The 55,141-nt window shown below is 62.4% G+C and carries 60 protein-coding genes and 3 tRNA genes (1 of these 63 cut by a window edge); 45 read left to right on the top strand and 18 right to left on the bottom strand.

Annotated features, from left to right (window positions below):
- The 19 genes from JZZ72_RS07875 to recX form a co-directional block, all read left to right on the top strand.
- Positions 1-31 carry the 3' end of a GPW/gp25 family protein gene (locus JZZ72_RS07875; RefSeq protein ID WP_043864285.1) on the top strand. 296 nt of this gene lie to the left of the window's left edge, so the window shows 31 of its 327 coding nt (coding positions 297-327); the start codon falls outside the window, past its left edge; it ends in the stop codon at positions 29-31.
- Positions 28-909 carry a baseplate assembly protein gene (locus tag JZZ72_RS07870; protein ID WP_043864284.1) on the top strand — a complete coding sequence of 294 codons (882 nt, stop codon included), beginning with the start codon at positions 28-30 and terminating at the stop codon, positions 907-909. Before JZZ72_RS07875 ends, JZZ72_RS07870 begins: the two co-directional genes overlap by 4 nt.
- A 1-nt stretch (position 910) precedes the next feature.
- Positions 911-1,513: a phage tail protein I gene (locus JZZ72_RS07865; protein WP_054914988.1), complete on the top strand. Its 603-nt coding sequence runs from the start codon at positions 911-913 to the stop codon at positions 1,511-1,513.
- The gene (locus JZZ72_RS07860) at positions 1,513-3,456 is read left to right on the top strand and encodes a phage tail protein (protein WP_196932109.1); all 1,944 of its coding nucleotides are present in this window, start codon (positions 1,513-1,515) and stop codon (positions 3,454-3,456) included. The genes JZZ72_RS07865 and JZZ72_RS07860 overlap by 1 nt, the downstream gene beginning before the upstream one ends.
- Positions 3,457-3,458: 2 nt before the next feature.
- Positions 3,459-3,887 carry a phage tail assembly chaperone gene (locus tag JZZ72_RS07855; protein WP_196932110.1) on the top strand — a complete coding sequence of 143 codons (429 nt, stop codon included), beginning with the start codon at positions 3,459-3,461 and terminating at the stop codon, positions 3,885-3,887.
- Positions 3,888-3,954: 67 nt separating this feature from the next.
- Positions 3,955-4,140: a Com family DNA-binding transcriptional regulator gene (locus tag JZZ72_RS07850; RefSeq protein WP_196932111.1), complete on the top strand. Its 186-nt coding sequence runs from the start codon at positions 3,955-3,957 to the stop codon at positions 4,138-4,140.
- A gap of 10 nt (positions 4,141-4,150) precedes the next feature.
- A complete protein-coding gene (locus JZZ72_RS07845) occupies positions 4,151-4,483 on the top strand; it encodes a hypothetical protein (protein ID WP_088514470.1) in 333 nt (110 codons plus the stop codon).
- Between the two features lie 109 nt (positions 4,484-4,592).
- Positions 4,593-5,759, top strand: a complete 1,167-nt coding sequence (locus JZZ72_RS07840) for a phage tail sheath subtilisin-like domain-containing protein (protein ID WP_043864279.1) — start codon at positions 4,593-4,595, stop codon at positions 5,757-5,759.
- Between the two features lie 12 nt (positions 5,760-5,771).
- On the top strand, positions 5,772-6,281 hold the full coding sequence (locus JZZ72_RS07835; RefSeq protein WP_043864278.1) for a phage major tail tube protein: 510 nt from the start codon (positions 5,772-5,774) through the stop codon (positions 6,279-6,281).
- 9 nt (positions 6,282-6,290) lie between these two features.
- Positions 6,291-6,590, top strand: coding sequence for a phage tail assembly protein (locus JZZ72_RS07830; protein ID WP_043864277.1), 300 nt, complete (start codon positions 6,291-6,293; stop codon positions 6,588-6,590).
- 140 nt (positions 6,591-6,730) lie between these two features.
- On the top strand, positions 6,731-8,113 hold the full coding sequence (locus JZZ72_RS07825; protein WP_210014259.1) for a hypothetical protein: 1,383 nt from the start codon (positions 6,731-6,733) through the stop codon (positions 8,111-8,113).
- Positions 8,114-8,122: 9 nt separating this feature from the next.
- Entirely contained in the window at positions 8,123-8,968 is an 846-nt protein-coding gene (locus JZZ72_RS07820) for a phage tail protein (protein ID WP_043864275.1), read from the top strand.
- Entirely contained in the window at positions 8,943-9,149 is a 207-nt protein-coding gene (locus tag JZZ72_RS07815; protein ID WP_078480052.1) for a tail protein X, read from the top strand. The genes JZZ72_RS07820 and JZZ72_RS07815 overlap by 26 nt, the downstream gene beginning before the upstream one ends.
- A 63-nt stretch (positions 9,150-9,212) precedes the next feature.
- Positions 9,213-10,256 (top strand): phage late control D family protein, encoded by a 1,044-nt coding sequence (locus JZZ72_RS07810; RefSeq protein WP_116053086.1) that lies wholly within the window; start codon positions 9,213-9,215, stop codon positions 10,254-10,256.
- 26 nt (positions 10,257-10,282) lie between these two features.
- Positions 10,283-10,834 (top strand): glycoside hydrolase family 19 protein, encoded by a 552-nt coding sequence (locus JZZ72_RS07805; RefSeq protein ID WP_054914982.1) that lies wholly within the window; start codon positions 10,283-10,285, stop codon positions 10,832-10,834.
- Positions 10,831-11,325: a lysis system i-spanin subunit Rz gene (locus JZZ72_RS07800; RefSeq protein WP_116053089.1), complete on the top strand. Its 495-nt coding sequence runs from the start codon at positions 10,831-10,833 to the stop codon at positions 11,323-11,325. The genes JZZ72_RS07805 and JZZ72_RS07800 overlap by 4 nt, the downstream gene beginning before the upstream one ends.
- Positions 11,326-11,384: 59 nt before the next feature.
- Positions 11,385-11,867, top strand: a complete 483-nt coding sequence (locus tag JZZ72_RS07795) for a CinA family protein (protein ID WP_210014258.1) — start codon at positions 11,385-11,387, stop codon at positions 11,865-11,867.
- A gap of 106 nt (positions 11,868-11,973) precedes the next feature.
- Positions 11,974-13,056 (top strand): recombinase RecA, encoded by a 1,083-nt coding sequence (gene recA / locus JZZ72_RS07790; protein WP_043864269.1) that lies wholly within the window; start codon positions 11,974-11,976, stop codon positions 13,054-13,056.
- A gap of 14 nt (positions 13,057-13,070) precedes the next feature.
- Positions 13,071-13,538: a recombination regulator RecX gene (gene recX, locus JZZ72_RS07785; protein WP_043864268.1), complete on the top strand. Its 468-nt coding sequence runs from the start codon at positions 13,071-13,073 to the stop codon at positions 13,536-13,538.
- A 52-nt stretch (positions 13,539-13,590) separates the two neighbouring features.
- Here recX and JZZ72_RS07780 read toward each other — a convergent pair whose 3' ends face one another.
- Complete coding sequence (locus tag JZZ72_RS07780) at positions 13,591-14,709, bottom strand: LOG family protein (protein ID WP_210014257.1); 1,119 nt, start codon at positions 14,707-14,709, stop codon at positions 13,591-13,593.
- Positions 14,710-15,054: 345 nt separating this feature from the next.
- Complete coding sequence (locus JZZ72_RS07775) at positions 15,055-15,474, bottom strand: quorum-sensing-regulated virulence factor family protein (RefSeq protein ID WP_043864266.1); 420 nt, start codon at positions 15,472-15,474, stop codon at positions 15,055-15,057.
- Between the two features lie 246 nt (positions 15,475-15,720).
- On the opposite strand from JZZ72_RS07775, the gene JZZ72_RS07770 reads away from it, so the two are divergent.
- The 3 genes from JZZ72_RS07770 (at position 15,721) to JZZ72_RS07760 (ending at position 17,786) form a co-directional block, all read left to right on the top strand.
- The gene (locus JZZ72_RS07770; protein WP_210014256.1) at positions 15,721-16,431 is read left to right on the top strand and encodes a tRNA-uridine aminocarboxypropyltransferase; all 711 of its coding nucleotides are present in this window, start codon (positions 15,721-15,723) and stop codon (positions 16,429-16,431) included.
- A 264-nt stretch (positions 16,432-16,695) separates the two neighbouring features.
- Positions 16,696-17,346, top strand: a complete 651-nt coding sequence (erdR, locus tag JZZ72_RS07765) for a response regulator transcription factor ErdR (protein WP_043864264.1) — start codon at positions 16,696-16,698, stop codon at positions 17,344-17,346.
- 77 nt (positions 17,347-17,423) lie between these two features.
- Entirely contained in the window at positions 17,424-17,786 is a 363-nt protein-coding gene (locus JZZ72_RS07760) for a diacylglycerol kinase (protein ID WP_054914977.1), read from the top strand.
- Here the strand turns inward: JZZ72_RS07760 and JZZ72_RS07755 are convergent.
- On the bottom strand, positions 17,783-18,709 hold the full coding sequence (locus JZZ72_RS07755; protein ID WP_043864262.1) for a LysR family transcriptional regulator: 927 nt from the start codon (positions 18,707-18,709) through the stop codon (positions 17,783-17,785). The genes JZZ72_RS07760 and JZZ72_RS07755 overlap by 4 nt on opposite strands.
- 121 nt (positions 18,710-18,830) lie before the next feature.
- Between JZZ72_RS07755 and fpr the strand changes: the two genes are divergently transcribed.
- A complete protein-coding gene (fpr, locus tag JZZ72_RS07750; protein ID WP_043864261.1) occupies positions 18,831-19,610 on the top strand; it encodes a ferredoxin-NADP reductase in 780 nt (259 codons plus the stop codon).
- Between the two features lie 111 nt (positions 19,611-19,721).
- Here fpr and tsaA read toward each other — a convergent pair whose 3' ends face one another.
- From tsaA to rimO, 5 genes are all read right to left on the bottom strand, one after another.
- Positions 19,722-20,417, bottom strand: a complete 696-nt coding sequence (gene tsaA / locus JZZ72_RS07745; protein ID WP_210014275.1) for a tRNA (N6-threonylcarbamoyladenosine(37)-N6)-methyltransferase TrmO — start codon at positions 20,415-20,417, stop codon at positions 19,722-19,724.
- Between the two features lie 7 nt (positions 20,418-20,424).
- A complete protein-coding gene (locus JZZ72_RS07740) occupies positions 20,425-20,886 on the bottom strand; it encodes a YehS family protein (RefSeq protein WP_043864260.1) in 462 nt (153 codons plus the stop codon).
- Between the two features lie 41 nt (positions 20,887-20,927).
- Positions 20,928-21,638: an rRNA pseudouridine synthase gene (locus JZZ72_RS07735; RefSeq protein WP_210014255.1), complete on the bottom strand. Its 711-nt coding sequence runs from the start codon at positions 21,636-21,638 to the stop codon at positions 20,928-20,930.
- Positions 21,639-21,768: 130 nt separating this feature from the next.
- A complete protein-coding gene (locus JZZ72_RS07730; RefSeq protein ID WP_043864259.1) occupies positions 21,769-22,236 on the bottom strand; it encodes an acetyltransferase in 468 nt (155 codons plus the stop codon).
- 89 nt (positions 22,237-22,325) lie between these two features.
- Positions 22,326-23,663, bottom strand: a complete 1,338-nt coding sequence (gene rimO / locus JZZ72_RS07725; RefSeq protein WP_043864258.1) for a 30S ribosomal protein S12 methylthiotransferase RimO — start codon at positions 23,661-23,663, stop codon at positions 22,326-22,328.
- A gap of 267 nt (positions 23,664-23,930) precedes the next feature.
- Here rimO and JZZ72_RS07720 point away from each other — a divergent pair, with 267 nt between their 5' ends.
- Positions 23,931-25,829 carry a potassium transporter Kup gene (locus tag JZZ72_RS07720; protein WP_054914975.1) on the top strand — a complete coding sequence of 633 codons (1,899 nt, stop codon included), beginning with the start codon at positions 23,931-23,933 and terminating at the stop codon, positions 25,827-25,829.
- A gap of 74 nt (positions 25,830-25,903) precedes the next feature.
- On the opposite strand, the gene JZZ72_RS07715 is transcribed toward JZZ72_RS07720, so the two are convergent.
- From JZZ72_RS07715 to JZZ72_RS07700, 4 genes are all read right to left on the bottom strand, one after another.
- Positions 25,904-27,196 carry a virulence factor family protein gene (locus JZZ72_RS07715; RefSeq protein ID WP_210014254.1) on the bottom strand — a complete coding sequence of 431 codons (1,293 nt, stop codon included), beginning with the start codon at positions 27,194-27,196 and terminating at the stop codon, positions 25,904-25,906.
- A complete protein-coding gene (gene mprF, locus JZZ72_RS07710) occupies positions 27,196-29,838 on the bottom strand; it encodes a bifunctional lysylphosphatidylglycerol flippase/synthetase MprF (protein ID WP_210014253.1) in 2,643 nt (880 codons plus the stop codon). Before mprF ends, JZZ72_RS07715 begins: the two co-directional genes overlap by 1 nt.
- A 224-nt stretch (positions 29,839-30,062) precedes the next feature.
- Positions 30,063-30,139, bottom strand: a tRNA-Met gene (locus tag JZZ72_RS07705).
- Between the two features lie 132 nt (positions 30,140-30,271).
- Positions 30,272-30,348, bottom strand: a tRNA-Met gene (locus JZZ72_RS07700).
- Between the two features lie 213 nt (positions 30,349-30,561).
- Here JZZ72_RS07700 and dinB point away from each other — a divergent pair.
- Positions 30,562-31,626: a DNA polymerase IV gene (gene dinB / locus JZZ72_RS07695; protein WP_043864254.1), complete on the top strand. Its 1,065-nt coding sequence runs from the start codon at positions 30,562-30,564 to the stop codon at positions 31,624-31,626.
- A gap of 45 nt (positions 31,627-31,671) precedes the next feature.
- Here the strand turns inward: dinB and JZZ72_RS07690 are convergent, their stop codons facing one another.
- The 3 genes from JZZ72_RS07690 to JZZ72_RS07680 all read right to left on the bottom strand — a co-directional run bounded on the left by JZZ72_RS07690 (position 31,672) and on the right by JZZ72_RS07680 (position 35,796).
- Complete coding sequence (locus tag JZZ72_RS07690; protein WP_043864253.1) at positions 31,672-32,619, bottom strand: lipoprotein; 948 nt, start codon at positions 32,617-32,619, stop codon at positions 31,672-31,674.
- Between the two features lie 20 nt (positions 32,620-32,639).
- Entirely contained in the window at positions 32,640-34,355 is a 1,716-nt protein-coding gene (locus JZZ72_RS07685; protein ID WP_210014252.1) for a proline--tRNA ligase, read from the bottom strand.
- Positions 34,356-34,521: 166 nt separating this feature from the next.
- A complete protein-coding gene (locus JZZ72_RS07680) occupies positions 34,522-35,796 on the bottom strand; it encodes an OprD family porin (RefSeq protein ID WP_043864251.1) in 1,275 nt (424 codons plus the stop codon).
- A gap of 771 nt (positions 35,797-36,567) precedes the next feature.
- Between JZZ72_RS07680 and JZZ72_RS07675 the strand changes: the two genes are divergently transcribed.
- Together JZZ72_RS07675 and JZZ72_RS07670 are read left to right on the top strand one after the other, a co-directional pair.
- Complete coding sequence (locus tag JZZ72_RS07675) at positions 36,568-36,993, top strand: HIT domain-containing protein (RefSeq protein WP_078480040.1); 426 nt, start codon at positions 36,568-36,570, stop codon at positions 36,991-36,993.
- Between the two features lie 3 nt (positions 36,994-36,996).
- Positions 36,997-37,203 (top strand): SlyX family protein, encoded by a 207-nt coding sequence (locus JZZ72_RS07670; protein WP_043864249.1) that lies wholly within the window; start codon positions 36,997-36,999, stop codon positions 37,201-37,203.
- Positions 37,204-37,325: 122 nt separating this feature from the next.
- Here the strand turns inward: JZZ72_RS07670 and JZZ72_RS28075 are convergent, their stop codons facing one another.
- The gene (locus JZZ72_RS28075) at positions 37,326-37,913 is read right to left on the bottom strand and encodes a cold-shock protein (protein WP_043864302.1); all 588 of its coding nucleotides are present in this window, start codon (positions 37,911-37,913) and stop codon (positions 37,326-37,328) included.
- 303 nt (positions 37,914-38,216) lie between these two features.
- On the opposite strand from JZZ72_RS28075, the gene JZZ72_RS07660 reads away from it, so the two are divergent.
- From JZZ72_RS07660 to JZZ72_RS07575, 18 genes are all read left to right on the top strand, one after another.
- Positions 38,217-38,687, top strand: a complete 471-nt coding sequence (locus JZZ72_RS07660; RefSeq protein ID WP_043864248.1) for a Dps family protein — start codon at positions 38,217-38,219, stop codon at positions 38,685-38,687.
- A gap of 275 nt (positions 38,688-38,962) precedes the next feature.
- Complete coding sequence (locus JZZ72_RS07655) at positions 38,963-39,292, top strand: ribbon-helix-helix domain-containing protein (protein WP_054914974.1); 330 nt, start codon at positions 38,963-38,965, stop codon at positions 39,290-39,292.
- A gap of 110 nt (positions 39,293-39,402) precedes the next feature.
- Complete coding sequence (locus tag JZZ72_RS07650; protein WP_043864246.1) at positions 39,403-39,624, top strand: FmdB family zinc ribbon protein; 222 nt, start codon at positions 39,403-39,405, stop codon at positions 39,622-39,624.
- 96 nt (positions 39,625-39,720) lie between these two features.
- On the top strand, positions 39,721-41,496 hold the full coding sequence (aspS, locus tag JZZ72_RS07645) for an aspartate--tRNA ligase (protein WP_043864301.1): 1,776 nt from the start codon (positions 39,721-39,723) through the stop codon (positions 41,494-41,496).
- Positions 41,497-41,618: 122 nt separating this feature from the next.
- On the top strand, positions 41,619-42,365 hold the full coding sequence (locus JZZ72_RS07640; RefSeq protein ID WP_043864245.1) for a YebC/PmpR family DNA-binding transcriptional regulator: 747 nt from the start codon (positions 41,619-41,621) through the stop codon (positions 42,363-42,365).
- 116 nt (positions 42,366-42,481) lie between these two features.
- On the top strand, positions 42,482-43,006 hold the full coding sequence (ruvC, locus tag JZZ72_RS07635; RefSeq protein WP_043864244.1) for a crossover junction endodeoxyribonuclease RuvC: 525 nt from the start codon (positions 42,482-42,484) through the stop codon (positions 43,004-43,006).
- 108 nt (positions 43,007-43,114) lie between these two features.
- Positions 43,115-43,723: a Holliday junction branch migration protein RuvA gene (gene ruvA / locus JZZ72_RS07630; RefSeq protein ID WP_043864300.1), complete on the top strand. Its 609-nt coding sequence runs from the start codon at positions 43,115-43,117 to the stop codon at positions 43,721-43,723.
- Positions 43,724-44,779 (top strand): Holliday junction branch migration DNA helicase RuvB, encoded by a 1,056-nt coding sequence (gene ruvB, locus JZZ72_RS07625; RefSeq protein ID WP_043864243.1) that lies wholly within the window; start codon positions 43,724-43,726, stop codon positions 44,777-44,779.
- Between the two features lie 125 nt (positions 44,780-44,904).
- A complete protein-coding gene (ybgC, locus tag JZZ72_RS07620; RefSeq protein ID WP_043864242.1) occupies positions 44,905-45,360 on the top strand; it encodes a tol-pal system-associated acyl-CoA thioesterase in 456 nt (151 codons plus the stop codon).
- 2 nt (positions 45,361-45,362) lie between these two features.
- Positions 45,363-46,058: a protein TolQ gene (tolQ, locus tag JZZ72_RS07615; RefSeq protein WP_043864241.1), complete on the top strand. Its 696-nt coding sequence runs from the start codon at positions 45,363-45,365 to the stop codon at positions 46,056-46,058.
- A gap of 14 nt (positions 46,059-46,072) precedes the next feature.
- A complete protein-coding gene (tolR, locus tag JZZ72_RS07610; protein WP_043864240.1) occupies positions 46,073-46,525 on the top strand; it encodes a protein TolR in 453 nt (150 codons plus the stop codon).
- A complete protein-coding gene (gene tolA, locus JZZ72_RS07605; protein WP_043864239.1) occupies positions 46,525-47,610 on the top strand; it encodes a cell envelope integrity protein TolA in 1,086 nt (361 codons plus the stop codon). Before tolR ends, tolA begins: the two co-directional genes overlap by 1 nt.
- 47 nt (positions 47,611-47,657) lie before the next feature.
- On the top strand, positions 47,658-48,908 hold the full coding sequence (gene tolB / locus JZZ72_RS07600; protein ID WP_213085823.1) for a Tol-Pal system beta propeller repeat protein TolB: 1,251 nt from the start codon (positions 47,658-47,660) through the stop codon (positions 48,906-48,908).
- Between the two features lie 52 nt (positions 48,909-48,960).
- On the top strand, positions 48,961-49,458 hold the full coding sequence (gene pal, locus JZZ72_RS07595) for a peptidoglycan-associated lipoprotein Pal (RefSeq protein WP_042121796.1): 498 nt from the start codon (positions 48,961-48,963) through the stop codon (positions 49,456-49,458).
- Between the two features lie 6 nt (positions 49,459-49,464).
- Positions 49,465-50,277: a tol-pal system protein YbgF gene (gene ybgF, locus JZZ72_RS07590; RefSeq protein ID WP_054914972.1), complete on the top strand. Its 813-nt coding sequence runs from the start codon at positions 49,465-49,467 to the stop codon at positions 50,275-50,277.
- A 158-nt stretch (positions 50,278-50,435) separates the two neighbouring features.
- Complete coding sequence (gene queE, locus JZZ72_RS07585) at positions 50,436-51,083, top strand: 7-carboxy-7-deazaguanine synthase QueE (protein ID WP_043864236.1); 648 nt, start codon at positions 50,436-50,438, stop codon at positions 51,081-51,083.
- Between the two features lie 15 nt (positions 51,084-51,098).
- Positions 51,099-51,773: a 7-cyano-7-deazaguanine synthase QueC gene (queC, locus tag JZZ72_RS07580; protein WP_058541509.1), complete on the top strand. Its 675-nt coding sequence runs from the start codon at positions 51,099-51,101 to the stop codon at positions 51,771-51,773.
- A gap of 61 nt (positions 51,774-51,834) precedes the next feature.
- A tRNA-Lys gene (locus JZZ72_RS07575) sits at positions 51,835-51,910 on the top strand.
- Positions 51,911-52,067: 157 nt separating this feature from the next.
- Here JZZ72_RS07575 and JZZ72_RS07570 read toward each other — a convergent pair.
- Both JZZ72_RS07570 and mgtA read right to left on the bottom strand, forming a co-directional pair.
- Positions 52,068-52,418, bottom strand: a complete 351-nt coding sequence (locus tag JZZ72_RS07570; RefSeq protein WP_210014251.1) for a DUF2493 domain-containing protein — start codon at positions 52,416-52,418, stop codon at positions 52,068-52,070.
- 25 nt (positions 52,419-52,443) lie between these two features.
- Complete coding sequence (gene mgtA, locus JZZ72_RS07565; RefSeq protein ID WP_236066242.1) at positions 52,444-55,098, bottom strand: magnesium-translocating P-type ATPase; 2,655 nt, start codon at positions 55,096-55,098, stop codon at positions 52,444-52,446.
- Positions 55,099-55,141: the final 43 nt, after the last annotated feature.

Below are 55,141 nucleotides of genomic sequence, written 5' to 3'. Positions count from 1 at the left end.
TGACAGCCAACTGCTGGAGATAACGGCATGAGCAACGTGGAACTGTCGGCGCTGCCCGCGCCGCAGGTGCTGGAAGACCTCGACTTCGAGGACATCTTCCAGGATGACCTGGCGGCCTTTCGGTCGCACATGGGCGAGAACTGGGACGCGCTGCTGGAAAGCGACCCGGTGACCAAACTGCTGGAGGTGGGCGCGTACCGCAAGCTGCTCAATCGGGCGCGGGTCAACGATGCCGCCAAGGCGCTGCTGCTGGCCTATGCCCAGGGCAGCGACCTGGACCAGCTGGCAGCCAACGTGCAGCTCAAGCGGCTGGTGGTACAGGCCGAAGACGCGAACAGTGTGCCACCGACCCTCGAAGTGCTTGAGGAAGACGATGCACTGCGCGAGCGGGTGCAACTGGTGTACGAGGGCCTGACCACCGCCGGCCCGCGCAACAGCTACATCCTGCATGCACGCAATGCCTCGGGGCAGGTGGCCGATGCCTCTGCAGAAAGCCCGTCACCGGCAGTGGTGGAGGTGACGGTGCTGAGCCTGGAGGAGGACGGCATCGCCAGTGCGCAGTTGCTGGCCGAAGTGGCCGCCTATCTCAACGACGACGATGTACGCCCGGTGGCGGACCGCCTGGAAGTGCGCAGTGCCGAGGTGATTCCTTATCGCATCGATGCCGTGCTCTACATGGCCGGGACGGGGCCGGAGAACGAAGCGACCCTGGCCGAGTGCCAGCGGCGCCTGCAAGCCTGGGTCAACCCTCGGCGACGCCTGGGCGTGGAGGTTTCGCGCTCGGCCATCGATGCGCAACTGCACATCGCCGGTGTGAGCCGGGTGGAGCTGCGCAACTGGACCGACATCCGCCCGAGCAAGGCGCAGGCGGCCTGGTGCACCGGGTTCGAACTGACGCGGGGGGGCTGACATGCACAGCCTCCTGCCGCTCAACAGCACGCCGCTGGAACGGGCCGTCGAGGCGGCCTCCAGCGAAGACCTCAAGGTCACCCTGCGCACCCTGTACAACCCCGATACCTGCCCGGCGAACCTGTTGTACCAGCTGGCCTGGGCCTGGTCGGTGGACCGTTGGGACGACACCTGGCCCGAGGCGATCAAGCGCTCGGTGATTCGCTCCTCGTTCTACGTGCATGCCCACAAGGGCACGATCGGCGCATTGCGCCGCGTGGTGGAGCCGTTTGGTTATTTGATCGAAGTGATCGAGTGGTTCAAGGCCACGCCCCCGGCGGTGCCCGGCACGTTCGCGCTGAAGATCGGCGTGTCCGAGGCGGGGATCAGCGAACAGACGTACCAGGAACTGACCTGGCTGATCGACGACGCCAGGCCCGTCAGCCGACACCTGAGTGGCCTGGTCATCAGCCTGGAAACCGCCGGCTCGCTTTACCTCGGCGCCGCGCTGCAAGACGGCGACGAACTTGACATCTACCCGCCTGCGCCGGCCGACCTCACGGTCATGGGGGCCATCGGGCGTGGTGGGCGAGAACACACCATTGACTATCTGGACATTTACTAATGGTTGATCAGAACTCCCAGTTCTACGCGATCCTGACCAAGGTGGGGGCCGCGAAACAGGCCAATGCGGATGCCCTGGGCATTCCTTGGAAAATCACACACATGGCCGTCGGTGACGCCAGTCCGGCAGGGCTGGACAACCCGCCGCTGCCAATGCCCGACGCGAGCTGGACCAGCCTGCTCAACGAGTGGCGGCGGGCGCCGCTGAACCAGCTCAAGGTCGACGAAAAGGACAGTGCGGTCATCGTCGCCGAGCAGGTGATTCCGGCCGAGATCGGCGGTCGCTGGATTCGCGAAGTTGGGCTGTACGACGCCGACGGCGACCTGGTGGCGGTGGCCAACTGTGCGCCTACCTACAAGCCGTTGCTCAACCAGGGCTCGGGCCGTACCCAGGTGGTGCGCATGAACCTGGTGGTCAGCAGCGCCAGCAATGTCGTGCTCAAGATCGACCCGAGCGTGGTGCTGGCCACGCGGGAATGGGTCACCGAGGAACTGGCACGGCAGGACTTCAAGCACTCGGTGCTGGCCGCGACGACCGCCGCCATCACTTTGAGCGGCCTTCAGACGGTGGACGGCGTTGCGCTGACGGCCGGGGCGCGGGTGCTCGTGAAGAATCAGGCCGTTGCCAAGGACAATGGCTTGTATCTGGTGGTGGCAGGGGGCGCCTGGACACGCTGCACCGATGCCGATGCCAGTGCGAAGGTGACGCCGGGCATGTTGGTGCTGGTCGAGCGCGGGACGGTAAACGCCGACAGCGCATGGCAACTGCTGACTGATGCGCCGATTACCTTGGGCGTGACTGCCTTGAACTACGGGATGGCATTCGGCCGCACCGGGGTGGCCGCTGGTACTTACCGTAGCGTACAGGTCGACGCCTATGGCCGAGTGGTCGCCGCGACGAACCCAACCACAGTGGCGGGTTACGGGTTGACGGACGTGTACACCAAGACGCAGGTGAATGACCTAGTGCAGTCGCTCACGATAAGAGCCACGCAGCCGGAGGCAGAGGCTGGCACTGACGACACCAATGTTATGACGCCGCTGCGGGTGTTCCAAGCGATTGCTAAGGTGGTCACTCAGGCGACGGAAAGTAAATTTGGTTGGGCGAAGGTGGCGACCCAGGCGCAGGTCACCACCGGCGCGGATGACACGACGATCATCACGCCCAAGAAACTGCGAGCAGCACAGGCAACCCAGGCCGAAGCTGAAGCAGGCACCGACAATGCGAAGATCATGCCCCCGCTAAGGGTCGCTCAGCTCGCATTGAAGATGCTCAATAGCTGGGGGGTTGGCACCGATAACCCGCCTGTCCTAGCAACGTTCAGCGGAAACAGTAAGACGGGGTTCTATGTGGGCGCCGGTGCGGCGGCGCCTAACGCAACGCCTGGATGCCCACCTGAAAGCGCCAACAACCTGCTGGGTATTGTTGCTGTTAACGTCCGTAGCGACTCCACGTACTACTTCGCGTTTGAGAACGGTCCAACGGTGGCGTCCCGGCGTTATTGGGTAGGTCAATGGAATGACCGTATCGGGACGGTTTTCTGGTCGAGCCTGATGACCTTTGACCGGATTGCAACTCAGGCGCAGGTCGATGCAGGCGTGGCGGATGACGTGATTGTCACGCCGAAAAAGCTGCGTTGGGGTGTTAGTTTCAGTGCTACACCCAACGGCTGGCTTGCGTTGCCGTCATGGTTGGGTGGTTTCGTTTTCCAGTGGGGGGCGGACCTGGGGAATGCGGGGGCAAGTAAGACACTTGTGTTTCCAATGGCCTTTCCAACTCAGCTGTTTTCCATCACCGGTGCGATCAGTGGCACATCAGCAGCGGGTATTTCAGTGCTGTTTAATCCGGACAACTTGAGTAAAAACAGCATCACATTCCGCTGTAACAACTCGTCAAACGTGACAGTTGCGAATGCGGTGTTCTGGTTTGCAGTGGGGAAATAACAATGTCGCGACTCTACAGCCCGACAACGGGCAACTGCTACGTCAAAGGTCTGCATGCCGTAATACCCGCCGATGCTATTGAGATATCGACGGAGGTTTTCGATTTAGTGGTGGGAAGCCCCAGCCTAGGCAAGATTCGTATGCACGGTGATGATGGGGTGCCATATCTAATAGATCCCCCTTTCAAACCGAATGGAGCTGAGGCCGCAGAGCGGACATGGCGTGATAATCAAGTCATTGCTACTGAGTGGGTGGTCATCCGGCACCGCGATCAGCAAGACATGCAGTTGGCGACCACGCTACAAATCAAGCAGTTCGCCGAGCTGCTGCAGTACCGTCAGGCTCTGCGCGACTGGCCCCAGTCGGAGCTGTTCCCAGTTTCTGAGCACCGGCCAGTACCGCCGCTCTGGTTGGAAAGCATCACCCCCTGAAGCCCCGCACTGTCGGGGCTTTTTCATTCTTCAAGACCCTCCAGCAGATAATCACAAGGCATCGCAGATGTTGAAAGATTGCAGATGCGGCAGATGCAAACGACTACTTGCCCGGATAGGCAAGTTCACCGAACTCCAGATCAAATGTTCCCGCTGCGGAACGTTGAATCATATGAAGGCCACGAGCCTCGAACCATCGCCTGTGAGCGACATGAACGCGGAATGTTCCGCTACCCAGCATTCGACTCGATAGGTAAAAAATCATGGAACCAGTAAAAGTAGGCAAGCATTTCTTCAACGCTCACCCGACCACGGTGACTCAAGTCTTCAGCCCGGAAGAAAACAAGGAAGGTGTCTATCTGCGCACCGCCACCATTTGCACCGGCGGCGGCATCATCAACCTGTACAGCGGTCCCAAGGCACCTGCTCGTCTGGGTGACATGACGGTGCACGCCATCATGGGCGGAGTAGCCAGTAGCAACAACTGGCAGTACACCCAACCCTACCCACTGCTTATCCCTGCTGGCTACGGGCTGTGGACCGTCTCGAACAACTCTGTCGCCGCGATCTCGCTGACCTGGGACTTCCTCGCCTGATTTTGGCCACCGCACCTGTACCTGCAACGGCCGGTTCACCCCGATAGTTGCCGATCCAACCTTACAAGGCCCTGCACCGCAGGGCCTTTTTCATACCCGGAGTTTACCCATGAGTGGTTTCTTTCACGGCGTCACCGTCACCAACGTCGACACCGGCGCACGCACCATCGCGTTGCCGTCGTCCTCGATCATCGGTCTGGTGGACACCTTCACCGAAGGCCCGACCGCCAGCGCCAAGTTCAACGACCTGGTGCTGATCACCAGCGAGCGTGAAGCCATCGCCGCCTTCGGCGCCGACGCGGCCATCACCCGTGCCTGCCAGGCCATCTACCAGCGCGCCAAGGCGGTCATCGTCGCCTGCGGCGTGGCCAAGGTGGCCGACGCCGCCGAGCAGACCTCGGCCATCATCGGCAGCGTGCTGGCCGACGGCAAGCGTACCGGCCTGCAAGCGCTGCTCGACGGCAAGAGCCGTTTCAACGCCCAGCCGCGCCTGCTGGTCACTCCAAAGCACAGCGCAACTCAAGCCGTCGCCACCGCCCTGGTGGCCCTGGCCGACAAGCTGCGCGGCCTGGCCATCATCGACGGCCCGGCCACCACCGACGAGGCCGCCCTGGCCTACGCCGAAAACTTCGGCGCCAAGCGCGCCTTCCTGGTCGACCCGGGCGTGCAGTACTGGGACACCACCACCAGCGCCACCGTCGATGCAGCGGCCTCGGCCTGGGTCGCCGGCCTGTTCGCCTGGACCGACAACGAGTACGGCTTCTGGGCCTCGCCCTCGAACAAGGAGTTCGTCGGCATCACCGGCACCACCCGCCCCATCGAGTTCCTCGATGGCGACGAGACCTGCCGCGCCAACCTGCTCAACAACGCCAACATCACCACCATCATCCGCGATGACGGCTATCGCCTGTGGGGCAACCGCACCCTGAGCAGCGACCCGAAGTGGGCCTTCGTTACCCGCGTGCGCACCATGGACATCGTGATGGACGCGATTCTCTACGGGCACAAATGGGCAGTCGACCGCTCGATCACCGCCACCTACGTCAAGGACGTGACCGAAGGCCTGCAGGCGTTCATGCGCGACCTCAAGGCCCAGGGCGCGATCATCAACTTCGAAGTGTTCGCCGACCCGGAACTCAACAGTGCCAGCCAGCTGGAGCAGGGCAAGGTGTACTGGAACATCCGCTTCACCGACGTACCACCGGCCGAAAACCCCAACTTCCGCGTCGAGGTCACCAACCAGTGGCTGACCGAAGTTCTCGATAACGCAGCTTAAGGAGCACTAGCAATGGCAATGATTCCCGAAACCCTGGCGAACCTGAACCTGTTCGTCGATGGCACCAGCTTCCAGGGCGATGTCACCAGCCTGACCCTGCCCAAGCTCACCCTGAAAATGGAAGAGCACCGGGTGGGCGGCATGGACATGCCCATCGAGATGGACATGGGCATGGAGAAGCAGGAAGCCGGCTTCACCACTACCGGCGTGCGCCGTGAGTCGCTGAAGTTCTTCGGCCTGGCCGATGGTTCTGCGTTCAACGGCACCTTCCGCGGTGCCTTCAAGGGCCTCAAGGGCGCTGTCACCCCGGTGATCGTGACCCTGCGCGGCGCGCTCAAGGAAGTCGACATGGGCGATTGGAAGGCCGGTGACAAGGCCGAGGTCAAGCACACCGTCGCCGTCACCTACTACAAGCTGGAAGTCGGCGGACGCCTGATCTACGAGATCGACCCCATCGGCATGAAGCGCGTGATCGACGGCGTCGACCAGCTCGCGGCACAACGTTCGGCCCTGGGCCTGTAAGGACTTCTCATGACCCAAGCAAAGATCCCCAGCTGGATGAAGCTGAGCGCCGACGGCGTGGTGGTGGCGCTGACCCGGCCGAGCGAAGCCAATGGCATCAAGGTCGACAGCCTGTCGTTGCGCTCGCCTACGGTACGCGACATTCGTGCGGCTCAGTCGGCCGGCAGCGGCGACGACGAGCAGCGTGAGCTGAACCTGTTCGCCTCCCTCGCCGAGGTGGGCATCAAGGACCTGGAGGGCCTCGCGCTCAAGGACTATGGCCGCCTGCAGGCGGGCTATTTTCGCCTGGTGCAAGACGACGAGCTTTGACCCCTCCCTTCAGAAGGTGGCCGCCAGGCGGCTTGCCCGTGAGCTGAATTTTTCTGCCACCGAGATCATGACCATGTCGTTCAACGACATGGTCTGGTGGCTCACGGAGTGAGCCGGTTTTGCACGCACAGGGGGACCGTATGGCAAACGCGTTAGCGTTGAAACTGGTTATCGGCGCCTCGGTCAGTTCGACGATCGGCGCATCATTCAAGCTGCTTGAGGCGCGGATCCGGCAACTCAGGCAATTGAGCAGCGAAGGCAAGGGCGACCTGTACCCGCTCGGGCTCGAGACGCTGGGCAACGGGATGCTCGACAGCGCTCCTGGTGACCCACCAGGCGCGAGAACTCAAGCAAAGACCGGGGGCGCCGTACAGGCTGCTGAAACACAGGGCTCCCGGCACAGGCTGACATTGTTGAAGAGCATCGACGGGCACTTGCAGGTGATCAGTTTCCAGGTCGCCGATGTTGCGCGCCGGCTTTCGCAATCGAAGCCCGCCAGGGTATCCGTAAACATCAGATCGCAAGCGGAACCGCAGGCACCCGCAGGGGCAGCTGCGGCTGCTTCACTGGAGACTGCAGCGCCTGCATCTCTGCCAACCGATGGGACACCTGCGGCGGGTCGGGTATCCGACCCGCTCAGCAGGAGGATGGCGGGGAGCGATGATACCGGGCCCCCGGCAAAGGGGCCGCAGCCCATAGGTATCATCGCTGTTGCCAGTGATTTCAGGGCAGGGCCACGGAAGGCTGGCGTGCTGGGTGGCGACGCTCCCAAAGGCGCAAGGGCGCCGCAACGCGTGTTTGTCGTCAATGCCCAGGACTTTTGCTGCGGCGCGATAACTTCGAGAAGGGGTAGAGGGGGAAGAAAGAACAGCCCCTCCAGGCGCCGACCTTCATCTGCTCCGGTTGGGCGCTGGGAAAGCATCAAAGGTTACCTCGGCAAGGCTGTTCCGGCGATCAAGGCCGCTCGAGCGCCCGCAGCCGTCGAGGCCATCTACAAGTTCGGCAAGACCTTCCTCACTGCAGAAACCACCGAGCAGAAGGCCGAGGGATATGGTGGGGCAGTGGGCGGTTTTGGTGGCGCACTGGCCGGGGCTGCGCTGGGCGCTTTCGTTCCTGTCATCGGTCCTGCGATCGGTTCGCTGATCGGGGGTATTGTGTTCAGCGAGTGGGGCTCCTCGTTAGCCAAGAAGTGGTTTGCAGACGACGATGCTGCCAAGCCTCCTGCTAGCGAACCCACTCACTTGTCCAAGTCGCTGGGCGATGTCGCTCGTTCGATGAATCCCGGCGCTGGCGAGCCGATGACAATTCTGTCGTTGCCGCCTGCGCCACCTTCGATCAGCCCTGCGCCGCAGCCGATTGCCCAACAGATCACCTTCGCCCCGAACATGCCCATCACCGTGCAGGGCAGTGTCACCGACCCGGCCCAGTTGGCGATGAACATCGAGCCGATCATTCGACGTCAGTTCCTCGAACTGACCCGTCAGGCTTCGATGCGGCAACTGGCCGACCCCACATTTGTATAAGGAGCTGCCATGACCTACATGGACCAGTTGCACTCGGCCCTGCGGGCGCTGATCGCAGCGGGGGAGGCGGGCCGGCGCAGTGCCGACGAGATGCTGGAGCCCATGACCGGCGCCATCAGCGATATCGCCGAAGCCGCTGCCGCGCTCGAGGACATCCCCTACGTCGGGCCGCTGATCGGCGCCAGGCTGCAACGCACGATGCGCGCCATCAACCGGGCGCAGCGGGGCGTCGACAAGGTGCTGGGCCGTTACAGCCGCGCCGTGGCCAAGGTCGCGCTGGTGCAGGAGCGCATCGTCATCTTCGAGCAGAAGGCGGCCAAGGCTGCCGCAGCCATCAACAAGGTGGCGGGTCGCATCAGCCCGTCGCTGGGCACGTTGCTGCCCACCGGCAGTTTCGCGCCGTCGGTCACGCCGGCAGCCGAGGTGGTCAAGCCGTTCCCGCACCTGCTCATTCTGCAGTCGTTGCAGGCGCAGGCGCAGCCTTACTACTTCAACCTCGACACCGCGACCTTCGATGAACTGCGTCGCCAGAGCGGCTTTCGCTGGGCGGGCCAGGAGCGCCTGAGCCGCCACCCGGCGCAGCAGGCGGTGGGGCTGGGCGAAGAGCGCATCACCCTCAAGGGCACGATCTTTCCCGGTGCCAAAAGCGGGCTCGGCCAGTTGCAGGCGCTGCGCAGCATCGGTCGGCAATTGCAGCCACTGAGCCTGACCACCGGCTACGGCGAGGTACTGGGCAACTGGTGCCTGACCAGCATCGAGGAGGACCAGAGCAGCCTGGTGGCTGGCGGCATTCCTCGCAAACAAGGCTTTTCATTGGAGTTCGTGAGCTATGGCGACGATCTGCAGAACCTCTGACGGCGATCTGCTCGACAGCCTCTGCCAGCACTACTACGGGCACCTCAACGGCAGCGTCGAAGCGGTACTCGATGCCAACCAGGGCCTGGCCGACCAGGCGCAGCCGTTTGGTGCCGGGGTGCTCATCAGGCTGCCCGCGTTGACGCCCGCCCGCCAGGCCCTGGTGCAGTTATGGGACTGAGCTGGCGCGCCCCCCTGCCTGCCAGCGCTGCGTGCGCGGGCAGGCCCTTCTGGAGCAGCAACCATGCAACCTGTGTTTCGCATCGTGGCCGATGGCAAGGACATCACCGCGCTGATCAATGATCGCCTGCTGTCGCTGCGTACCACCGACAAGCCGGGCATGGACTCGGACGAGTTCGAACTGCGTATCGACGATCGCGACGGCGAGGTGGCATTGCCGGCACGCGGTGCCTTCATCGAGGTGCATCTGGGCTACGCCGGCCAGGCATTGACCCGCCTGGGGCGCTACGCCGTGGATGAGGTGGAGCTGTCCGGGCCGCCTGACAGCATCGTGATCCGAGGCAAGGCCAGCGACATGCGCGGCAGCGGCAAGACCACCCGCAGCGGCAGCTGGGAGAACGTCACCCTGCAGCAGATCGTGCGCGACATCGCCGCGCGCAATGGCTGGCAGCCAGCGTGCCCGGTGACGCTGCGCATACCGCGCATTGACCAGTTCAACGAGTCGGACTTCAACTTCATCACCCGTCTGGGGCGCCTGTTCGACTGCACCGCCAAGGTAGCGAACGGCGCGCTGCTGGTGATGCCGCGCCAGGCCGGCAAGAGCGCCAGCGGCAAGGCCCTTGGTAACGTCAGAATCAGCCGTGGCGACGTGCGCAGCTGGCAGTTTCGCATGACCGACAAAGGCACCCACAAGGCCGTGCAAACCCGTCATCTGGACAGCAAGAGCGGCCAGCAGAGCGTGGTCGACCTGCCCAACGACGACGCGCCCGACGGCCTGTCGCCTGTGCACACCGACCGCCACCTGTACCCCAACCGTAGCGCTGCCGAGCAGGCCGCCAAGGCCCGCCTGGCGGCGCTCAACCGCAGCACCGCCAGCCTGCGCCTGGAAATGCCGGGCCGCACCGACCTGTTCGTCGAACGCACCCTCGATGCCCAGGGCTTCAAGCCCGGCCTCGATGGCGAGTACCTGATCGAGTCGATCGAGCAGGTGTTCAGCGCGTCCGGGTGGAGCACCACGGTCGAGTGCAATGGCGGCAAGCAAGGCAAGGCCAGGGCCAAGGGCGGGCCGGGTAATGCCGGTCGTTCGCTCAAGGCCGGACAGGCCTAAACCCCTATGCATTTTGGAGAATGATGATGGTCATCACTCAGCAGAACTTGATGCAGATTCTTCCCGGTGCCGGCGCCAATGCCGGCATTTTTGTACCCGCCCTGAACACTGCCATGGCCCGTTGGGAAATCGACAACCCCCGGCGCATTGCTGCCTTCCTCGCGCAGATCGGCCACGAGTCGGGCCACCTGCGTTACGTGAAGGAGCTGGGCAGCGATCGCTACCTGTCCCGTTACGACACCGGCGCCCTGGCCCTGCGCCTGGGCAACACGCCGGAGGCGGACGGCGACGGTCAGCGGTACTGCGGCCGGGGGCTGATCCAGGTTACAGGGCGCAACAACTACCGCGCCTGCAGCATGGCGCTGTTTGGCGACGAGCGTCTGCTGGAGTTGCCGCAGTTGCTCGAGCAACCGCGTTGGGCCGCCGAGTCGGCTGCCTGGTTCTGGCACTCGCGCGGGCTTAACGCGCTGGCCGACCGCGGTGAGTTCAACCGCATCACGCGGCATATCAACGGTGGCCTCAATGGCCTGGAGGATCGCCTCAAACTCTGGGCCCGCGCCCGCGAGGTGCTGTGTTGAACCGCTTGCACGCCGGCGTGCTGCTGAGCCTGGTGGTGCTGGCCTGCGCATTGACCTGGCAGGTCCAGGGCTGGCGCCTGGGCCGCCAGCTGGCGCAGCAGCAACAGGCCTGGGCATTCGAACGCCAGCAACTGGCCGAGCGTGCTGCCGCCGAGCTGAAGGGCGAACGCCAGCAACGCCATGTGCTGGAGCGCCAGCTGGATTTGAACGACAACACCCATTATCAGGAGCTTCTCGATGCACAACAGGCTCAGGCACGCTTGCGTGATCGGCTGGCTACTGCTGATCTGCGGTTGTCGGTCCTTCTCGACCGCGACGCCACCCCCGACCTGCCTGCCGCCCCCGGCGCCGGCAGCCTGGATCATGGCGCCCCACGCGCCCGACTTGACCCGGCGCATGCTCGACGAATTATCGCCATCACCGATGCCGGTGACGCCGGACTGATCGCCCTGCGCGCCTGCCAGGGTTACATACGCGCGCTCACACCTTGAGTGTTCAGCCACGCCGATAGCTGGTGTAGGGTAGGCGCCAGACCTTCAAGGAGCTCGCCATGGACCCGATCACCGCACTTTCTGCCCGGCTGGGGGAACACCTGCGCCGTTACAATGCCCAAGTCACCACGGCCGAGTCCTGCACCGGCGGCGGTATCGCCGAGGCCATCACGCGTATTCCTGGCAGTTCGGCCTGGTTCGAAGCGGGCTACGTGACCTACTCCAACGCCCAGAAGACTCGCCAGCTGGGGGTAGACCAGGCACTGTTCCAGCAGGTTGGTGCGGTCAGCCAGGAAGTGGTCGAGGCCATGGTGCGCGGCGCCCAGGCTGCCAGCGGGGCACGCTTTGCCGTGGCGGTCAGCGGTGTGGCAGGGCCCGATGGCGGCTCGCCGGCCAAACCGGTGGGCACTGTATGGCTGGCCTGGGGCTACGGTGCGCATGTGGCCAGCGAGCGCCGGCACTTCGATGGCGACCGCGATGCGGTGCGCCGACAAACGGTAATCGCCGCCCTAGAGGGCTTGTTACAGCTTGGCGCAGAGTAAATCGCAAATCGGGGGTAGGCGGAAAGAAAACCCTGTGGAATAATACTGGCTACTTATACAGGTGTTGTGGCCGTCAGGCCCTATCGATGATTACGTGAGGACTTCAATGGACGACAACAAGAAGCGTGCCTTGGCTGCGGCCCTGGGTCAGATCGAACGTCAATTCGGTAAAGGCGCGGTCATGCGCATGGGCGATCACGATCGCCAGGCGATTCCGGCAATCTCGACCGGCTCGCTGGGTCTGGACATTGCTCTGGGCATCGGCGGCCTGCCAAAGGGCCGTATCGTCGAAATCTACGGTCCTGAGTCGTCGGGTAAGACCACGCTGACCCTGTCGGTGATCGCCCAGGCACAAAAAGCCGGCGCCACCTGCGCATTCGTCGACGCCGAACACGCCCTCGACCCCGAGTACGCCGGCAAGCTGGGCGTCAATGTCGACGACCTGCTGGTCTCGCAGCCGGACACCGGTGAGCAGGCCCTGGAAATCACCGACATGCTGGTGCGCTCCAACGCTGTCGACGTGATCATCGTCGACTCCGTGGCAGCCCTGGTACCCAAGGCCGAGATCGAAGGCGAAATGGGCGACATGCACGTGGGCCTGCAGGCTCGCCTGATGTCCCAGGCACTGCGCAAGATCACCGGCAACATCAAGAACGCCAACTGCCTGGTGATCTTCATCAACCAGATCCGCATGAAAATCGGCGTGATGTTCGGCAGCCCGGAAACCACCACCGGTGGTAACGCGCTGAAGTTCTACGCTTCGGTACGTCTGGACATCCGCCGTACCGGCGCGGTGAAGGAAGGCGACGAAGTGGTCGGCAGCGAAACCCGCGTCAAAATCGTCAAGAACAAGGTGGCGCCGCCGTTCCGCCAGGCCGAGTTCCAGATTCTGTATGGCAAGGGCATCTACCGCAACGGCGAGATCATCGACCTGGGCGTGCTGCACGGTTTCCTCGAAAAAGCCGGTGCCTGGTACAGCTACCAAGGCAGCAAGATCGGTCAGGGTAAAGCCAACTCCGCCAAGTTCCTGGCAGAGAACCCGGAAATCGCCGCGACCCTCGAGAAGCAGATCCGCGACAAGCTGCTGACCGGTGGTGTTGAAGCTGCAGCTGCTGCGGCTGCTGGTAAAACGGCTGCTGCAGAACCTGAAGATGATCTGGTCGACGCCGACGCCGACGCCAACTTCTGATTTGCAGATAGACCATGTCCGTCGTACTCGATACCCCCGTCGCCGTAAGGCGGACAGCTATGGACCTGCTCGCGCGACGCGAGCATGGTCGTGTCGAGCTGACGCGCAAGTTGCGTCAGCGCGGCGCTGAGCTCGAATTGATCGACCAGGAACTCGACCGTCTGACGGAAGAGGGCCTGCTCAGCGAAGCGCGCTATCTCGAAAGTTTCATCAGTTACCGCTCCCGTTCGGGCTATGGCCCTGCGCGTATCCGTGAAGAGCTCAGTCAGCGCGGTTTGCAGCGTAGTGATATCGAACAGGCCTTGCGTGAGTGCGGCATCGACTGGCAAAGCCTGCTGATCGATGTATGGCAACGCAAGTTTTCCGGGCAACTGCCCTCCGATCCGCGCAGTCGCGCACAGCAAACCCGTTTTCTGGTCTACCGTGGTTTTTCCATGGAGATGGTCGGTCGTGTGCTGAGTGGTCGCAGCCTGGACGATTGAGCGATGGCCGACCCGAAAGGGGGTAGGCCAGGCATGTTCACGGTGTGGCTTTTCAGGTGACCTTGAGGGGTTCACGTGCCCGTTGCTGGGCTTCATTGTGCTGAGGCTTTGCCCAGTTTTCCGACCGGTTGATGAAGTCTACCAGCTCGCGCAGGCGGCCCTGATCGCGTCCATTGAAGGCAAAAGCCAGGCGTGACAAGTGGCTGAACTGTGCCTCGTCATGCTCCTCGCCTGCATAGGCGTGCTGATGGAAGTCGCCACTCAGGCGCAGGTCGGCGAAGGACTGCTGGATGTCGAGCAGGGCCGCTTCGCTGAGCGGGTGGTGTGTGCGAATCACGAACTGGTTCTTCAGCCAGCGGCTGGAGTGGTAGTTGCTGTAGAACTGGTTGATTTCCGCTACCGCATCGTCGGCGTTGTTCACCAGGCGCACCAGCTTCAGATCGTTCGGCAGGATGTAGCGATTGCCTTCGAGCTGGCGGGTAATGAAGTCCAGTGCATCCTGCCAGAAGGTCCCCCCCGGTGAGTCGAGCAGTACCACCGGCACCAGCGGACTCTTGCCGGTCTGGATCAGGGTCAGCACTTCCAGGGCCTCGTCCAGGGTGCCGAAACCGCCCGGGCACAGTACCAGCGCGTCAGCTTCCTTGACGAAGAACAGCTTGCGAATGAAAAAGAAGTGGAACGGCAGCAACTTGTCCGTTCCATCCACCGTGGCATTGGCGTGCTGCTCGAAGGGCAGGGTGATGTTGAAGCCCAGGCAGTTGTCGACGCCTGCGCCTTCGTGAGCCGCAGCCATGATGCCGCCCCCGGCCCCGGTGATCACCATCAGGTCCGAGCGCGCCAGGGTCGCACCCAGCTCGCGGGCCAGGGCATACATGGGGTGTTCGACCGGGGTGCGTGCCGAGCCGAACACGGTGACCTTGCGTCGCCCCTTGTACTGGTGCAGCACACGGAAGGCGTGGTCGAGTTCACGCAGTGCCTGCAGGGTGATCTTGGCGCTCCAGCGGTCGCTGTCATCGTGCGCCATGCGCAACACGGTCAGCATCATGTCCCGGTACAGTGGCAGGTTGGGGCTGTTGGGGGCGACCAGGTTGAGCTGTTGTTCGAGGTGGGTCAGGTCGATTGCATTGTTCTTGAAATGGTTGGCTAGCAATTCGTTGGTCTGGTACGGCATTCAACTTCTCCTTTTGCAGCAAAACCTTCGGCCTGGCCGCACATCGGTCAGGCCCCTCTGCTTGTCCGCAAAGTGAAAGGTCCTGGCTATAAATCTAGACCTTGTCGCAGGGTTATGCCGGTGTCGATCATGGGCTCGCGAGGACGCGGCAGGCAATGGGCTGTACATGATGTTCAGGTGGGAGCCGGGCGGACAAGCCGGGCCCGAACTGCGCAGTACAGGCCAACAACCGGGGCCTGAAGTGACAAGGCCTGTAGTGACCGTGCGTAGAGTACGCGTCACATTCAGGCCTTGATCGCTGAGCTGCGCGCCGATGGCGAGCAGCGGCGCAACAGAGAACGCTGGTTACTTCTTCTTCTGCCCGGAAACGCAACTGGCCTTGTTGAACGACTGGTCGATCACCGGGCGGTTGGTTTTGTACTCGGTGAAACGGTAGGTCAGCACGGCACCGCGGTCCATCAACTGGCGAAAGCCGGTGTTACGGCACACGCTGTCTCCCAGTTGGCCGCGCATGACTTCCGGGTTTTGCTGCATTTTTTGTGCATGGCCGGCGCGAACGCTGAGGTGGTTGATCAACTGGTTGCCTTCGACAGTGTAGCCCTGATCGAGGATGTCTTCGTTGATTGCCCGAGGGGTACCCACGCTGCTTTCCTTGGCGACTTCTTGAAGCTTCTGGTTCAGGGCGTACTCTTGCTTGGAGACGGCATGCGCGCCCAACGGCAGGGCAAGCAACAGGCTCAAGGATGGGGCAATGAAACGCAGCATGAATCTCTCCTGGTTCGATAACTGGCGATTTGACCGGTCATTGCGCGCAGTGTTCCGTCACAGGCGCGATGGCAGTACTGGCAGGTCTGTACAGGCTGGAGATTATAAGGGAGTAGCGCGCAACGCTGCACGGCAAATACGGCCAGTGGAGGCGGGCTCTGGTAAACTGCCGGGGTTTTAGTCTCGCTGAGCCTGCGTCGTGCCCTGCCTTTATTGCCATCCCCATTGCCACCGTTGCGCCCTGTCATGAGCCATGCCGTCTCGCGCCTGCGCGCCGAGCGCCTGGCGCGCAGTGTCAAACCCTTCGTCGCGCGCGGCTCGCGTGCGCCACGCTGTCCCGGCTGCCGGGTAATCCCCGAGTACTGTCTGTGTGCCTGGCGCCCGCGGGTGCAGGCGCACTCGGGCATTTGCCTGCTCATGCATGACACCGAACCACTCAAGCCTACGAATACGGGCTGGCTGATTGCCGACGTGATCGGTGACACCACGGCGTTTGCCTGGGAGCGCAAGGCGATGGATGCACAGTTGCAGGCGCTGCTCGATGATCCACAGTGGCAGCCCTACATCGTTTTCCCGGGTGAGTTCGTGGCGCCGGAGCGAGTGGTCAGCAGCGTCGCCCCAGCGTCGGGCAAGCGCCCGCTGTTCATTCTGCTGGATGCCACGTGGCCCGAAGCCCGCAAGATGTTTCGCAAAAGCCCGTACTTGGAACGGTTCCCGGTGCTCAATCTGCAGCCTGAACAGATCTCGCGCTACACATTGCGCCGCTCGCGGCGCGACGACCATTTCTGTACCGCTGAAGTGGCAGCCATGTGTCTGGAACTGGCCGATGACCAGCAGGCCTCGCAGGCACTGGATGCCTATCTGGACGTATTCAGCACCCATTATCTGGGTGCCAAAAACAGGCTTGTGCTGGATGAAGACGATGCCGTGCACCAAAAACTGCGGCCCTTCCTATAGTTCAAGGGGCAAGTACGTCACTTTGCTTCATAATGTGTGCACTGGCGCCATGGGCTACGAGACAACCACCGGGCTTTGAACTTGACCACCCGGTCCGGGCTCGGCATCCTTGGCGCCGATTCGGGCACGACGAAGGCTTGAATGCTGTTTTCCTGGCCCCGACGTGCCTTTTTGGCTTCCGGCACTGCCGCCCGATGCCCTTGAGCTGCCCCGCCAGGCGCCCGCACGCTGGCTGCGCCTGCACAGAACAGGATCATTAGATCGATGGCCACATACGAAATCCTGATTGCCGATGACCACCCGCTGTTTCGCAGTGCGCTGCGCCAGGCCGTTACCCTGGGCCTTGGTCCGGACGTTCGACTGGTTGAGGTGGCAAGCATCGCCGAACTGGAAACCCGCCTGGCCGAGAAAAACGACTGGGACCTGGTGCTGCTGGACCTGAACATGCCCGGTGCCTATGGTTTCTCGGGTCTGGTGCTGCTGCGCGGTCAGTATCCGCAAATCCCGGTGGTGATGGTCTCGGCCCAGGAAGAGGCGGCCGTGGTGGTAAAGTCCCGAGAATTCGGTGCCAGCGGCTTTATCCCAAAATCCAGCCCGCTGGAGCAGATTCAGGACGCGGTCAAGAAAGTGCTCGATGGCGATGTCTGGTGGCCGCCGCAAGCCTTCGAGAAGATCGATGTGTCCGCTGAAGCCAAGGCCGCCAGCGAGGGCCTGGCCAGCCTTACCCCACAGCAATTCCGCGTGTTGACCATGGTGTGCGAAGGCCTGCTGAACAAGCAGATTGCCTATGAGCTGAGCGTGTCGGAGGCCACCATCAAGGCCCACGTCACCGCGATCTTCCGCAAGCTGGGCGTGCGTACGCGCACCCAGGCCGCGTTGTTGCTGCAACAATTGGAATCGGTTTCAACGAGTTAAGGCCACTGGCCTTCACGCTTTTTTGACTCGGCGTGCACTAGCCTGCATCGCTCCTCATTGGGTTCAAGTGGCTTTCTATGTCGCCTTTCAAGGGCCAGACCGGCCTTAAACGAGTGTTCAACGCCGCCGGCTATTCGTTCGACGGCCTGCGCGCCGCCTTTACCGGCGAAGCGGCGTTTCGTCAGTTGGTGCTGCTCAACGTGGTGCTGATCCCGGTCGCCTTCTGGCTGGATGTAAGCCGTGCCGAACGCGCGATCCTGATCGCGGTGTGCCTGCTGGGGCTGATCGTCGAGCTGCTCAACTCTGCCGTGGAAGCCGCGATCGATCGTATTTCCCTGGACCGCCACCCGTTGTCCAAGAACGCCAAGGACATGGGCAGTGCTGCCCAGTTCGTGGCGTTGAGCATCGTGGCGGTGGTGTGGGCGGTGATTCTGCTCTAGGCAATGTGCGGCAGCACGATTTCGTCGCTGCGTCGTACCCCGGCGGTAAAGTTGCGGCACAACTCCAGAAACTCGCGCATCGCCGAGGTCTGGTACTTCTGCTTGTGCCAGATGAAGTAGAACTGCCGCGCCAGGTCCAGGTCGGGGGTTTCCACCGCCACCAGGCTACCGCGACGAAACGCATCGCGCAGCGCCAGACGTGAAATGCAGCCGATCCCGAGCCCTGATTCCACCGCGCGCTTGATCGCTTCGGTATGTTCCAGCTCCAGGCGGATGTTGAGTGTCGAGCGATGGTGGCGCATCGCCTGGTCAAAGGTCAGGCGCGTGCCTGAACCCTGCTCGCGCAGAATCCAGGCTTCATGGGTCAGTTCCTCAAGGCTGGCGCGACCCTTGAGCGCCAAGGGGTGCTGCGGCGCGCAGAACACCACCAGTTCGTCCTCGACCCAGGGCTGAACCTCCAGGTCGGGGTGGTTGCAATCGCCTTCTATAAGACCCAGATCAATTTCATAGTGCGCGACCTGATGCACGATATGGGCGGTGTTCTGTACATGCAGTTTGACCTGGCTCTCCGGGTGAACCTGCATGAAGCTGCCGATCAGCAAGGTGGCCAGGTAGTTGCCGATGGTCAGTGTGGCGCCCACTGCCAGAGAGCCGAAGCCGGACTTGCCGTTGAGCAGGTCCTCGATTTCCTTGGCCTGGTCGAGCAGGGCCACGGCCTGGGGCAGTAACTGGTGCCCCAGTGCATTGAGGCTCAGGCGCTTGCCGGCACGATCGAACAGCTGACAGCTGGATTGCCGTTCAAGCTCGGTGATGGAGGTGCTCGCAGCCGACTGCGACAGCGCCAGTATCCCGGCCGCACGGGAGACGCTCTGGTGTTGCGCGACGGCCACGAAGACCTGAAGTTGACGCAGTGTAAATCGCATATCTATATAACCGATAAGACATATCTTGATAATTCATTTAACAGATATTGTCGCTCGCACTAAACTATCGCGCAATCGCGCTCACGGTCAGCGCTGCGTTATTTTTCAGGAGCCCCCGTACATGAGCAACATGAACCACGAACGTGTCCTCAGTGTTCATCACTGGAACGACACCCTGTTCAGCTTCAAGTGCACCCGCGACCCGGGCCTGCGCTTCGAGAACGGTCAGTTCGTGATGATCGGCCTGCAACAGCCTAACGGCCGCCCGCTCATGCGCGCCTATTCGATCGCCAGCCCTAACTGGGAAGAGCATCTGGAGTTCTTCAGCATCAAGGTGCCGGACGGCCCGCTGACCTCGCAGTTGCAGCACCTGAAGGAAGGCGACGAGATCATCATCAGCAAGAAGCCTACCGGCACCCTGGTGCTGGATGACCTGAACCCGGGCAAGCACCTGTACCTGCTGAGCACCGGCACTGGCCTGGCACCGTTCATGAGCGTCATCCAGGACCCGGAAACCTACGAGCGCTTCGAGAAAGTGATCCTGGTCCACGGTGTGCGCTACGTCAACGAAGTGGCCTATCGCGAGTTCATCACCGAGCACCTGCCGCAGAACGAGTTCTTCGGTGAGGCGCTGCGTGAAAAACTGATCTACTACCCCACCGTCACCCGCGAGCCGTTCGAGAATCAGGGTCGCCTGACTGACCTGATGCGCAGCGGCAAACTGTTCAGCGACATCGGCCTGCCGCCGATCAACCCGCAGGACGATCGTGCGATGATCTGCGGTAGCCCGAGCATGCTGGATGAAACCAGCGAAGTCCTGAACAGCTTCGGCCTGAAAGTCTCCGCGCGCATGCGCGAGCCAGGTGACTATCTGATCGAGCGTGCGTTCGTCGAGAAGTAAGCAGGCAGTACCAATAAAAAACGCAGACCGTGGTCTGCGTTTTTTTTTGCCCTGGATTTGTGGTGCGGCATTCGCCGGCGCGGCGTTCCTGCGACCTTGCGGGCGCCGGCCCTACGCCTCGCGCACCACCTCCAGCACCCGGATCGTATCCAGCTGAGGGTAGTGCCAGCGTACCTGCACATCCCAGAACCCGACCCCGTACACGCGCTCGACCGGGGGCACCTGATAAGCCGGGCGTGGATCCTGTGCCAGGCATTGTTCTATCAGCTCCACCAACGGCTCTGCGAGACGCAGCGCATGCGCATGGGCCTGCTGCAGTGCCGAGTCGCTCCATTGCACCGTGATCGGCGCAGGCGGGGCGCTGGCCATGTGATTGACCGCCCCGGCTACGCTGTCGGCATAGGGTACATAGGGCTTGATATCGATGACCGGCGTGCCGTCCAGCAGGTCGATGCCCGACAGCAGCAGTCGCCCGGCCTCGACGCCCTCCAGCTTCACCACCGACTGCCCGATGCCGTTTGGCCGGTGGGTGGCGCGGGTGGCGAACACGCCCATCGACGTGTTGCCGCCCAGGCGCGGCGGGCGCACCTTCAGGCGCGGCTTCTCTTCCAGGGCCTGATGAAACAGGAACAGCAGCCACACGTGGCTGACCTGCTCTAGCCCGGCAACCGCTTCCCCCTGATCGAAAGGCGATACCAGCTCCAGCGCCCCGCGCGCAGCCGGAGCCAGCTGCGGTTGGCGCGGGATGGCGAACTTCTCCTTGAAGCAGGAGCGCACGTAGCCGACCGGCTCGACACTGTAGGCCATGATCGAATCAGCCACGCACTCGCAGGGTCAGGCCCTTGAGGAAGTTGCGCAGCAACTGGTCGCCACAGGGGCGGTAGTTGCTGTTGCCGACCTTGCGGAACAGTGCGCTGAGTTCAGGCTTGGATACCGAAAAATCCGCCGCCTTGAGAATGGCATGCAGGTCGTCTTCCTTGAGCTCGAAGGCCACCCGCAGTTTTTTCAGGATGATGTTGTTGGTGACCGGCAGTTCGACCGGCAGAGGCGGGCGGCTCTCGTCGCGACCACGCTTGAACACCACCAGGCCATCGAGAAAATGCGCGATGACTTCGTCCGGGCAGCGCACGAAGCCTTCTTCCTCGTCTTTTTTCAGGTAGCTGGCAATGTCGGCATCGCTGACGTCAAAACCGTTGATGCGGGTGATCTCTGCCAGTTTGGCATCGCTGATATCCAGCATGTAGCGCAGGCTGCGCAGCACATCGTTGTGAATCATTGGACAATCCTGATCAAGTGGCAACGCCCGAGTGGCGAGGCCTAGAATTTTTCTTTGCTGGACAGGTAGCGCCACTGGCCCAGCGGCAGCTTGCTCATGGCCACGCCGCCCAGGCGAATACGGCGCATGCTGACCACGCTGACACCGACACTGCGGCACAGCAGTTCGATCAGCCCCGGCGTCGGGTTTTTCAGCACCATGCGCAGGCGCGTCTCGTTCTGCCAGCTGGCCTTGATGCGGGGCAATTCCTGGCCCTTCCAGGTGAAACCGCGGTTAAGGCGTTCGAGGCCATGGGCAACCATCTCGCCGCTGACCTCGACCACATACTCCTGCTCCAGCTTGGCCAGGTCCGAGGTGACCTTGCGCACGGCACGCCAGTCCTGGCTGTACACCTGCAGGCCGCTGGCGCCCTGTTGCAGCTCGGCGACGCAGGTCAGCCGGGCAAAGTGGCCCTTGAGCGGGCGATGCCCTTCGGCGTGGGCCTCGGACAAGGTGGCCGGGGTCATGCTCAGGCGAGCGCTTTCGCTGTCCTGGTCGGCGGCCTGGTGCAGCAGCAGGGTTACCGGTTCCAGGGCTTCGGCCTTGGCGCCCGGCAGCAGGGCGACGACCTGGCCGTCGACCTTGAGCTGTGGCTCGTCGACGACGTCGCCGTCAACGGTCACCCAACCGCCTTCGATATAGAGTTCGGCCTCCCGTCGGGAGCAGCCGACCAGTTCGATAAGGCGTTTGGAAAGACGAATGGGTTCAGACATGACGGCGGCCGTGGCACAGGGAAAGGCGCCCATTGTAACCGCCCGGGCGGGCGAAGGCCCGGCTACATTCGTGCCGGGCGGCTATTAATGCCGTGAGGGGATGATTTTCGGATCGGCCTTACAGCGTCCTTCAGCCCGTGCTCGCAGACTGTGTACGACCTAGCCTGAGGTGAAGCAGGGGGTAGGGTTTGCCCATGCCGTCCTTTTCCGAGCGCCCGATGACTTCGAAGCCTTGGCTGGCATAGAAGCCGATGGCCTGGGGATTCTGCTCGTTGACGTCGAGCTCATCGGCGTTCAGCTCATTGATGGCATGCCGCAGCAACTGCTTGCCGATGCCCTGACCGCGATACTGCGGGTCGACGAACAGCATTTCGACACGCCCGGCCGCTACACCGGCAAAGCCGGTGATGCGTTGCTGGCTGTCCTTGCAGCAGATCAGCATCACTGCATCCAGGTACTTGGGCACCAGTTCACGCAGCAGCACGATGTAGCTGTCGGGGAGAAAATCGTGGGTGGCACGTACCGAGGCTTCCCATACCTGCAGCAGGCGAGGGTAGTCGTGGGGGCTAGGGGTTTGCACGGTGGAATGCGCGCGCATCGCAGGGTCTCCTGGGGTGTCCGTACTGGACACGATAGTCCAATAAAAAGCCCCGCCATGATGGCAGGGCTTTTCCAGGCCGCAAAGCGTCAGACAGGCTCGGCCCACAGGTCGTATTCGTCGGCATCGGTGACGACGCACCAGACCTTGTCCCCCGGCTTGAAGCCGTGGTCGCCGTCGATGAACACATTGCCGTCGATCTCCGGGGCGTCGAAGAAGCTGCGGCCCACCGAGCCCTGCTCCTCCACTTCGTCGATCAGCACTTCGATGCGCTTGCCGATGCGCAGTTGCAGGCGTGCGCTGCTGATGGCCTGCTGGTGGGCCATGAAGCGATCCCAGCGGTCCTGCTTGACGTCATCAGGAACCACGGGCAGGTCCAGGTCGTTGGCCGGTGCGCCTTCGACGGGCGAGTACTGGAAGCAGCCGACGCGGTCGAGCTGAGCTTCGGTGAGCCAGTCGAGCAGGTACTGGAAGTCTTCCTCGGTCTCGCCGGGGAAGCCGACGATGAAGGTGGAGCGGATGATCAGCTCCGGGCATTGTTCGCGCCATTTCTTGATGCGTGCCAGGGTCTTGTCTTCGAAGGCAGGGCGCTTCATCGACTTGAGCACCTTGGGGCTGGCGTGCTGGAACGGGATGTCCAGGTACGGCAGCAGCTTGCCGGCGGCCATCAGCGGGATCACGTCATCGACGTTCGGGTACGGGTACACATAGTGCAGGCGCACCCACACGCCCAGGCTGCCGAGCGCTTCGCACAGCTCGAGCATGCGCGTCTTGACCGGCCGGCCGTTCCAGAAGTCGGTCTTGTACTTGACGTCGACGCCGTAGGCGCTGGTGTCCTGGGAGATCACCAGCAGCTCCTTGACGCCGGCCTTGACCAGGCGCTCGGCCTCGCTCAGCACCTCGCCCACCGGGCGGCTGACCAGCTTGCCACGCATCGACGGAATGATGCAGAAGCTGCAGGTGTGGTTGCAGCCTTCGGAAATCTTCAGGTAGGCGTAGTGACGCGGGGTCAGCTTGACACCCTGGGGCGGCACCAGATCGATCAGCGGATTGTGGTCCTGACGTGGTGGCACCACTTCGTGCACGGCGTTGACTACCTGCTCGTACTGCTGCGGCCCGGACACCGACAACACGCTGGGGTGCACGTCGCGAATGTTGTTGGCGTCGACACCCATGCAGCCGGTAACGATGACCTTGCCGTTTTCCTTGATGGCCTCGCCGATCACTTCCAGCGATTCGGCCTTGGCCGAGTCGATGAAGCCACAGGTGTTGACCACCACCACGTCGGCATCCTCGTAGGTGGGCACGACTTCATAGCCTTCCATGCGCAGCTGGGTCAGGATGCGCTCGGAATCGACCAGGGCTTTGGGGCAACCCAGGGAAACGAAGCCGACCTTTGGCGTGGTGGGCGTGGCGGTGGTGGACATGGTTAACCTCGGTGTAGAGGGGCTGCTTGGCACGCGAAGGTGGCAGCCCTGACGGGCGCTTTGGGGCGCCTCTGATCAAAAAGTGCGCAATTCTAGCGAGGCACAACGCGCTTGACTAGCAGAAATGCGACGAACGCTGCGCTATGCTTCGCGCCATCGCTCCCGCGTCGTTCAGCGCTGCGTTCGGCACGCTGCGGCGGGTTGCAAAAATGATAGCGCCTGGCGCGAATTTCGCCGGCCTCTGGGTCTTGGTTGCGGGAGTGGTTGATGGTTCAGGCAAGCAGTCAGGCCAATGCCGGGCAGACGGCGGCAAAGCCGCTGAGCCTGCTGGTGGCGGCAGTCGGGGTGGTATACGGCGATATCGGTACCAGCCCCTTGTATACCCTCAAGGAAGTCTTCTCCGGCGGCTATGGGGTGCCGGTCAACCATGATGGTGTGCTGGGCATCCTGGCGTTGATCCTGTGGTCGCTGATCTGGGTGGTGTCGATCAAGTACGTGCTGTTCATCCTGCGCGCGGACAACCAGGGGGAGGGTGGCATCATGGCCCTGACCGCGCTAGCCCGACGAGCGGCTGCGCCTTATCCCAGATTGCGTGCGCTGCTGGTGGTGTTCGGCTTGTTCGGTGCGGCGCTGTTCTATGGCGACAGCATGATCACCCCGGCGATTTCGGTGCTGTCGGCGGTCGAAGGCATGCAACTGGCGTTCGATGGCATCGATCACTGGGTGATACCGGTGGCGCTGGTCGTGCTGGTGGCGCTGTTCCTGATCCAGAAGCACGGTACCGCGCGCATCGGCATTCTGTTCGGGCCGGTGATGGTGGCCTGGTTCGTGGTGCTGGCGGCCCTGGGCGTGCACGGCATCGTCCAGCGCCCCGAAGTGCTGCAGGCGCTCAACCCGATCTGGGCTGTGCGCTTCTTCATCGTCCACCCCGGCATGGGCGTGGCGATTCTGGGCGCCGTGGTGCTGGCGCTGACCGGGGCCGAGGCCTTGTACGCCGACATGGGGCATTTTGGCCGCAAACCGATCGCGCGGGCGTGGTTCGCGCTGGTGCTGCCGGCGCTGGTGCTCAACTATTTCGGTCAGGGCGCATTGCTGCTGGAGAACCCCGAAGCGGCACGCAACCCGTTCTACCTGCTGGCCCCCGGCTGGGCGCTGGTGCCGCTGGTCGGGCTGGCCACCCTGGCCACCGTGATCGCTTCCCAGGCGGTGATTTCCGGGGCCTTCTCCCTCACCCGCCAGGCCATCCAGCTTGGTTATGTGCCGCGCATGCAGATCCAGCACACCTCCAGCGACGAGCAGGGGCAGATCTACATCGGGGCGGTCAACTGGTCGCTGATGGTCGGGGTGATCCTGCTGGTGCTGGGCTTCGAGTCCTCCGGCGCGCTGGCGTCGGCCTATGGCGTTGCGGTAACCGGGACCATGCTGATCACCACCATCCTGGTGTCGGCGGTGATGTTGCTGCTGTGGAAGTGGCCACCGCTGCTGGCGGTACCGGTACTGCTGGGCTTTCTGTTCGTCGACGGGCTGTTCTTTGCCGCCAACGTGCCCAAGGTGCTGCAGGGTGGGGCATTCCCGGTGCTGGCAGGGATTGCGCTGTTCATCCTGATGACCACCTGGAAGCGCGGCAAGCAGATCCTGGTGGAGCGCCTGGATGAAGGCGCGTTGCCATTGCCGGTGTTCATCGCCAGCATCCGCGTGCAGCCGCCGCACCGTGTGGAAGGTACGGCGGTGTTCCTGACCGCGCGTTCGGACGCGGTGCCCCATGCGCTGCTGCACAACATGCTGCACAACCAGGTGCTGCACCGCCAGGTGGTGTTGCTCACCGTGGTCAACGAGGATTCACCGCGGGTACCGCCACAGCGGCGTTTCGAGGTGGAGGGGTATGGCGAGGGGTTCTACCGGGTGATCCTGCATTTCGGCTTCATGGACGAGCCGGACGTGCCGGCGGCGTTGAAGCTGTGTCACCTGGACGAGCTGGATTTTAGCCCCATGCGCACCACCTACTTCCTCAGCCGCGAGACGGTGATCGCATCCAAGCTGGTGGGCATGTCGCGCTGGCGCGGGGTGCTGTTTGCCTTCCTGCTGAAGAATGCCAACGGCAACCTGAGGTTCTTCAACCTGCCATTGAACCGGGTGATCGAGCTGGGTACGCAGGTGGAGATCTAGCGGGGGCTTTCGCCGCTAAGGCGGCTCCTGCAGGATGCGATCCGTTGCAGGAGCCGGCCTTGCCGGCGAGGCTTCTACTGTTCAGCGACGCTGGACTTCCCCTGGCGCGTTTCGATCTCGCTGATCAGGCGCTTGGCCAGGGCCGGGTAGTTTTCGTCGAAGTGGTGCCCGCCGGGCAGCTTCACGCGCTCACCCACGGCGGTATGGTCGGTGCAGCCGCTTTCATCGGCCTCTTCTTCACCATAGATGCACAGCACCTTGCTCGGCGGCATCCTGGCCATCTCAGGCCCGGTTGGCGCTTCCTTGCCGGCATTGCCCAGCCAGCCCTCGACCTCGATCTCGAAACTGCCACTGCGCGCGAACGCCAGCAGAATCACCGCATCGATGCGCTTCTGGTCTTCGGGTGGCAAGCGGTTGTAGATCGCCGGCAGCACGTCGGCACCGAATGAATAGCCGGTCAGTACGAAGCGTTTGGTGCCCCACTTCTGGCGGTAGTGCTGCATCAGCTCGGACAGGTCGACTGCGCTCTGCTCCGGTGTCTTGTGCTGCCAGTAGTAGCGCAGGGTATCGATGCCCACCACCGGGTAGCCCAGCTTGGCCATCTCGCCCGCCACGTCGCGGTCAAGGTCGCGCCAGCCGCCATCGCCGGACAGGAACAGCGTCACGGTGTCGGTGGTCTGGCCGGCCGGTACCTCCACCACCGGAATGCTCAATGCATTGCCATCCACGCCCAGCAGGGCCTGGGTCAGCTGGGCCTTGAGCACCTGGGGCAGGTGGATGTCGTAATCGCTGATGCTGGTCTGTGCATTGGCCTGGTCGCGCACGAAGGCGGCGCTGGCGTCATCCGGGTTGTCGTTCCAGGCCACGTTCCAGTGACCATGGGCGGCCGACTTGGGCAGCGCGGCGCTGCAGCCGGGCTGCTCGATGCTGAACCCCACGGAGATGGCCTGGGCCTTGTCGTTGGTCTGCCCGGCCAGCCAGCTCCAGGCCAGCCCGGCTCCCGGGCCGATGCCGGCAACCAGCGTCGGCGTGCCCTGCAACTGTTGCAAGGCCTGCTGCAGCGCCTGCTGCTGCAGGTTGCAGTCGCTCGGCGGCAGGATCACCTGTACCAGCTGGGCGCGGGCACTCTGGCTCAGGTCGATCAGTTGCTTGTCGCTCAGGGCCTGGTCCTGCGGCACGGCCACGGCCACCAGGTCCTTGCCTCGCGTGCTTGGGGTAACCCGCACCAGGCTGTTGCCATCGGCCAGGGTCAAATGTTCAAGGTGCGGTTGCGGGGCAGGGCGGGCCCACAGCCAGAAGCCCAGGGCCGCCGCGAGCAGGGCCAGCACCAGGGCGGCCAGTACATGAAGCCAGTAGCGTCGAATCATCAGCGTTTCACCAATCCGGTCAGGCCGCCTGCAATCAGGGCGGCGGTATCGGCCAGGGCCACCAGGGGATCGAGCCCGGCGGGTACGGCCATGTAACGGGGTTCCCAGTCAGGCTGGAACTTGTCTTTGAAGCGGCGCAGGCCCTGGAAGTTGTACAGTTGCTCGCCGCGCTGGAACACCATCGAGCCCAGGCGCTGGGTCAGAGGTGCGCCGCGACGCGGCTGCAGCCCGGACAACGGCACCATGCCGAGGCTGAAGCGCGCATATCCATGCGTCTTGTAGTGTTGGATCAGGCCGATCATCAGAAACTCCATGGTCAGCTTTGGTGCTTGCGGGTGCGCGCGCATCAGGTCCAGGCTGGCCAGCTCGCGGCTGTGGGTTTCGAGCAGGTTGGCAAAGGCCACCGGCTGGCCCTGGAAGCGAATCAGCGCGATGCGGAAGTGCTGCAGGTACTCTGCGCTGAAGCGGCCCAGCGAAAAGCCTTTTTCGCGCACGTTCTTGCCTTCGAGCCAGGCATCGGAAATCACCTTCAGTTCCTCGAGCGGGGCTTGCCCGGGCTCATGGATCTCCAGGCTCAGGCCGTCGCGCCCGCCGCGGTTCCAGGTATAGCGCAGGTCTTTCATCTCCTTGCCCTTGGCGTCGAGGTCGAAGCGCAGCAGGTCCACGCGGGCCTCTTCGCCCAGCTTGATCGCGGTCAGGCCGATGTCCATGTAGAAGGGCAGGTTCTCGGCACGCACCTGGTAGAACACCGGTCGAGCGTGGTGGATATCGCACAGGTCGCGAAACTGCCAGATCATCTCGGCGCGGCGCTGGGCCGGGCCGATCGGGTCGTACAGCGCCACCAGGCTGCGCCCGCGGCGGGCGTACATCAGGAAGGCGTCATCCTGAGGGTGGAACAGCAACGCCTTGTCGCCGGTCAGCGCCAGGCCGCCATCGGGCTGGTCGGAGCTCTGCAGGATGCGGTTGGCCCGTTGCAGCTCGTCACCTGTGGGCAGGTGTATGGTCGGGCGTGCGGTACGCAGCAGCCAGGTCAGTGCAACGATCACCAGCAGTACCGCGCTACCGAGCAATGAGCGCAGCCCGCGCGGGGCATCGGCGTCCAGGGTGAACTGCCACCACAGCTGGTGGCTGTAGGGCACGTCCTGGTAGGCGAACAGCAGCAGCCACACCGACGCGCCGATCACACAGGCACTGGCCACCACGTAGACGGGCGAGAAGGGCAGCTCGAGCAGTCGGCTGGGCCGGTAGAACGAACCGCGGAACACTGCCAGCAGGCAGGCGGTAAGCGTCAGCAGGCTGGCCTCTTCCCAGTCGAAGCCCTTGAGCAGCGACAGCAGGGCGCCGACCAGCAGCAGCACGGTGGTGAGTATCCAGGCTGCCGACAGGCGCCGCCGCAGGCCCTGGGCCAGCAGCAGGCACAGCACGCCGATCAGGCTGGCGCCGAAGTGCGAGGCATCGATCAAGCGGTGCGGAACCAGGAAACCCAGGTGCTCCAGGCGCGTGTCGATTTCGGGCGTGGCCCCGGAGAACAACAGCACCACGCCCGACAGGAACACCAGAATCGCCAGTACCGGTGCGGCAAGCCCGGAGGCCACCTTCATGGCCTGGCGCGCGAACAGAAAGCGCTTGGCTTCACTGGCCAGCAGGACCACGCAGGCCACCAGCAGCGGCAGCACGACATAGATCAGGCGGTACAGCAGCAGCGCAGCGGCAAGTGGCGCAGCCCCCAGCTGGTCGGCGAAGGCGGCCAGCAGGATGGCCTCAAAGACCCCGACCCCGCCGGGCACGTGGCTGAGCACACCGGCAGCCAGGGCCAGCAGGTACACCAGCAGGAACGCGCCGAAGGGTGGAGCCTCGGGCAGCAGCAGGTACAGCACCGTGGCGGCGGCGGCCACGTCCAGTGCGGTGATCAGCAGCTGCAGCAAGGTCAGGCGCGCGCCCGGCAGGCGCAGCGTGCGTCGGCGTATGCGTACCAGCAGGTTGTCGGCCAGCGGCTGTTCCGGCAGTCGACGCCGGTACAGCCCGTAGGTCAGGGCCATGCTCAGGCCCAGTACCGCGACGGCGATGGCGGCCAGTACCGGGGCCGGCGTGCGCAGCGCCATGGCCGCGGCGGGCAGGTTGCTCAGGGTGGCCAGCGCTGCCAGCGGCGGCAGCGCGCAGCCCAGCGACAGGCTGGCAAACAGCGTCATGCGGGCCACTTCGGCACCGCCTATGCCGTGGCGGGCGTACAACCGGTAACGCACCGAGCCGCCGGACAGCAGCGACAACCCGATCGCGTTGCCGATGGCGAATGCACAGAAGCCGCCCATGGCCAGGGTGGCTGAAGGCAGCCGGACCCCGGCATAACGGCTGGCTGACCATTCATAGCCCAGCAGGATGACAAAGCCTGCGACCGTGGCCAGCAGTGCACCGGCCAGGGCGGGCTTGGGCACACTCAGCAGCGAGTCGTGCAGGGCATAGATATCCAGCTCGCTGAGCAGATGGCGACAGGCAATCAGGGCGATGCCGAACAGTAGCAGGGTGACCGCCAGGCCGATCGGCTGACGATACCGGCTGAGCAGTTCCAGCCAGCGCAGGCGATGCGGGGCGATGGGCTGGGCGGCGCTAACGGGGGTTTCTGCTTCGGGCGTTTGTGGGCGCATCAATCACCTTTTTGGATTGCGCGCGACTGGACGATGTATCCGACCAAGTTACCAATCCCTATGGAAAAATAATGTCTGAATCTTACTCGCGATCATGCCGATCCGCGCCCATCAGGATAGTTAAAGAAGTTTCATGCTGCCGCAAGGGCATGGAGAGGAGGGGAAGGTACTTTTCGCCAGACGCAAAAAAGGCCACTTTTTTCAAAGTGGCCTTTTCTGTTGTTTGGTTGCGGGAGCCGGATTTGAACCGACGACCTTCGGGTTATGAGCCCGACGAGCTACCAGACTGCTCCATCCCGCGTCTGTGGGGCGGATTCTACAGCGTATGGAGATGCTGTCAATGCTTAATTGTTGATTTACAACAAAAACCTGCTATGGGCCAAACAGCGCCCAACAAAAAAGGCCACTTTTTCAAGTGGCCTTCTCTGATGTTTGGTTGCGGGAGCCGGATTTGAACCGACGACCTTCGGGTTATGAGCCCGACGAGCTACCAGACTGCTCCATCCCGCGTCTGTGGAGTGGATTCTACAGATATCTCAGAACGTGTCAACCGCTAAAATCCAGAAATCCTTTTTTGTTCAATTGCTTAGCGTTTGTGATCTGGCTGCGGGCGCGCTAAGGCGGGGGCTGCAGGGCATTTGCCCGGGGTGACGGGTGCAGGGTGCAGCCGGTGGTGACGAGTGAGATACTGCGCGTACGAATCAACGGTGTTAACGGTCATCCATGTCCCAACGCAAGATCATCCACATCGATTGCGACTGTTTCTACGCAGCCATCGAGATGCGCGACGACCCGCGGCTGGCCGGCAAGCCTCTGGCCGTGGGTGGCTCGGCCGACCGACGCGGGGTGATTGCTACCTGCAACTACGAAGCGCGGGCCTTTGGCGTACGCTCTGCGATGTCGTCGCACCACGCGTTGAAGCTGTGCCCCGACCTGACCATCGTCAAGCCGCGCATGGATGCCTATAAGGAAGCCTCGCGGGAGATTCACAACATCTTCCGCGAGTACACCGAGCTGATCGAGCCATTGTCGCTGGATGAAGCCTATCTGGACGTATCCGACAGCCCGAAGTTTTCCGGCAGTGCCACGCGCATTGCCGACGACATTCGCCGGCGGGTGTCCCAGCGCCTGCACATCACGGTATCGGCGGGGGTGGCGCCCAACAAGTTCCTGGCCAAGATTGCCAGTGACTGGCGCAAACCCAACGGATTGTTCGTGATTACCCCGGCACAGGTGCAAGACTTCGTCGCCTGCTTGCCAGTGACCAAGCTGCATGGGGTTGGCAAGGTCACGGCTGACAAGCTGGGGCGCCTGGGCATTGTCGATTGCAAGGATCTGCGCGAGTGGGACCGCCTGGCCCTGGTCCGCGAGTTCGGCAGTTTCGGCGAGCGTCTTTACGGGCTGGCGCGCGGCATTGACGAGCGGGTGGTGCACAACGACAGCCGGCGCCAGTCGGTGAGCGTCGAGAACACCTACGACAGCGACCTGCCGGACCTGGCCAGCTGCCTTGAAAAGCTGCCTGAACTGCTGGAATCGCTGGGCGGTCGCATGGCCCGGATCGACGACAGTTACCGGCCGGGCAAGCCGTTCGTCAAGGTCAAGTTCCATGACTTCACCCAGACCACCCTGGAGCAGGCGGGGGCGGGGCGTGATCTTGAAAGCTACCGGCAACTGCTCAGCCAGGCTTTCGCGCGTGGCGCCAAGCCGGTCAGGTTGCTGGGAATTGGCGTGCGGTTGCACGACTTGCGCGGGGCGCATGTTCAGCTAGAGCTGTTCACACCCGAGTGAAACGCCAGGCATCGTGGTCGATGCCTGGCGTTCATGGTGCTGGAGCTACTTCGCGCCGGGGTCTGCCACCAGGCGGCCGGCATCCCTGGTCAGCGCCTTGAGAAACTCCTGTTGCAGCTCCGGATCATTGCGGGTCAGCTCGATCAGGCTCTGTTCCAGCTCGCTGGCTTCCTCTTCCAGGCCGAGTTCGGACAAGCGCTTGACCCGGTGCACCCACTCGCTCACCTCGTCGTCTTCAAGGTCGTCGTAGATCAGCTCATGGGCTTCGACCAGTTTGCCGCGCAGCGTTGGGCTGAGCAGCAGGCTTGCGTCGGCACGCACGTTGTTTTCTTCATCGGCCACGGCCAGGTGCAAGGTGCCCACCTGGGTCAGGTTCTGTTCGGTGAACGGGCTGTCGAGCAGGTTCAGGCGCAACACACCATTGCGGTCGGTGGTCAGCTCGTGGGTGAGCTTGCCAGCCTTGACCTCGACCGGGCGTTCGCCCCACGGCAGGCTGGTGTACTCCTGGCGTTTGTCCTTCTGCACTTCGCTGATACTGGCCAGGTTCTGTTGTGCGCGGCCGTTGGACTGCACGTTCATGAACGGGTTGAGCCCGGCCACGCCATAGCTGAGCCAGTCATGGGTCACGCTGTCGGGCAGGTTGCCCAGTGCGAACACATTGACCACATTGGCGCCGATACCGGCAACCACGGCCACTGCGCCCAGCGGGATCTCGTAGATTTCGCGCCAGGGTTGGTAGGGCGTGTAGCGATCATAACGACGGGTCACTTCGAATTCGGTGACTTCGAAGTTCTTCTGTTCGTGAACGCGCACGCGCCGTTGCGGCAGCTCGAGTACCTTGGGCTCTCCGACATCGATCTGCAGGCTGTGCTCGAGCAGCTTGCGCTCGATCCGCTCCTCATGCTCGCTGCGCTGGGACATCTGGTTGGCGCAGCCGCTGAGCAGCACGGCGCCGCACAGGGCGGCGCCTCCGAAGGTGATTCGCTTGAACATGGCTACTCTTGTGTTGGCTATCAGCGACGAATACGGGCTTGCAGGAACGACAGCACCTCGGCCACGGGCAAGGCCTGGGCCTCGCTGTCCTTGCGGTACTTGTATTCCAGGTTGCCTTCGGCCAGGCTCCGGTCGCTGACCACGATGCGGTGCGGGATGCCGATCAGTTCCATGTCGGCGAACTTGATCCCCGGGCTGGTTTTCTTGTCACGGTCGTCCAGCAGCACTTCGAAACCGGCGGCTGTCAGCTCGGCGTAGAGCTTGTCGGTGGCTTCGCGCACTTCGGCGGTTTCGTAGCGCAGCGGTACCAGGGCGATCTGGAATGGCGCGAGGCTATCGCTCCAGATGATGCCCTTGTCGTCGTAGTTCTGCTCGATGGCAGCGGCGACCACGCGCGAAACACCAATGCCGTAGCAGCCCATGGCCAGGGTCACCGGCTTGCCGTTCTCGCCCAGCACCTGGCACTTGAGTGCTTCACTGTACTTGGTGCCCAGCTGGAAGATGTGCCCGACTTCGATGCCGCGCTTGATCATCAGCGTACCCTTGCCGTCCGGGCTCGGGTCGCCGGCTACAACGTTGCGCAGGTCGGCGATTTCCGGTACAGGCAGGTCGCGCTCCCAGTTCACGCCGAAATAGTGCTTGTCGTCGATGTTGGCACCGATGCCGAAGTCGCTCATGAAGGCCACGGAACGGTCGATGATGCACGGCAGCGGCAGGTTCAGCGGGCCCAGGGAACCGGCGCCGGCCCCGATGGCGTCGCGCAGTTCGGCGTCGCTGGCCATCACCAGCGGGCTGGCCACCTGTGGCAGGTTGGCAGCCTTGATTTCGTTGAGCTCGTGGTCGCCGCGGACGATCAGGGCAATCAGCTTGCCTTCTTCGGCGGCATGCACGATCAGGGTCTTGACGGTGCGCTCGATCGGCACGCCGTAGTTTTCGACCAGGGCGGCGATGGTTTTCGCGTCCGGGGTATCGACCAGGCGCAGCTCCTCGGTGGGGGCAGGGCGCACGGTTTCCCGTGGGATCGCTTCGGCCTTCTCGATGTTGGCGGCGTAGTCGGAGCTGTCGCTGAAGATCACGTCGTCTTCACCAGACTCGGCCAGCACATGGAATTCGTGGGACCAGCTGCCACCGATCGAGCCGGTGTCGGCCTGCACGGGGCGGAAATCCAGGCCCAGGCGGGTGAACACATTGCAGTACGCCTGGTGCATGCGGTCATAGGTTTGCTGCAGGGACGCCTGGTCGGCATGGAAGGAGTAGGCATCCTTCATGATGAACTCGCGACCGCGCATCAGGCCGAAGCGCGGACGGATCTCGTCGCGGAACTTGGTCTGGATCTGGTACATGTTCAGTGGCAGCTGTTTATAGCTGCTCAGCTCGTTGCGCGCGAGGTCGGTGATGACCTCTTCGTGGGTAGGCCCCACGCAGAACTCGCGACCATGACGGTCCTTCAGGCGCAGCAGCTCGGGGCCGTACTGCTCCCAGCGGCCGGACTCCTGCCACAGTTCAGCGGGCTGAATGGCCGGCATCAGCACTTCCAGGGCGCCTGCGGCGTTCATTTCCTCGCGTACCACGGCTTCGACCTTGCGCATCACGCGAAGGCCCATCGGCAGCCAGGTATAAAGGCCGGATGCGAGCTTGCGGATCATGCCGGCACGCAGCATGAGCTGGTGGCTGATGACGACCGCGTCGGAAGGGGTTTCTTTCTGTGTGGCGAGCAAATATTGACTGGTGCGCATGGTAGGCCGTTGTCGGTTGCTTAACTGAAATGACCCCGCATTGTACGGGGGCGATTCGGTGACGTATAGGATGGTGGCGCGGGAAACTGCGCCAAGTGCATCAACACAAAAGAAAAAGCCCGGCAGGGCCGGGCTTTTTCGAGCTGGGGTCCGTGAGCCGGAAGGCTTACAGGATGCTCAGCGGGTACTCGACGATCAGGCGCAGTTCGTCGATCGAAGGCGACGAGTTGTTGTACACCGCATCGCTGGAGCGGTAGGTGGCCTGGCGAACGCGGAAGCTCAGGTCTTTGGCCGGGCCTTCCTGCAGTACGTACTTGGCTTCGATGTCGCGTTCCCACTCTTTGCCGTTGTTGCCGGAGGAAACGTTGGCATCGGTACCACGGATGTAGCGGGTCATGAAGCTCAGGCCCGGTACGCCGAAGGTGGCCATGTTGATGTCGTAGCGAGCCTGCCAGGATTTCTCGTCTTCGGAGTTGAAGTCCGAACGTGCCACCGAGTTGGCCAGGAACACGGTACCGCCGCCGTCGACGCCGTAGGCGTAGCCGCCGTCGCCGCTGATGCGCTGGTGCGCCAGGGTGAAGGTGTGCGCGCCGATGGTGTAGGCGGCGGACAGGCTGAATGCACGGCTGTCGATCTTGTCGCCGTCGTAGGCTTTTTCCAGCGCGGCGCCGGTGCTCTTGGTGTTGTAGAAGTTGAAGTCGAACACCAGGCCCTGCTCGTCGTTGATCGGCAGGCTCCAGTTCACGTTGGCGTAGTATTTGCGCCAGTAGTCTTCGACCTTGGAGTAGTAGAGGCTGGTGCTGAGCTCGTCGCTGAACGCGTAGGTGCCGCCCAGTACGTCGGCCTTGGTCAGGTGGATGCCGCCGTCACGGTTGGTCTGGTCTTGTGCGGTGATGCTGGTGAAGCGACCGGCGTTGAGCGTCAGCCCCTTGATTTCGTTGCTGGTGATCAACGCGCCCTGGGCCATTTCAGGCAGCAGGCGGCTGTCGTCGGTGGCCAGCACTGGCAGCGAGGTGAACTGGTCACCCACTTTCAGGACGGTGTCGGAAATCCGGAACTTGATGGCTGCGCCGCCTTTGGAGTAGTCGTCCTGCGAGCGCTCGTCGGAGCCGGTCGGGAACAGGCCGGTGCCGGCAGTGCCCTTACCGCCGTCCAGTTTCAGGCCCAGCATGCCGATTGCGTCGACGCCGACGCCGATGGTGCCTTGGGTGAAGCCCGACTCGAAGGTGCCGATGAAGCCTTGGCCCCACTCTGCAGCGCGGCTCTGCTCGGTGTTGGGGACGTTGCGGTAGTCACGGCTGAAGTACAGGTTGCGAAGTTTGACGTTCAAGCTGCTGTCTTCTACAAACCCCTTGGATTCATCCTGAGAAGACGCCATGGCCAGCTGCGAGGTGCCTGCCGCTACGGCCAGGGCGATTATGCTCCACTTCATCACGCGCATCGTGATTTGCTCCTTTGGTTTTGGAAGATTACGGCCTTGCCCCCTGGTTTTTTTATGGGGCGGCTCTTTCTTTTTTGAGTCGGCGAAATGTATATCACGCTGACTGTCGTTGGCGATACTTGCGAAAGGAACCTTTCATTAACTTTATGGTCCCGTCGCAAACGGTTAAATCCCTGTCGCAAATTACGCCCCGGCATGACCGGTGCGTTCAACTACAGCGCTGTTTCGCAGAGCAGCAAAGGCAGCGCAATCACGCCAAGCCTTTGATGCCAAAACTCCCTGGTTGCCCTTGCAGCTGTTGTTATTTGTCGCACTTGGCTTGCTTATGCAGGCGCCATGCCGACGTTGGGCAGAGATGAATGCAACAAGCGTGCTCAATTGCGCGGTGCGTTGATGAAATTTTCACATTTCGTCGGCCGAAGGGCGCGTGGTGCCCGAAAACCGGGGGTGTACAGATCTTTTGGTTTGAGGGTCGATGCCGTCGCGGAATAAGCAAAAAATCGACTTTGAAGTCAAAACGTTACCGGCTTGTAGGACAAGTGAGTAGTTTTCGGTAGGAGGCGGTGCTGATTGTGTTCGCGAGGCGCTATTTTGGTGCGAAAAGTAGCGTTTTGTTACCGGCGTGAGCGGACCTCCTGCGTGCAGTGTGGTCTGCCTGCCCCGGGATGGAGCGCCATGTACTCATGCCTGTGACTCCAATCGGGAGTATCCTTGCGTCAATCACCTGCCGCGTGCAGGTATCGGGATTGAAAGGTGCGAGGAGATTGTTCTGTGTTTGCTCTTGATTCACGTTTGCAACAAGACACGATTGCGTTGGGGGACTTTCCTCTTTGTCGCTTGTTACTTAGTAAGGATGCTAACTATCCGTGGTTCATTCTGGTGCCGCGGCGTCCTGCTGTCAGCGAAGTATTCGAACTTGATGAAGAGGCGCAGCAGCAACTCTGGCAAGAGACCACGTTGCTGGCCAAGTTGCTCGACGGGCTGTTCGATGCCGACAAGATGAATGTCGCGACCCTGGGCAACGTCGTGAGTCAGTTGCACATGCATGTGATCGTGCGACGCCAGAGCGATGTGGCATGGCCTGGCCCGGTGTGGGGGCGCGTGCCGGCGCTGGTTTATACCGCCGAGGCGCTGGCTCATGTGCGCCGCATCGTCGAGCGTGAGCTTGGTGATTATCTTCAACCGATCGAGGCTTGAATCATGACCCTGGAAGCACGGGTAACCGAGTTGGAGAGTCGTCTGGCATTTCAGGACGATACGCTGCTGGCGCTGAACGATGTGCTGGTGGAGCAGCAGCGGGTGGTTGAGCGGCTGCAGCTGCAGATGGGCGCGCTGCTCAAGCGTTATGAGGAGATGGTGGGGCAGTACGAGTCCAACGAGGAAGAAGCGCCGCCCCCGCACTATTGATGCATGCGCCTCGCGCAGCGGGCCTAAAGGCTCAGTGCAGATCGACAGCAGAACAGGGCGGGTGAGTAGGCGTAAAAAAACCGCGATCGGCCGAGTGGCCGTCGCGGTTCTTCACGCGAGGATCAGCGACGCGGTGCCGCAATCACATCCTCGGCCTGCAGGCCCTTGTCCCGGTTCATCACCGAAAACTCCACACGCTGACCCTCCACCAGCACCCGGTGACCCTCGCCACGAATGGCCCGGAAGTGCACGAAGATGTCATCGCCGGAATCCCGCGAAATGAATCCAAAGCCCTTGGACGTGTTGAACCACTTCACGGTGCCCGTGTCGCGGTTGCTCATGTCGTAGGCAGGTGCCTGGCTGCGCGCACGGCCAACCTTGGCCAGGCCCGCCACCAGATGCAGCAGCACGGCCAGCAGGGCGCAGACCATGGCCGCGACATTGCCCAGCTCCGGGCGCAGCAGCACAGTGACCGCTTGCAATACCACTGCAAGCACCAGCAGCGCGCTGGCAGTGTGTTGCAGGTACTGGCGCGCGCCGCGGTAGTGCATTGGCAGCACAGGCACCAGGATCAGGTTGAGCAGCCCGAACAGCGCCAGGTAGATGGCATCGGGTTGTTGCAGGAAAGGGACAGCTTCGCCCCTCAGGCTAGGAATCAGGGACAGCAGCAAGGCAGCTGCGCCCGTCAACAGGTGAACGATCTTGAACATGGTGGTTTGGCTCACATTTTATTCAGGCATATCACAGGAAGAGCTGAACCCACGGTGCGCGGTTACCGATGAGGCGCCAAAGCGTGGCTGCAGCCTATGCGCCATTGCACAAAAAATGCGCAATGACGGCACAGTGCCTATTTAACAGCAAAGCCGGGTGCTTCTCAAATCAGCGGGCCAAACGGGCCGCGCGGCTGCAGCCCTGTGTCGCACGCCAGACCGGCAATCGGAGCTGCAGGCACGCGCAACTCTTGGTACAGTGCTTCCAGCATGTTGAACTGACATCACAGGAAGGAAATGTACATGGCAATTGATATTGGTATCAGTGAAGAAGATCGCAAGTCCATTGTTGACGGCTTGTCGCATCTGTTATCGGATACATATGTACTGTACTTGAAGACCCATAACTTCCACTGGAACGTGACCGGGCCGATGTTCAATACACTGCACTTGATGTTCGAAGGCCAGTACAACGAACTGGCCCTGGCAGTCGATGCCATCGCCGAGCGAATTCGTGCACTGGGCTTCCCGGCGCCGGGTACTTATTCCACCTACGCCAAGTTGTCCTCGATCAAGGAGGAGCCAGGTGTGCCGGCGGCTGAAGAGATGATCAAGCAACTGGTCGATGGCCAGGAAGCCGTGGTGCGGACCGCGCGCAGCCTGTTCCCGTTGCTGGACAAGGTCAGCGACGAGCCGACCGCCGACCTGTTGACCCAGCGCATGCAGGCCCATGAAAAGACTGCCTGGATGCTGCGCTCGCTGTTGGCCAAGTGAGTGTTCGGCGCCTGTAAAGGCGCCTGTTGAAAGACGCAAGCCCGATTTTTCTTTAGAGGAATCGGGCTTTTTTAATGGGTACTTCCTGCGTGCTGCGGCCGGCGTGGAACAGTTTCAGCAGGTGTGGTACATGAACTCAACTAAAAGGTTATTCCTACGCTGCGCAGGCTCGCGGTCTGCTGGTTGCAATACGATGAACAGCGCTTCATAGGCAGGTACCTGGATAGCAAGTATCCAGGTGATGAACTTCCTGTCAGTCAATGCGTGGGATGAATATGTCGCGAGTCGTGAATGAACGTGCATGCACCGCCGAGCAACTTCGTATGGCCCCTGGTGATCCTTTTCAGGCAGATTTCAATATGGGCCTGGCGCGCCCGCTGTCGCGTTCGGTGCGACTCAACGGCTTCGCCACCTGCTTGCGCCTGGAAGAGGTCTACTGGAAAATCCTCGAGCGCATTGCCGCCGCCAACCGGTGTACGGTCAATGCGGTGCTGTCCCATGTGGACCGCGAAGTCCACCTTCGCCACGGCGGCGTCAAGAATTTCAGCGGCCTGGTGCGGGTGATCTGCGTGGTCTACGTGCTGGGGGGCGGCGCCAAGCCCTGAACCATTCGTGCGCTGGCACGGCGGGCGGGCTGCACAGCCCCGGTTAACCATATATAATCCCGCTTTTTGCTGCGTGGCGCGGCCCGCGCAGTGGTCAACGAGATACGCCAATGCCCCTGTACGACTATCAATGCGGTTCCTGCAGCCACCAGATGGAAGTTCTGCAGAAGATCAGCGCAGCGCCGCTGACCGATTGCCCGGCCTGCCAGGCACCTGCCCTGAAGAAGCTGATTTCTGCCCCGGGCTTCCGCCTGGGCGGCACCGGCTGGTATGAAACCGACTTCAAGACCGGCACCAAAAAGAACCTGGCGGGCGCCGACAAGGCCGACTGAGTTGAACTGTACTGCCAGGGTCTTGCACTATGGGCCCCCTGGGGCCGGCAAGGCCCACACCCGAATTCACGAATGACGAGAAGCGAAACCACCATCATGATGCGCAGCCACTATTGCGGCCAACTGAACGAGAGCCTGGAAGGTCAGGAAATTACCCTTTGCGGCTGGGTCCATCGTCGTCGCGACCACGGCGGGGTGATTTTCCTCGACATCCGTGATCGCGAAGGCATGGCTCAGGTCGTGTTCGACCCGGACCGCGCAGAAAGCTTTGCCGCCGCCGACCGCGTGCGCAGCGAGTACGTGGTGAAGATCACCGGCAAGGTGCGTCCGCGCCCTGCAGGCGCAGTCAACGCCAACATGGCCTCGGGCGCCATCGAAGTGCTGGGCTACGAGCTCGAAGTGCTGAACGAAGCGGAAACCCCGCCGTTCCCGCTCAACGAGTACTCCGACGTGGGTGAAGAGACCCGCCTGCGCTATCGCTTCATCGACCTGCGTCGTCCGGAGATGGCCGAGAAGCTGCGTCTGCGCTCGCGCATCACCACCAGCATCCGTCGCTTCCTTGACGAAAACGGCTTCCTCGACGTCGAGACGCCGATCCTGACCCGCGCTACCCCGGAAGGCGCGCGTGACTACCTGGTGCCAAGCCGTACCCACGCTGGCAGCTTCTTTGCCCTGCCGCAATCGCCCCAGCTGTTCAAGCAACTGCTGATGGTGGCCGGTTTCGATCGCTACTACCAGATCGCCAAGTGCTTCCGCGACGAAGACCTGCGCGCCGACCGCCAGCCGGAATTCACCCAGATCGATATCGAGACCAGTTTCCTGGACGAGACCGAGATCATGGGCCTGACCGAAAGCATGATCCGCAAACTGTTCAAGGAAGTCCTGGACCTGGAGTTCGGCGAATTCCCGCACATGACCTTCGAAGAGGCCATGCGCCGCTACGGTTCGGACAAGCCTGACCTGCGCAACCCGCTGGAACTGGTGGATGTGGCCGACCAGCTGCAAGCGGTCGACTTCAAGGTGTTCAGCGGCCCGGCCAACGACCCGAAATGCCGCGTTGCCGCACTGCGTGTACCGGGCGGGGCGAGCATGCCGCGCAGCCGTATCGACGAGTACACCAAGTTCGTCGGCATCTACGGTGCCAAGGGCCTGGCGTACATCAAGGTCAACGAGCGCGCCAAGGGCGTCGAGGGCCTGCAGTCGCCAATCGTCAAGAACATCCCCGAGGCCAACCTGAACGTGATCCTCGATCGCGTGGGCGCAGTCGATGGCGACATCGTGTTCTTCGGTGCCGACAAGTCCAAGATCGTCAGCGAAGCCCTGGGCGCGCTGCGCATCAAGGTCGGCAACGACTTCAACCTGCTGACCTGCGAATGGGCGCCGATGTGGGTTGTCGACTTCCCGATGTTCGAAGAGAACGACGACGGCAGCTTCACGGCGCTGCACCACCCGTTCACCGCGCCAAAATGCTCCCCTGAAGAGCTGGAGGCCAACCCGGCCACCGCGCTGTCGCGCGCCTATGACATGGTGCTCAACGGCACCGAACTGGGTGGCGGTTCGATCCGTATCCACCGCAAAGAGATGCAGCAGGCCGTGTTCCGCCTGTTGGGCATCGAGGCGGCGGAACAGGAAGAGAAGTTCGGCTTCCTGCTCGACGCGTTGAAGTTCGGCGCACCGCCGCACGGTGGCCTGGCCTTCGGTCTGGACCGCCTGGTGATGCTGATGACCGGCGCCCAGTCGATTCGTGAAGTGATCGCCTTCCCGAAAACCCAGAGCGCTGCGTGCGTCATGACCCAGGCCCCAGGCCTGGTCGATGCCAAGGCACTGCGTGAGCTGCACATCCGTCTGCGCGAACAGCCCAAGGCTGAGTAAGCGGGCCCGGGGCGCATCCACTTGGATGCGCCTTTGCGTTACGGCATACCGAATTGATTGCCCACGCCAGGTTTTCTTCTGGCGGAGGCGTGGTTTTGTTTCAAGGATTTCTGGAGTCAGTTATGGCGGGTCATTCCAAGTGGGCGAACATCAAGCACCGCAAAGAGCGCCAGGATGCCAAGAGAGGCAAGATCTTCACCAAGTGGATTCGTGAGCTGACCGTCGCTGCCAAGCAGGGCGGTGGTGACCCGAATTCCAACCCGCGCCTGCGCCTGGCGCTGGACAAGGCCTTGGGCGCGAACATGAGCCGCGACATCATCGATCGCGCCGTGGCCCGTGGTGCAGGCGCAACCGAAGCCGACAATGTCGAAGAGCTCAGCTACGAAGGCTACGGCCCGGGCGGCGTGGCGATCATGGTCGAGGCCATGACCGACAACCGCAACCGCACCGCCGCGGCCGTGCGCCATGCCTTCAGCAAGTGCGGTGGCAACCTGGGCACCGATGGCTCGGTGGCCTATCTGTTCGAGCGCAAGGGGCAGATCAGCTTTGCCGCCGGTGTCGATGAAGACGCGCTGATGGAAGCGGCGATGGAGGCCGATGCCGACGACGTGGTCAGCAACGAAGATGGCTCGTTCGACGTGTTCACCTCGTTTGCCAGCTTCTACGCGGTGCGTACTGCCCTGGAGGCTGCCGGCTTCAAGGCTGCGGACGCGGAAATCGTCATGCAGCCGACCACCAGCGCCGAACTCGACCTGGAGGGCGCACAGAAGGTGCTCAAGCTGATCGACATGCTTGAAGACCTGGACGATGTGCAGAATGTGTATTCCAACGCCGAAATTCCTGACGAAGTCATGGAACAACTCGGCTAAGGTTCAGTTCTGGCGTACTCGAGGCCGGATTCGTCCGCAGGCACCTTGTGCCCGTGACGGGTCCGGCTTCTGTCTTTTTAATGGCGCCCCGGTGCGCCACTGGTTGCGCAGGCGATATGACTCTGATTCTTGGTATTGACCCCGGCTCGCGGATTACCGGCTATGGTGTGGTGCGCCACACGGCGCGCGGGTGCGAGTACGTGGCCTCCGGTTGCATCCGTACCGGCAGCGGCGAGCTGCCCGAGCGCCTGCAGGTGGTATACCGCAGCGTGCGCGAAATCATCCAGTTGCACGGGCCGGTGACCATGGGTATCGAGCGGGTGTTCATGGCGCGCAACGCCGACTCGGCGCTCAAGCTCGGCCAGGCGCGCGGCGCCGCCATCGTCGCCGGGGTCGAAGAGGGCCTGGAGATCGCCGAGTACAGTGCCACCCAGGTCAAGCAGGCGGTCGCCGGTACGGGCGGGGCCAACAAGGAACAGGTGCAGATGATGGTCATGCACCTGCTCAAGCTCACCCAGAAGCCGCAGATAGACGCCTCCGATGCCCTGGCCATCGCCCTGTGCCATGCCCATACCCGTTCCAGCCTGGTGCCGCACGGGCTGGGCGCTGCACGCAGCCGCAGTGGCCGCCTAAGGCTCTGATAGCATCATCGGTTAACACAATTTCGCTTGCCGGCCACCGCCGGCTTGCAATCATGGCGGCTGATGGCGGGCTTGATCGCCCCGGCGCCCTGGATAAAGGACCTGAACGTGATTGGACGTTTGCGCGGTACCCTGGCTGAAAAGCAGCCGCCGCACCTGATTGTCGATGTCAACGGCCTGGGCTACGAGCTCGAGGTGCCGATGACCACCCTGTATCGCCTACCCAAGGTTGGCGAGGCAGTGACGCTGCACACCCACCTGGTGGTACGTGAAGACGCGCACCTGCTGTATGGCTTTCACGAAAAGCGCGAGCGCGAGCTGTTCCGCGAGCTGATCCGCCTCAACGGCGTAGGGCCCAAGCTGGCCCTGGCATTGATGTCGGGCCTGGAGGTCGACGACCTGATACGCTGCGTGCAGGCCCAGGACACCTCGGCGCTGGTCAAGGTGCCGGGGGTGGGCAAGAAGACCGCCGAGCGCCTGCTGGTCGAACTCAAGGACCGCTTCAAGGCCTGGGAAACCGCGCCAAGCCTGTTTACCCTGGTGTCCGACGGCCCGCAGCCGGTGGCAAGTGCCTCCACTGCCGAAACCGATGCGGTCAGCGCGCTGATCTCGCTGGGCTACAAGCCGCAGGAAGCCAGCCGCGCCGTGGCGGCCATCGATGCCAAGGGCCTGAGCAGCGAAGAGCTGATCCGGCGCAGCCTCAAGGGGATGATTTAAGTGATCGAAGCCGACCGACTCATAGCCGCTACCGGGCGCGACCGCGAAGAGGTCCAGGACCGGGCGATCCGGCCATTGCGCCTGGACGAGTACATCGGGCAGCCAGTGGTGCGCGAGCAGATGGCGCTGTTCATCCAGGCGGCACGTGGGCGCAGCGAGTCGCTGGACCATACGCTGATCTTCGGCCCGCCGGGCCTGGGCAAGACCACCCTGGCCAACATCATCGCGCAGGAGATGGGCGTTTCGATCAAGAGCACCTCCGGGCCGATTCTCGAGCGTCCGGGCGATCTGGCGGCGCTGCTGACCAACCTGGAACCCCACGATGTACTGTTCATCGACGAGATTCACCGGCTTTCGCCGATCGTCGAAGAGGTGCTGTACCCGGCCATGGAAGACTTCCAGCTGGACATCATGATCGGCGAGGGGCCGGCCGCACGTTCGATCAAGCTCGATTTGCCGCCGTTCACTCTGGTCGGGGCAACCACCCGCGCCGGCATGCTGACCAATCCGCTGCGCGACCGTTTCGGTATCGTGCAGCGCCTGGAGTTCTACAACACCGCAGACCTGGCCACCATCGTCAGCCGCTCGGGCGGGATTCTGGGCCTGCCGATCGAGGACGAGGGCGCCTTCGAGATCGCCCGGCGCGCCCGCGGCACCCCGCGTATCGCCAACCGCCTGCTGCGTCGTGTACGCGACTACGCCGAGGTGCGTGGCAAAGGTGACATCACCAAGGCCATCGCCGACCTGGCGCTGAACCTGCTGGACGTGGACGAGCGTGGTTTCGATCACCAGGACCGGCGCCTGCTGCTGACCATGATCGAGAAGTTCGACGGTGGCCCGGTGGGTGTTGACAGCCTGGCAGCGGCGATCAGCGAAGAACGTCACACCATCGAGGACGTGCTGGAGCCCTACCTGATCCAGCAGGGCTACATCATGCGCACACCCCGTGGGCGCGTGGTGACCCGGCACGCCTACCTGCACTTTGGCCTGAACATTCCGGGCCGCATGGGCGAGTCGGTCAACGGCGAGGGTTTTTCCGACCTGGCCGATGAATGACAGACTTATCCGGCGTTTTCGTGGTCCTATCGGCGGACACGCATGAGTCGCGCTGGCAATACGACATAATCCGTTAAAAACAGTTGGTGGGGCGGATTGGCAAGCTGAGGAGTTAGCACTAGAGTATGCGCGCGCAAAATGGGGTTGAGTCGTTCGCACATCGCTGTCGCGTCTATTACGAGGACACCGATGCGGGCGGCGTGGTGTATTACGTCAATTATCTGAAATTCATGGAGCGTGCCCGCACCGAGCGGTTGCGCGAGCTGGGCTTTGCCCAGTCTGCGATGGCAGAACAGAACACCTTGTTCGTCGTTCATTCCAGCGAGGCGCGCTACCACGCGCCGGCCCGCCTGGACGATGAATTGCGGGTCACCGCACAAGTGCTTGAATTGAATCGTGCCAGCCTGCGCTTCGTGCAGCAGGTCTGGCGCGAGCGTGATGCAACGCTGCTCTGCGAGGGGCAGTTCCTGGTGGCCTGTGTGCGCGCCGATACGTTCAAACCCCGGGCCATTCCTTCCGAGCTGCGTGCAGCCTTTGTGGCGGCGGATGGTGCGGGTAACCAAACAATTGCAGGAGATTAAGCGTGGAAGCTAACGTCGTCGACCATACCTCCATGTGGAGCCTGGTCAGTAATGCCAGCATCGTGGTGCAGCTGGTCATGCTGATTCTGGTGGCCGCATCGGTGACCTCGTGGATCATGATTTTTCAGCGCAGCACCATGCTGCGTGCCGGTCGTCGTGCGCTGGAAAGCTTCGAGGAGCGCTTCTGGTCCGGCATCGACCTGTCCAAGCTGTACCGCCAGGCCGGTAGCAACCCGGACCCGGACTCGGGTGTGGAGCAGGTCTTCCGTGCCGGCTTCAAGGAATTCTCGCGCCTGCGCCAGCAACCGGGCGTCGACCCTGACGCCGTGATGGAAGGCGTTGGCCGGGCCATGCGCGTGGCCATCTCGCGTGAAGAAGAGAAGCTCGAACAGAGCCTGCCGTTCCTTGCCACCGTCGGTTCCACCAGCCCGTACATCGGTCTGTTCGGTACTGTATGGGGCATCATGAACTCCTTCCGCGGCTTGGCTTCGGCCCAGCAGGCGACCCTGGCCACTGTGGCTCCGGGTATCGCCGAGGCGCTGATCGCCACCGCGATCGGCCTGTTCGCCGCAATCCCGGCAGTTATTGCCTACAACCGTTTCGCTGCACGCAGTGAAGTCTTGATCGGCCGCTACTACACGTTCGCCGACGAGTTCCAGGCCATCCTGCACCGTAAAGTGCACACCAGCGAAGAGTGATCAGGTAAAAGCCCATGGCTCGAGTTCGACACAAACGCAAGCCGGTCGCGGAGATGAACGTGGTGCCCTACATCGATGTGATGTTGGTACTGCTGGTCATCTTCATGGTGACCGCACCGATGCTCAACCAGGGCGTGAAGGTCGACCTGCCCAAGGTTTCCAGCGAAGCCTTGCCGCAGGACAACAACGTCCAGATCCTTACCATTTCGATCAAGGCCGACAAGACCTATTTCTGGAACCTTGGCAGCGAAGTCGACACCGAAAAGCAGATGGACAAGGCCATGACCTTGCCGCAAATGACCGACGCGGTGACCAAGATCATCGCGGCCGGACGTGACCAGGGCAAACAGACCCAGGTGTTCATCCGTGGCGACAAGGCCGTCGACTATGGCGCGGTGATGGGCGCCATGGGCGGGTTGCAGAAGGCCGGTGTCGGTAACGTTGGCCTGATTACCGAGGCGCCCTGATGCAACAGCGAGAGCCATCCGCCTCGGAAAGCTATTTCTGGCCCAGCGTCTGGGCCATCGCGCTGCACGTTCTGGTGTTCGGCATGCTGTTCGTCAGCTTTGCCATGACCCCGGAACTGCCGCCGGCCAAGCCTATTGTCCAGGCGACCCTGTACCAGCTGAAGTCCAAAAGTCAGGCCACCACCCAGACCAATCAGAAGATTGCGGGTGAAGCGAAGAAAACCGCTGCGCGCCAGACCGAAGTCGAGCAGATGGAACAGAAGAAGGTCGAGCAGCAGAAGCAGGAAGCGGTGAAGGCTGCGGAACAAAAGAAAGAAGAGGCGGCTCAAAAGGCCGAAGAAGCCCGCGAGGCGGCCGAAGCCAAGAAGGCCGACGAGGCCAAGAAAGCCGACGAGGCCAAAAAGGCCGACGCGGCCAAGAAAGCCGAGGAAGCCAAGAAGGTCGAAGAGAAACAGCAGGCCGACCTCGCCAAGAAGAAAGCCGAGGAAGAGGCCAAGAAACAGGCAGCAGAAGAGGCCAAGAAGCAGGCCGCTGAAGACGCCAAGAAGAAAGCCGCCGAGGATGCCAAGAAAAAGGCAGCCGAGGATGCGAAGAAAAAAGCGGCAGCCGAAGAGGCCAAGAAAAAGGCCGCCGAGGATGCCAAGAAGAAAGCCGCAGCCGATGCGGCCAAGAAGAAGTCAGCAGAAGCGGCGCGCAAGGCGGCGGAAGACAAGAAAGCCCAGGCCCTGGCCGAGCTGTTGTCCGACTCCACCGAACGGCAGCAGGCGCTGGCCGACGAGCAGGGTGACCAGGTGGCCGGCGACTTCGACGACCTGATTCGTGCCCGCGCAGCCGAAGGCTGGGCGCGCCCACCTTCTGCACGCAAGAACATGACGGTGGTCCTGCAGATTGGCATGTTGCCCGATGGTACCGTGACCACGGTGAGCGTTGCACGCTCCAGTGGTGATGGTCCGTTCGATGCCTCTGCGGTAGCAGCGGTCAAGAACATTGGCCGCCTGACCGAAATGCAGGGCTTGAAACCGAGCGAATTCAATCCCTATCGTTCATTCAAGATGACATTCACACCTGAGGATCTAGCCTTGTGATTAACCTTCTTAGAGGACTGCTGGTCGTTCTCTGCTGCGCAGCAGGGATGGCCGTTGCAGAAGAAAAGAACATCCTGGTCACCAGCGGCAGTGACCGTGCCACGCCGATCGCGGTCGTGCCGTTCGCCCTGCAGGGTGGCAGTGTGCTGCCCGAGGACATGGCCGATATCATTGGCAATGACCTGCGCAACTCCGGCTACTACGCGCCGATTCCGCGCCAGAACATGATCAGCCAGCCTAGCCAGGCCAGCGAAGTCATCTTCCGCGACTGGAAGGCCCTGGGCGCCCAGTACGTGATGGTAGGCAGCATCGTGCCAGCGGGCGGTCGCCTGCAGGTGCAATATGCGCTGTTCAACGTCGCCACCGAGCAGCAAGTGCTGACCGGCAGCGTCTCGGGCACTACCGACCAGCTGCGTGACATGTCGCACTACATTGCCGACCAGTCGTTCGAGAAGCTCACCGGCATCAAGGGTGCGTTCTCCACGCGCATGCTGTACGTCACCGCCGAACGCTTCTCCAAGGACAACACTCGTTACACGTTGCAGCGTTCGGACTACGACGGCGCCCGCGCCGTGACCCTGCTGCAGTCGCGCGAGCCGATCCTGTCGCCGCGCTTCGCGCCAGACGGCAAGCGCATTGCCTATGTGTCGTTCGAACAGCGTCGTCCGCGTATCTTCGTACAGCACATCGACACTGGCCGTCGTGAGCAGATCACCAACTTCGAAGGCCTCAACGGTGCACCAGCCTGGTCGCCCGATGGTTCGCGCCTGGCGTTCGTGCTGTCCAAGGACGGCAACCCTGACATCTATGTGATGAACATGGCTTCGCGCCAGATGTCGCGTGTCACGGCCGGCCCGGGTATCAACACCGAGCCGTTCTGGGGCAAGGATGGTTCGACCATCTATTTCACGTCGGATCGTGGCGGCAAGCCGCAGATCTACAAAACCAACGTTTCGGGTGGTGGTGCCGAGCGTGTAACTTTCGTGGGTAACTACAACGCCAACCCTAAACTGTCGGCGGATGAAAAGACCCTGGTAATGATTCATCGCCAGCAAGGTTTCACCAACTTCAAGGTGGCCGCGCAGGATTTGCAGCGAGGAAGTGTAAAAATCCTCTCTGAAACAAGTCTTGATGAGTCACCCACTGTTGCGCCCAACGGCACCATGCTAATCTACGCCACCCGCCAGCAGGGCCGGGGAGTCTTGATGCTCGTCTCTCTCAACGGACGCGTGAGGCTCCCGCTTCCTACCGCTCAAGGCGAAGTCAGAGAACCGTCCTGGTCCCCTTACCTGAACTGACGCGGCGCTTTACGTAACACTTAACACATTGGGGTTCATTAGGAGTTTCACGATGGAAATGCTGAAGTTTGGTAAGTTTGCTGCGCTGGCTCTGGCCATGGCTGTAGCTGTAGGTTGCTCCTCCAAGGGCGGCGACAACGCTGGTGAAGGCGCTGTTGATCCAAACGCTGGTTACGGCGCTAACACCGGTGCTGTTGACGGTTCCCTGAGCGAAGAAGCCGCTCTGCGCGCAATCACCACCTTCTACTTCGAATACGACAGCTCGGACCTGAAGCCAGAAGCCATGCGCGCTCTGGACGTTCACGCCAAAGACCTGAAAGGCAATGGCGCTCGCGTCGTCCTGGAAGGCAACACCGACGAGCGTGGTACTCGCGAATACAACATGGCCCTGGGCGAGCGTCGTGCTAAAGCCGTACAGCGCTACCTGGTACTGCAAGGCGTTTCCCCAGCCCAACTGGAACTGGTTTCCTACGGCGAAGAGCGTCCAGTTGCTACCGGTAACGACGAGCAATCCTGGGCTCAGAACCGTCGCGTCGAACTGCGTAAGTAATTCGATATGCGAACGTGCCGCCGTGCTGTAACCGTCCTGGCTCTCGCCCTGCCACTCGTGGCCTGGGCCGAGGTTCCTGTTGTTGATGACAACGCTGGCTATAACGGCGCAAGCAGTTATCCGCCAGCGGGTTATGGTACGAGCGGCGCCTACGCCGGGGGAGGGGTTTCGGCCCCTGCCTCGGCGCAGGGTCAGCTGTTCATGCAATTGCAGCAGATGCAGGATCAGATTTCGCGCCAGCAAGGGGTGATCGAAGAACTGCAAAACGATGTAGCCCGCCTGAAACAGGAAGGCCTGGAGCGTTACCAGGACCTGGATCGGCGTATCGGAGCCGGCGGTGCACCCGCTGCAACTCCCGAGAATTCCTCCACCGGTGGTGATGTAGCCGCCGGTGCCGCTGCAGGCGCGGCCACCGCCCCTGCGGCCAGTAGCGAACCTGGCGACCCGGCGAAAGAAAAGCTCTATTACGACGCTGCTTTCGACCTGATCAAGGCCAAGGATTTCGACAAGGCCAGCCAGGCATTCAATGCCTTCCTGCGCAAGTACCCCAACAGTCAGTACGCCGGCAATGCCCAGTACTGGCTGGGTGAAGTGAACCTTGCCAAGGGCGACCTGCAGGGCGCCGGCCAGGCGTTTGCCAAGGTCAGCCAGCTGTATCCGAAGCACAGCAAGGTGCCGGACTCGCTGTACAAGCTGGCCGATGTCGAGCGCCGCCTGGGTCACACCGACCGGGTCAAGGGTATTCTGCAGCAGGTGGTCACCCAGTACCCGGGTACCTCCGCCGCACAGTTGGCCCAGCGCGACCTGCAGAAGCTCTGAACTGCCCGCCTGGAAGAAACCCGCGCTAGTCGCGGGTTTTTTCGTTAGAATCGATGCCCTTTTATTGACACACGCTGCTGCGAACTACGCGATGCCGGGTTCGCTGCAGTGCCTGACGGAGGCGGACAGCCTGTTTAGCTGTTACGCCCGTGGCGACTATGCAAGACACATTACGAATTACCGAAGTTTTTTACTCGTTGCAGGGTGAAACGCGTACCGCTGGGCTGCCCACGGTATTTGTACGTCTCACCGGCTGCCCTTTGCGTTGCCAGTATTGCGACAGTGCCTATGCCTTCAGTGGTGGCACCGTGCGCAGCCTCGACTCGATTCTCGAGCAGGTGGCTGGTTTTCGCCCGCGTTACGTGTGCGTCACTGGCGGTGAGCCATTGGCCCAACCCAACGCCATCCCCTTGCTCAAGCAATTGTGCGACGCCGGCTATGAGGTTTCGCTGGAAACCAGCGGAGCACTGGACATCTCGAAGGTCGACCAGCGCGTCAGCCGGGTGGTGGACCTCAAGACGCCGGGCTCCGAAGAGATGCACCGCAACCTCTACGAGAATATCGAGCTGCTGACCCCGAACGATCAGGTCAAGTTCGTCATCTGTTCCCGTGAAGACTATGACTGGGCGGTATCCAAGCTGATCCAGTATGGTCTGGAGAAGCGTGCCGGGGAGGTGCTGTTTTCGCCGAGCCACCATCAGGTCAAGGCCAGCGACCTGGCCGACTGGATCGTGGCCGATAATTTGCCGGTTCGTTTTCAACTGCAGTTGCACAAGCAATTGTGGAACGACGAGCCGGGACGCTGATTGGGGAGTGATGTCATGACTGAGAAACGTGCGGTAATCCTGCTGTCTGGTGGCCTGGACTCGGCCACGGTGGTCGCGATGGCCAAGGCCGAAGGCTACAGCTGCTATACCATGAGTTTCGACTACGGCCAGCGTCATCGCGCCGAGCTGGACGCCGCTGCGCGAGTTGCCCGTGACCTGGGTGCAGTCGAGCACAAGGTGATCGGCCTGAGCCTGGATGGCATTGGTGGTTCGGCGCTGACCGACAGTAGCATCGATGTACCCGAGACACCGGGTGAAGGCATTCCAGTGACCTACGTACCGGCACGCAATACCGTGTTCCTGTCGTTGGCGCTGGGCTGGGCCGAGGTGTTGCAGGCGCGGGATATCTTCATCGGTGTGAACGCGGTGGATTACTCGGGCTACCCGGATTGCCGTCCCGAGTTCGTCGAAGCATTCGAGCGCATGGCCAACCTGGCCACCAAGGCCGGTGTCGAGGGGCAGGGCTTTCGCATCCAGGCACCGTTGCAGAACCTGAGCAAGGCGCAGATCGTTCAGGCGGGCATGGCGCGTGGTGTCGACTACAGCCTCACTGTGTCGTGCTATCAGGCTGACGATCAAGGCCGTGCCTGTGGCAAGTGCGACAGCTGCCGCCTGCGTGCAGATGGCTTCCGGGCAGCCGGCGTGACCGACCCAACCCGATATTTTTGATTTTTTTTACGGTGGGGTGTTGATTTCCTTAAGGAAATCAGTATTATACGCCCCACGCAACGGGTCGTTAGCTCAGTTGGTAGAGCAGTTGGCTTTTAACCAATTGGTCGTAGGTTCGAATCCTACACGACCCACCATTTCGAAAACCCGCTTTCCATGAGAAAGCGGGTTTTTTTTCGTCTGTTGAATTTCCCTCCCTGTTCAGCAACTGAACCGTGATCTGCGGGTTGACCTGGAGATTGCGTTCGCGCCAGCTCGGCTGGGTGCGAGCTGGCGCGGGAGGGGGTCACCGGTTTACGGGTTGCCTACCGAGAGTGTCTGCAGGTCCTGGCTTCGGGCCTGCTCGAGCAGTTCTTCGGTGTCTGCCCCGCCGGGCAGCGCGAGCACGATGTCCGGTCGGCTATCGGCCAACATGAAGCGGTTGCGCAGGCGTTCGGCCTGTTTGCCGTGGTGCTGCCAGTTGGGTGGGTAGCGCACGATGTGGGCTGCGTTTTCCCGGGCCCAGTCCTCGATATGTGCACCGAGGAACTGACTGCCACCGTGGATGACCACCTGCACCGGGTGCAGGCGCTGGAAAGCTTCCAGAACCTGCCGGCACACCCGGCTGTCGGCGTAATGGCGGCCGGCGCAAATCAGTACGCGCATAGGCGTTCTCCCTGAGCCACGTTCTTCAGAACCACTGCTTGAAGCGGCGGATGTACAAGGTCTTCATGGTCTGGGCGACCACGCAGTAGCTGAGCAGTGTGCCCACCAGCCAAGGGAAGTATTCCCACGGCAGCGGAACCAGGCCGACCATGCTGCCCAGCGGCGAGAAGGGCACGTAGATTCCCAGCGCCATCACCAGCCCCGTCGCCAGCATTACCGGCAAGGCTGCAGTGCTCTGGATGAACGGGATCTTGCGGGTGCGCAGCATGTGCACCACCAGGGTCTGGGACAGCAGCCCTTCGATGAACCAGCCCGACTGGAACAGGCTGGCCATTTCCACGCTGTTGGCGGCGAACACGTACCACATCAGCGCGAAGGTGGTGATGTCGAAAATGGATGAGGTTGGCCCTATCCACAGCATGAACCGCCCGATGTTCCGGGCATCCCATTTGCGTGGCTTGGCCAGGTACTCCTTGTCCATCTTGTCCCATGGCAGCGCCAGCTGGGAGAAGTCGTACATCAGGTTCTGCAGCAACAGGTGAATCGCCAGCATCGGCAGGAAGGGGATGAAGGCACTGGCGACCAGCACCGAGAACACGTTGCCGAAGTTGGAGCTGGCGGTCATGTTCAGGTACTTCATGATGTTGCCGAAGGTCTCGCGACCCTTGATCACCCCTTCCTCCAGTACCATCAGGCTCTTTTCCAGCAGGATGATGTCTGCCGACTCCTTGGCAATGTCGGTGCCGCTGTCCACCGAGATGCCGACGTCGGCGTCGCGCAAGGCAGGGGCGTCGTTGATCCCGTCACCCAGAAACCCGACGGTGTGGCCGTTGGCTTGAAGGGCCTTGAGCACACGGGACTTCTGCAGTGGCGTGAGCTTGGCGAACACCGTGCGCTCTTCCACCCGGCGCGCGAGCACCTCATCGTCCATGTGCTCGATGTCGCGGCCCAGCAGCGGCTCGCCTGCCTCCAGGCCCACTTCCCGGCAGATCTTGGCGGTAACGGTGGGGTTGTCGCCGGTGAGTACCTTGACCGTCACGCCGTTGTCGCGCAGTGCGGCGATGGCCGGGCCGGCGCTTTCCTTGGGCGGGTCGAGGAAGGTCAGCAAGCCTTCGATGATCAGCTCGCGCTCATCGCTGGCGCTGTACTGGGTCTGCGTCTCGCCTGCGGCTATTTGGCGGGTACCCACCAGCAGCACGCGAAAGCCGTCGCGGTTATAGGCCTCGGCGAGTTTGAGCAGGGCCGAACGGCGCTCGGCATCCAGGCTTACGGCAGTGCCCTGCTGGCGGACCCGGCTGGCGGTCTCCAGCATCTCTTCCACGGCGCCCTTGCACACCAGCAGGTGACCACCACTGGCATCGGCCAGTATCACCGACAGACGCCGACGTACGAAGTCGAAGGGCAGTTCATCGACCTTGCGCCAGGCTGCCGGAGGGGTGAACTGCGGATTGTCCTCGGCGAAACTGACCACGGCGCGGTCCATGAGGTTTTTCATGCCGCTCTGGTGGTGGCTGTTGAGCCAGGCCAGTTGCAGCACCTCGTCGCAGCGGTTGCCGCCGACATCGACATGGTGTTCGAGGATGATGCGGTCCTGGGTCAGGGTGCCGGTCTTGTCGGTGCACAGTACGTCCATGGCGCCGAAGTTCTGGATCGCGTTCAGGCGCTTGACCACTACCTTGCGCCTGGCCATGGCGGCCGCACCCTTGGCCAGGTTGGCGCTGACGATCATCGGCAGCATTTCCGGGGTCAGGCCAACCGCTACCGCCAGGGCGAACATGAAGGCTTCGGCCCAGTCCCCCTTGGTGAAGCCGTTGATCAGCAGCACGATGGGTACCATCACCAGCATGAAGCGGATCAGCAGCCAGCTCACGCTGTTGACCCCGCGGTCGAAGGCGGTCTGCGCGCGGGAGCCGACGATGGAGCGGGCCAGTGAGCCGAAATAGGTCCGAGCCCCGGTGGCGACCACCACGGCCGTGGCGGTCCCGCTGACCACGTTGGTGCCCATGAAGCAGATGTTGGGAAGGTCCAGCAGGTCCTGTTGGTCGGCGGCCTGGGCCTTGGCGGATTTTTCCTGCACCGCACCCAGGGTGTCGTACTTTTCCACTGGCAAGGCTTCGCCGGTCAGTACCGCCTGGCTGATGAACAGGTCGCGGGACTCGATCAGGCGAATGTCTGCGGGGATCATGTCGCCGGCAGACAGCTGGATGATGTCGCCCACCACCAGTTCGCGCATGGGTAGTTCTCGAAACCGCGCCTGGGCCCCTAGCTGCTCGCGCCGCAGCACGGCTGCGGTGGTGCGCACCATCGCCTTCAGGGCTTCGGCGGCCTTGGCCGATCGGTGTTCCTGCCAGAAACGCATCACGCCGCTCGCCAACATCATCACCAGCACGATGATTACGCCGGTCAGGTCGGTTTCTTCGCCGGCCTGCAGCGGCAGCCAGAAGTCGGTGAAGAAACTGATACCCGTCAAGGTCATCAGCACATAGATGAAGGGGTTGTTGAAAGCGTGCAGCAACTGCACCAGTGCATGGGGCGGACGGTCATGGGCGACTTCGTTGTGGCCGTCCCGTTGCAGGCGGCCCTGGGCTTCTTCTTCGGTGAGACCGGCGGGGCTGGAGTTGACGTTGGCCAGGGTAACGGCCAGGCCGTTCTGGGCCTCGCGCGCGGCGCGCATCGACAGCTTGTTGCTGTCACGGGTGGGGTGGGTGTGGCGGGGTGTTGGG

Source organism: Pseudomonas palmensis, from assembly GCF_017848315.1.
Classification (GTDB): domain Bacteria; phylum Pseudomonadota; class Gammaproteobacteria; order Pseudomonadales; family Pseudomonadaceae; genus Aquipseudomonas; species Aquipseudomonas palmensis.
This window is presented reverse-complemented; position numbering and strand designations above follow the sequence as displayed.

Coding starts and splice junctions, on each gene's coding strand:
- JZZ72_RS07655 (WP_054914974.1), top strand. CDS start 38,963: ATGTCGCGAGTCGTGAATGAACGTGCATGCACCGCCGAGCAACTTCGT.
- JZZ72_RS07780 (WP_210014257.1), bottom strand. CDS start 14,709: ATGCCGTACCAGACCAACGAATTGCTAGCCAACCATTTCAAGAACAAT.
- tolA (WP_043864239.1), top strand. CDS start 46,525: ATGCAACAGCGAGAGCCATCCGCCTCGGAAAGCTATTTCTGGCCCAGC.
- JZZ72_RS07810 (WP_116053086.1), top strand. CDS start 9,213: ATGCAACCTGTGTTTCGCATCGTGGCCGATGGCAAGGACATCACCGCG.
- rimO (WP_043864258.1), bottom strand. CDS start 23,663: ATGTCCACCACCGCCACGCCCACCACGCCAAAGGTCGGCTTCGTTTCC.
- ruvC (WP_043864244.1), top strand. CDS start 42,482: ATGACTCTGATTCTTGGTATTGACCCCGGCTCGCGGATTACCGGCTAT.
- recX (WP_043864268.1), top strand. CDS start 13,071: ATGTCCGTCGTACTCGATACCCCCGTCGCCGTAAGGCGGACAGCTATG.
- JZZ72_RS07760 (WP_054914977.1), top strand. CDS start 17,424: ATGTCGCCTTTCAAGGGCCAGACCGGCCTTAAACGAGTGTTCAACGCC.
- ybgF (WP_054914972.1), top strand. CDS start 49,465: ATGCGAACGTGCCGCCGTGCTGTAACCGTCCTGGCTCTCGCCCTGCCA.
- recA (WP_043864269.1), top strand. CDS start 11,974: ATGGACGACAACAAGAAGCGTGCCTTGGCTGCGGCCCTGGGTCAGATC.
- JZZ72_RS07660 (WP_043864248.1), top strand. CDS start 38,217: ATGGCAATTGATATTGGTATCAGTGAAGAAGATCGCAAGTCCATTGTT.
- pal (WP_042121796.1), top strand. CDS start 48,961: ATGGAAATGCTGAAGTTTGGTAAGTTTGCTGCGCTGGCTCTGGCCATG.
- queE (WP_043864236.1), top strand. CDS start 50,436: ATGCAAGACACATTACGAATTACCGAAGTTTTTTACTCGTTGCAGGGT.
- dinB (WP_043864254.1), top strand. CDS start 30,562: ATGTCCCAACGCAAGATCATCCACATCGATTGCGACTGTTTCTACGCA.
- tolB (WP_213085823.1), top strand. CDS start 47,658: ATGGCCGTTGCAGAAGAAAAGAACATCCTGGTCACCAGCGGCAGTGAC.
- JZZ72_RS07820 (WP_043864275.1), top strand. CDS start 8,123: ATGACCTACATGGACCAGTTGCACTCGGCCCTGCGGGCGCTGATCGCA.
- JZZ72_RS07730 (WP_043864259.1), bottom strand. CDS start 22,236: ATGCGCGCGCATTCCACCGTGCAAACCCCTAGCCCCCACGACTACCCT.
- JZZ72_RS07840 (WP_043864279.1), top strand. CDS start 4,593: ATGAGTGGTTTCTTTCACGGCGTCACCGTCACCAACGTCGACACCGGC.
- JZZ72_RS07570 (WP_210014251.1), bottom strand. CDS start 52,418: ATGCGCGTACTGATTTGCGCCGGCCGCCATTACGCCGACAGCCGGGTG.
- JZZ72_RS07830 (WP_043864277.1), top strand. CDS start 6,291: ATGACCCAAGCAAAGATCCCCAGCTGGATGAAGCTGAGCGCCGACGGC.
- ybgC (WP_043864242.1), top strand. CDS start 44,905: ATGCGCGCGCAAAATGGGGTTGAGTCGTTCGCACATCGCTGTCGCGTC.
- JZZ72_RS07805 (WP_054914982.1), top strand. CDS start 10,283: ATGGTCATCACTCAGCAGAACTTGATGCAGATTCTTCCCGGTGCCGGC.
- JZZ72_RS07650 (WP_043864246.1), top strand. CDS start 39,403: ATGCCCCTGTACGACTATCAATGCGGTTCCTGCAGCCACCAGATGGAA.
- JZZ72_RS07870 (WP_043864284.1), top strand. CDS start 28: ATGAGCAACGTGGAACTGTCGGCGCTGCCCGCGCCGCAGGTGCTGGAA.
- JZZ72_RS07835 (WP_043864278.1), top strand. CDS start 5,772: ATGGCAATGATTCCCGAAACCCTGGCGAACCTGAACCTGTTCGTCGAT.
- JZZ72_RS07855 (WP_196932110.1), top strand. CDS start 3,459: ATGTCGCGACTCTACAGCCCGACAACGGGCAACTGCTACGTCAAAGGT.
- tolR (WP_043864240.1), top strand. CDS start 46,073: ATGGCTCGAGTTCGACACAAACGCAAGCCGGTCGCGGAGATGAACGTG.
- JZZ72_RS07670 (WP_043864249.1), top strand. CDS start 36,997: ATGACCCTGGAAGCACGGGTAACCGAGTTGGAGAGTCGTCTGGCATTT.
- fpr (WP_043864261.1), top strand. CDS start 18,831: ATGAGCAACATGAACCACGAACGTGTCCTCAGTGTTCATCACTGGAAC.
- JZZ72_RS28075 (WP_043864302.1), bottom strand. CDS start 37,913: ATGTTCAAGATCGTTCACCTGTTGACGGGCGCAGCTGCCTTGCTGCTG.
- JZZ72_RS07680 (WP_043864251.1), bottom strand. CDS start 35,796: ATGCGCGTGATGAAGTGGAGCATAATCGCCCTGGCCGTAGCGGCAGGC.
- JZZ72_RS07685 (WP_210014252.1), bottom strand. CDS start 34,355: ATGCGCACCAGTCAATATTTGCTCGCCACACAGAAAGAAACCCCTTCC.
- aspS (WP_043864301.1), top strand. CDS start 39,721: ATGATGCGCAGCCACTATTGCGGCCAACTGAACGAGAGCCTGGAAGGT.
- JZZ72_RS07860 (WP_196932109.1), top strand. CDS start 1,513: ATGGTTGATCAGAACTCCCAGTTCTACGCGATCCTGACCAAGGTGGGG.
- JZZ72_RS07640 (WP_043864245.1), top strand. CDS start 41,619: ATGGCGGGTCATTCCAAGTGGGCGAACATCAAGCACCGCAAAGAGCGC.
- erdR (WP_043864264.1), top strand. CDS start 16,696: ATGGCCACATACGAAATCCTGATTGCCGATGACCACCCGCTGTTTCGC.
- JZZ72_RS07715 (WP_210014254.1), bottom strand. CDS start 27,196: ATGATTCGACGCTACTGGCTTCATGTACTGGCCGCCCTGGTGCTGGCC.
- JZZ72_RS07825 (WP_210014259.1), top strand. CDS start 6,731: ATGGCAAACGCGTTAGCGTTGAAACTGGTTATCGGCGCCTCGGTCAGT.
- JZZ72_RS07690 (WP_043864253.1), bottom strand. CDS start 32,619: ATGTTCAAGCGAATCACCTTCGGAGGCGCCGCCCTGTGCGGCGCCGTG.
- JZZ72_RS07865 (WP_054914988.1), top strand. CDS start 911: ATGCACAGCCTCCTGCCGCTCAACAGCACGCCGCTGGAACGGGCCGTC.
- JZZ72_RS07740 (WP_043864260.1), bottom strand. CDS start 20,886: ATGATTCACAACGATGTGCTGCGCAGCCTGCGCTACATGCTGGATATC.
- tsaA (WP_210014275.1), bottom strand. CDS start 20,417: ATGGCCTACAGTGTCGAGCCGGTCGGCTACGTGCGCTCCTGCTTCAAG.
- JZZ72_RS07770 (WP_210014256.1), top strand. CDS start 15,721: ATGAGCCATGCCGTCTCGCGCCTGCGCGCCGAGCGCCTGGCGCGCAGT.
- JZZ72_RS07755 (WP_043864262.1), bottom strand. CDS start 18,709: ATGCGATTTACACTGCGTCAACTTCAGGTCTTCGTGGCCGTCGCGCAA.
- mprF (WP_210014253.1), bottom strand. CDS start 29,838: ATGCGCCCACAAACGCCCGAAGCAGAAACCCCCGTTAGCGCCGCCCAG.
- JZZ72_RS07795 (WP_210014258.1), top strand. CDS start 11,385: ATGGACCCGATCACCGCACTTTCTGCCCGGCTGGGGGAACACCTGCGC.
- JZZ72_RS07845 (WP_088514470.1), top strand. CDS start 4,151: ATGGAACCAGTAAAAGTAGGCAAGCATTTCTTCAACGCTCACCCGACC.
- queC (WP_058541509.1), top strand. CDS start 51,099: ATGACTGAGAAACGTGCGGTAATCCTGCTGTCTGGTGGCCTGGACTCG.
- JZZ72_RS07815 (WP_078480052.1), top strand. CDS start 8,943: ATGGCGACGATCTGCAGAACCTCTGACGGCGATCTGCTCGACAGCCTC.
- JZZ72_RS07775 (WP_043864266.1), bottom strand. CDS start 15,474: ATGCTGCGTTTCATTGCCCCATCCTTGAGCCTGTTGCTTGCCCTGCCG.
- JZZ72_RS07850 (WP_196932111.1), top strand. CDS start 3,955: ATGTTGAAAGATTGCAGATGCGGCAGATGCAAACGACTACTTGCCCGG.
- JZZ72_RS07735 (WP_210014255.1), bottom strand. CDS start 21,638: ATGTCTGAACCCATTCGTCTTTCCAAACGCCTTATCGAACTGGTCGGC.
- JZZ72_RS07720 (WP_054914975.1), top strand. CDS start 23,931: ATGGTTCAGGCAAGCAGTCAGGCCAATGCCGGGCAGACGGCGGCAAAG.